Annotated in this window: 66 protein-coding genes and 1 pseudogene (2 of these 67 cut by a window edge); 52 read left to right on the top strand and 15 right to left on the bottom strand. The window is 34.7% G+C overall.

Features of this window, described 5'->3' with window-relative positions:
- Positions 1–563, top strand: partial view of a PH domain-containing protein gene (locus A6J74_RS08715; RefSeq protein WP_000361358.1) — the 3' portion only. 49 nt of this gene lie to the left of the window's left edge; 563 of the gene's 612 nt are visible here — the last part of the coding sequence; its start codon lies off the left edge, out of view; it ends in the stop codon at positions 561–563.
- Positions 564–666: 103 nt separating this feature from the next.
- On the opposite strand, the gene A6J74_RS08710 is transcribed toward A6J74_RS08715, so the two are convergent.
- From A6J74_RS08710 to A6J74_RS08695, 4 genes are all read right to left on the bottom strand, one after another.
- Positions 667–1,392 carry a sulfite exporter TauE/SafE family protein gene (locus A6J74_RS08710; protein ID WP_000406806.1) on the bottom strand — a complete coding sequence of 242 codons (726 nt, stop codon included), beginning with the start codon at positions 1,390–1,392 and terminating at the stop codon, positions 667–669.
- A 249-nt stretch (positions 1,393–1,641) separates the two neighbouring features.
- Entirely contained in the window at positions 1,642–2,859 is a 1,218-nt protein-coding gene (locus tag A6J74_RS08705) for an MFS transporter (RefSeq protein ID WP_000117076.1), read from the bottom strand.
- A gap of 6 nt (positions 2,860–2,865) precedes the next feature.
- Positions 2,866–3,333, bottom strand: a complete 468-nt coding sequence (locus tag A6J74_RS08700; RefSeq protein WP_000589701.1) for a VOC family protein — start codon at positions 3,331–3,333, stop codon at positions 2,866–2,868.
- Positions 3,334–3,498: 165 nt separating this feature from the next.
- Positions 3,499–3,618 carry a YjcZ family sporulation protein gene (locus A6J74_RS08695; protein WP_000120179.1) on the bottom strand — a complete coding sequence of 40 codons (120 nt, stop codon included), beginning with the start codon at positions 3,616–3,618 and terminating at the stop codon, positions 3,499–3,501.
- A gap of 239 nt (positions 3,619–3,857) precedes the next feature.
- Here A6J74_RS08695 and A6J74_RS08690 point away from each other — a divergent pair, with 239 nt between their 5' ends.
- Entirely contained in the window at positions 3,858–4,076 is a 219-nt protein-coding gene (locus A6J74_RS08690) for an aspartyl-phosphate phosphatase Spo0E family protein (RefSeq protein ID WP_000291695.1), read from the top strand.
- Between the two features lie 56 nt (positions 4,077–4,132).
- Positions 4,133–4,321, top strand: coding sequence for an RNA chaperone Hfq (gene hfq, locus A6J74_RS08685; RefSeq protein WP_000400654.1), 189 nt, complete (start codon positions 4,133–4,135; stop codon positions 4,319–4,321).
- A 27-nt stretch (positions 4,322–4,348) separates the two neighbouring features.
- On the opposite strand, the gene A6J74_RS08680 is transcribed toward hfq, so the two are convergent.
- A complete protein-coding gene (locus A6J74_RS08680) occupies positions 4,349–4,951 on the bottom strand; it encodes an HD domain-containing protein (protein WP_000400750.1) in 603 nt (200 codons plus the stop codon).
- A gap of 172 nt (positions 4,952–5,123) precedes the next feature.
- Between A6J74_RS08680 and A6J74_RS08675 the strand changes: the two genes are divergently transcribed.
- The 7 genes from A6J74_RS08675 (at position 5,124) to A6J74_RS08645 (ending at position 13,314) form a co-directional block, all read left to right on the top strand.
- Complete coding sequence (locus A6J74_RS08675) at positions 5,124–5,957, top strand: flagellar motor protein MotP (RefSeq protein ID WP_000502107.1); 834 nt, start codon at positions 5,124–5,126, stop codon at positions 5,955–5,957.
- 19 nt (positions 5,958–5,976) lie between these two features.
- Positions 5,977–6,654 carry an OmpA family protein gene (locus tag A6J74_RS08670; RefSeq protein ID WP_000596068.1) on the top strand — a complete coding sequence of 226 codons (678 nt, stop codon included), beginning with the start codon at positions 5,977–5,979 and terminating at the stop codon, positions 6,652–6,654.
- A gap of 150 nt (positions 6,655–6,804) precedes the next feature.
- Positions 6,805–7,173, top strand: coding sequence for a response regulator (locus A6J74_RS08665; RefSeq protein ID WP_000940571.1), 369 nt, complete (start codon positions 6,805–6,807; stop codon positions 7,171–7,173).
- 130 nt (positions 7,174–7,303) lie between these two features.
- A complete protein-coding gene (locus tag A6J74_RS08660; RefSeq protein WP_001192579.1) occupies positions 7,304–9,289 on the top strand; it encodes a chemotaxis protein CheA in 1,986 nt (661 codons plus the stop codon).
- A 270-nt stretch (positions 9,290–9,559) separates the two neighbouring features.
- Positions 9,560–11,203: a flagellar motor switch protein gene (locus tag A6J74_RS08655; RefSeq protein ID WP_001115037.1), complete on the top strand. Its 1,644-nt coding sequence runs from the start codon at positions 9,560–9,562 to the stop codon at positions 11,201–11,203.
- A gap of 29 nt (positions 11,204–11,232) precedes the next feature.
- Positions 11,233–12,570: an Ig-like domain-containing protein gene (locus A6J74_RS08650; protein WP_000800073.1), complete on the top strand. Its 1,338-nt coding sequence runs from the start codon at positions 11,233–11,235 to the stop codon at positions 12,568–12,570.
- A gap of 27 nt (positions 12,571–12,597) precedes the next feature.
- Positions 12,598–13,314: a hypothetical protein gene (locus A6J74_RS08645; protein WP_000405179.1), complete on the top strand. Its 717-nt coding sequence runs from the start codon at positions 12,598–12,600 to the stop codon at positions 13,312–13,314.
- 77 nt (positions 13,315–13,391) lie between these two features.
- On the opposite strand, the gene A6J74_RS08640 is transcribed toward A6J74_RS08645, so the two are convergent.
- Together A6J74_RS08640 and A6J74_RS08635 are read right to left on the bottom strand one after the other, a co-directional pair.
- Entirely contained in the window at positions 13,392–14,174 is a 783-nt protein-coding gene (locus A6J74_RS08640; RefSeq protein WP_000582904.1) for a CheR family methyltransferase, read from the bottom strand.
- A 39-nt stretch (positions 14,175–14,213) separates the two neighbouring features.
- The gene (locus tag A6J74_RS08635; protein ID WP_001020087.1) at positions 14,214–14,711 is read right to left on the bottom strand and encodes a hypothetical protein; all 498 of its coding nucleotides are present in this window, start codon (positions 14,709–14,711) and stop codon (positions 14,214–14,216) included.
- Positions 14,712–14,854: 143 nt separating this feature from the next.
- Between A6J74_RS08635 and A6J74_RS08630 the strand changes: the two genes are divergently transcribed.
- From A6J74_RS08630 to A6J74_RS08525, 22 genes are all read left to right on the top strand, one after another.
- Positions 14,855–15,319, top strand: coding sequence for a YaaR family protein (locus A6J74_RS08630; protein WP_000946323.1), 465 nt, complete (start codon positions 14,855–14,857; stop codon positions 15,317–15,319).
- 15 nt (positions 15,320–15,334) lie between these two features.
- Positions 15,335–15,787, top strand: coding sequence for a flagellar export chaperone FlgN (gene flgN / locus A6J74_RS08625; RefSeq protein WP_000275891.1), 453 nt, complete (start codon positions 15,335–15,337; stop codon positions 15,785–15,787).
- A gap of 17 nt (positions 15,788–15,804) precedes the next feature.
- Positions 15,805–17,103 (top strand): flagellar hook-associated protein FlgK, encoded by a 1,299-nt coding sequence (gene flgK, locus A6J74_RS08620; RefSeq protein WP_001239720.1) that lies wholly within the window; start codon positions 15,805–15,807, stop codon positions 17,101–17,103.
- A gap of 207 nt (positions 17,104–17,310) precedes the next feature.
- The gene (locus A6J74_RS08615; protein ID WP_001266434.1) at positions 17,311–18,174 is read left to right on the top strand and encodes a flagellar hook-associated protein 3; all 864 of its coding nucleotides are present in this window, start codon (positions 17,311–17,313) and stop codon (positions 18,172–18,174) included.
- Between the two features lie 19 nt (positions 18,175–18,193).
- Positions 18,194–19,576 carry a flagellar hook-associated protein 2 gene (locus A6J74_RS08610; protein ID WP_000929294.1) on the top strand — a complete coding sequence of 461 codons (1,383 nt, stop codon included), beginning with the start codon at positions 18,194–18,196 and terminating at the stop codon, positions 19,574–19,576.
- Between the two features lie 22 nt (positions 19,577–19,598).
- On the top strand, positions 19,599–19,967 hold the full coding sequence (locus tag A6J74_RS08605) for a flagellar export chaperone FliS (RefSeq protein WP_001149518.1): 369 nt from the start codon (positions 19,599–19,601) through the stop codon (positions 19,965–19,967).
- The gene (locus A6J74_RS08600; protein WP_001058073.1) at positions 19,957–20,229 is read left to right on the top strand and encodes a hypothetical protein; all 273 of its coding nucleotides are present in this window, start codon (positions 19,957–19,959) and stop codon (positions 20,227–20,229) included. The genes A6J74_RS08605 and A6J74_RS08600 overlap by 11 nt, the downstream gene beginning before the upstream one ends.
- A gap of 369 nt (positions 20,230–20,598) precedes the next feature.
- Positions 20,599–21,006: a flagellar basal body rod protein FlgB gene (gene flgB, locus A6J74_RS08595; RefSeq protein WP_001113112.1), complete on the top strand. Its 408-nt coding sequence runs from the start codon at positions 20,599–20,601 to the stop codon at positions 21,004–21,006.
- Positions 21,007–21,026: 20 nt separating this feature from the next.
- Entirely contained in the window at positions 21,027–21,440 is a 414-nt protein-coding gene (gene flgC / locus A6J74_RS08590; RefSeq protein ID WP_000484909.1) for a flagellar basal body rod protein FlgC, read from the top strand.
- Positions 21,441–21,456: 16 nt separating this feature from the next.
- The gene (gene fliE / locus A6J74_RS08585) at positions 21,457–21,756 is read left to right on the top strand and encodes a flagellar hook-basal body complex protein FliE (protein WP_000701668.1); all 300 of its coding nucleotides are present in this window, start codon (positions 21,457–21,459) and stop codon (positions 21,754–21,756) included.
- Between the two features lie 22 nt (positions 21,757–21,778).
- The gene (locus A6J74_RS08580; protein ID WP_000411360.1) at positions 21,779–23,353 is read left to right on the top strand and encodes a flagellar M-ring protein FliF C-terminal domain-containing protein; all 1,575 of its coding nucleotides are present in this window, start codon (positions 21,779–21,781) and stop codon (positions 23,351–23,353) included.
- Positions 23,354–23,366: 13 nt separating this feature from the next.
- Positions 23,367–24,371, top strand: coding sequence for a flagellar motor switch protein FliG (fliG, locus tag A6J74_RS08575; RefSeq protein ID WP_000883355.1), 1,005 nt, complete (start codon positions 23,367–23,369; stop codon positions 24,369–24,371).
- Positions 24,358–25,047 (top strand): FliH/SctL family protein, encoded by a 690-nt coding sequence (locus A6J74_RS08570; protein ID WP_000051701.1) that lies wholly within the window; start codon positions 24,358–24,360, stop codon positions 25,045–25,047. The genes fliG and A6J74_RS08570 overlap by 14 nt, the downstream gene beginning before the upstream one ends.
- Positions 25,044–26,348, top strand: coding sequence for a flagellar protein export ATPase FliI (fliI, locus tag A6J74_RS08565; RefSeq protein ID WP_001060540.1), 1,305 nt, complete (start codon positions 25,044–25,046; stop codon positions 26,346–26,348). Before A6J74_RS08570 ends, fliI begins: the two co-directional genes overlap by 4 nt.
- A 116-nt stretch (positions 26,349–26,464) precedes the next feature.
- Positions 26,465–26,875 (top strand): hypothetical protein, encoded by a 411-nt coding sequence (locus A6J74_RS08560; RefSeq protein ID WP_000360853.1) that lies wholly within the window; start codon positions 26,465–26,467, stop codon positions 26,873–26,875.
- 10 nt (positions 26,876–26,885) lie between these two features.
- On the top strand, positions 26,886–27,995 hold the full coding sequence (locus tag A6J74_RS08555) for a flagellar hook-length control protein FliK (RefSeq protein ID WP_000616448.1): 1,110 nt from the start codon (positions 26,886–26,888) through the stop codon (positions 27,993–27,995).
- A 3-nt stretch (positions 27,996–27,998) separates the two neighbouring features.
- Positions 27,999–28,577, top strand: a complete 579-nt coding sequence (locus A6J74_RS08550) for a flagellar hook assembly protein FlgD (protein WP_001143458.1) — start codon at positions 27,999–28,001, stop codon at positions 28,575–28,577.
- Positions 28,578–28,593: 16 nt separating this feature from the next.
- The gene (locus A6J74_RS08545; protein ID WP_000588325.1) at positions 28,594–29,817 is read left to right on the top strand and encodes a flagellar hook protein FlgE; all 1,224 of its coding nucleotides are present in this window, start codon (positions 28,594–28,596) and stop codon (positions 29,815–29,817) included.
- A 49-nt stretch (positions 29,818–29,866) separates the two neighbouring features.
- Positions 29,867–30,202: a DUF3964 family protein gene (locus A6J74_RS08540; protein WP_000198188.1), complete on the top strand. Its 336-nt coding sequence runs from the start codon at positions 29,867–29,869 to the stop codon at positions 30,200–30,202.
- Between the two features lie 313 nt (positions 30,203–30,515).
- Complete coding sequence (locus A6J74_RS08535; protein WP_000068315.1) at positions 30,516–31,001, top strand: hypothetical protein; 486 nt, start codon at positions 30,516–30,518, stop codon at positions 30,999–31,001.
- A 114-nt stretch (positions 31,002–31,115) separates the two neighbouring features.
- On the top strand, positions 31,116–32,024 hold the full coding sequence (locus tag A6J74_RS08530) for a chemotaxis protein (protein ID WP_000075949.1): 909 nt from the start codon (positions 31,116–31,118) through the stop codon (positions 32,022–32,024).
- 637 nt (positions 32,025–32,661) lie between these two features.
- The gene (locus A6J74_RS08525; RefSeq protein WP_000274704.1) at positions 32,662–33,609 is read left to right on the top strand and encodes a DNA-binding domain-containing protein; all 948 of its coding nucleotides are present in this window, start codon (positions 32,662–32,664) and stop codon (positions 33,607–33,609) included.
- 95 nt (positions 33,610–33,704) lie between these two features.
- Here A6J74_RS08525 and A6J74_RS08520 read toward each other — a convergent pair whose 3' ends face one another.
- Both A6J74_RS08520 and A6J74_RS08515 read right to left on the bottom strand, forming a co-directional pair.
- Positions 33,705–34,496: a flagellin N-terminal helical domain-containing protein gene (locus tag A6J74_RS08520; RefSeq protein WP_001219691.1), complete on the bottom strand. Its 792-nt coding sequence runs from the start codon at positions 34,494–34,496 to the stop codon at positions 33,705–33,707.
- Between the two features lie 258 nt (positions 34,497–34,754).
- Positions 34,755–35,885 (bottom strand): flagellin N-terminal helical domain-containing protein, encoded by a 1,131-nt coding sequence (locus tag A6J74_RS08515; RefSeq protein ID WP_001222391.1) that lies wholly within the window; start codon positions 35,883–35,885, stop codon positions 34,755–34,757.
- 257 nt (positions 35,886–36,142) lie between these two features.
- On the opposite strand from A6J74_RS08515, the gene A6J74_RS08510 reads away from it, so the two are divergent.
- The 17 genes and pseudogenes from A6J74_RS08510 to A6J74_RS08430 all read left to right on the top strand — a co-directional run bounded on the left by A6J74_RS08510 (position 36,143) and on the right by A6J74_RS08430 (position 49,851).
- Positions 36,143–36,928 carry a lytic transglycosylase domain-containing protein gene (locus A6J74_RS08510; RefSeq protein ID WP_000260234.1) on the top strand — a complete coding sequence of 262 codons (786 nt, stop codon included), beginning with the start codon at positions 36,143–36,145 and terminating at the stop codon, positions 36,926–36,928.
- Positions 36,929–36,990: 62 nt separating this feature from the next.
- A complete protein-coding gene (locus tag A6J74_RS08505) occupies positions 36,991–37,215 on the top strand; it encodes a flagellar motor switch protein FliN (RefSeq protein WP_000775712.1) in 225 nt (74 codons plus the stop codon).
- A 14-nt stretch (positions 37,216–37,229) separates the two neighbouring features.
- Positions 37,230–38,216: a flagellar motor switch protein FliM gene (fliM, locus tag A6J74_RS08500; RefSeq protein ID WP_000012359.1), complete on the top strand. Its 987-nt coding sequence runs from the start codon at positions 37,230–37,232 to the stop codon at positions 38,214–38,216.
- Between the two features lie 10 nt (positions 38,217–38,226).
- Positions 38,227–38,586: a flagellar motor switch protein FliN gene (gene fliN / locus A6J74_RS08495; protein WP_000680022.1), complete on the top strand. Its 360-nt coding sequence runs from the start codon at positions 38,227–38,229 to the stop codon at positions 38,584–38,586.
- Between the two features lie 12 nt (positions 38,587–38,598).
- Positions 38,599–38,919 carry a hypothetical protein gene (locus tag A6J74_RS08490; RefSeq protein ID WP_000121169.1) on the top strand — a complete coding sequence of 107 codons (321 nt, stop codon included), beginning with the start codon at positions 38,599–38,601 and terminating at the stop codon, positions 38,917–38,919.
- Complete coding sequence (locus A6J74_RS08485; protein WP_001220591.1) at positions 38,916–39,674, top strand: flagellar type III secretion system pore protein FliP; 759 nt, start codon at positions 38,916–38,918, stop codon at positions 39,672–39,674. The genes A6J74_RS08490 and A6J74_RS08485 overlap by 4 nt, the downstream gene beginning before the upstream one ends.
- A 33-nt stretch (positions 39,675–39,707) precedes the next feature.
- Entirely contained in the window at positions 39,708–39,983 is a 276-nt protein-coding gene (locus A6J74_RS08480; protein WP_001098085.1) for a flagellar biosynthetic protein FliQ, read from the top strand.
- Positions 39,984–39,998: 15 nt separating this feature from the next.
- Entirely contained in the window at positions 39,999–40,760 is a 762-nt protein-coding gene (locus tag A6J74_RS08475; protein ID WP_001055699.1) for a flagellar biosynthetic protein FliR, read from the top strand.
- Between the two features lie 10 nt (positions 40,761–40,770).
- Positions 40,771–41,817 carry a flagellar type III secretion system protein FlhB gene (gene flhB / locus A6J74_RS08470; RefSeq protein WP_001030095.1) on the top strand — a complete coding sequence of 349 codons (1,047 nt, stop codon included), beginning with the start codon at positions 40,771–40,773 and terminating at the stop codon, positions 41,815–41,817.
- Between the two features lie 23 nt (positions 41,818–41,840).
- On the top strand, positions 41,841–43,907 hold the full coding sequence (gene flhA, locus A6J74_RS08465; protein ID WP_000475625.1) for a flagellar biosynthesis protein FlhA: 2,067 nt from the start codon (positions 41,841–41,843) through the stop codon (positions 43,905–43,907).
- A 14-nt stretch (positions 43,908–43,921) separates the two neighbouring features.
- On the top strand, positions 43,922–45,232 hold the full coding sequence (gene flhF, locus A6J74_RS08460; protein WP_000446160.1) for a flagellar biosynthesis GTPase FlhF: 1,311 nt from the start codon (positions 43,922–43,924) through the stop codon (positions 45,230–45,232).
- 43 nt (positions 45,233–45,275) lie between these two features.
- Positions 45,276–46,079: a flagellar basal-body rod protein FlgG gene (locus tag A6J74_RS08455; RefSeq protein WP_001013924.1), complete on the top strand. Its 804-nt coding sequence runs from the start codon at positions 45,276–45,278 to the stop codon at positions 46,077–46,079.
- Between the two features lie 165 nt (positions 46,080–46,244).
- Positions 46,245–47,577 (top strand): annotated as a pseudogene (locus tag A6J74_RS08450) (NtaA/DmoA family FMN-dependent monooxygenase).
- A gap of 184 nt (positions 47,578–47,761) precedes the next feature.
- On the top strand, positions 47,762–48,598 hold the full coding sequence (locus tag A6J74_RS08445; protein WP_000343347.1) for a TrmB family transcriptional regulator: 837 nt from the start codon (positions 47,762–47,764) through the stop codon (positions 48,596–48,598).
- The gene (locus A6J74_RS08440) at positions 48,588–49,316 is read left to right on the top strand and encodes an AzlC family ABC transporter permease (protein WP_000247290.1); all 729 of its coding nucleotides are present in this window, start codon (positions 48,588–48,590) and stop codon (positions 49,314–49,316) included. Before A6J74_RS08445 ends, A6J74_RS08440 begins: the two co-directional genes overlap by 11 nt.
- Positions 49,307–49,618, top strand: coding sequence for an AzlD domain-containing protein (locus A6J74_RS08435; RefSeq protein WP_000425939.1), 312 nt, complete (start codon positions 49,307–49,309; stop codon positions 49,616–49,618). The genes A6J74_RS08440 and A6J74_RS08435 overlap by 10 nt, the downstream gene beginning before the upstream one ends.
- 62 nt (positions 49,619–49,680) lie before the next feature.
- Positions 49,681–49,851: a DUF3951 domain-containing protein gene (locus A6J74_RS08430; RefSeq protein WP_000602233.1), complete on the top strand. Its 171-nt coding sequence runs from the start codon at positions 49,681–49,683 to the stop codon at positions 49,849–49,851.
- 24 nt (positions 49,852–49,875) lie between these two features.
- On the opposite strand, the gene A6J74_RS08425 is transcribed toward A6J74_RS08430, so the two are convergent.
- The 5 genes from A6J74_RS08425 to A6J74_RS08405 all read right to left on the bottom strand — a co-directional run bounded on the left by A6J74_RS08425 (position 49,876) and on the right by A6J74_RS08405 (position 52,825).
- Positions 49,876–50,235 (bottom strand): hypothetical protein, encoded by a 360-nt coding sequence (locus tag A6J74_RS08425; RefSeq protein WP_001131598.1) that lies wholly within the window; start codon positions 50,233–50,235, stop codon positions 49,876–49,878.
- A gap of 11 nt (positions 50,236–50,246) precedes the next feature.
- Positions 50,247–50,840, bottom strand: a complete 594-nt coding sequence (locus A6J74_RS08420; protein ID WP_033657381.1) for a dienelactone hydrolase family protein — start codon at positions 50,838–50,840, stop codon at positions 50,247–50,249.
- A gap of 2 nt (positions 50,841–50,842) precedes the next feature.
- A complete protein-coding gene (locus A6J74_RS08415; protein ID WP_000834001.1) occupies positions 50,843–51,178 on the bottom strand; it encodes an antibiotic biosynthesis monooxygenase family protein in 336 nt (111 codons plus the stop codon).
- A gap of 186 nt (positions 51,179–51,364) precedes the next feature.
- Positions 51,365–51,544, bottom strand: coding sequence for an H-type small acid-soluble spore protein (locus A6J74_RS08410; protein ID WP_001025738.1), 180 nt, complete (start codon positions 51,542–51,544; stop codon positions 51,365–51,367).
- A 66-nt stretch (positions 51,545–51,610) separates the two neighbouring features.
- Entirely contained in the window at positions 51,611–52,825 is a 1,215-nt protein-coding gene (locus A6J74_RS08405) for a helix-turn-helix domain-containing protein (RefSeq protein WP_000212333.1), read from the bottom strand.
- Between the two features lie 117 nt (positions 52,826–52,942).
- On the opposite strand from A6J74_RS08405, the gene A6J74_RS08400 reads away from it, so the two are divergent.
- Both A6J74_RS08400 and A6J74_RS08395 read left to right on the top strand, forming a co-directional pair.
- A complete protein-coding gene (locus tag A6J74_RS08400) occupies positions 52,943–54,211 on the top strand; it encodes an MFS transporter (protein ID WP_000503119.1) in 1,269 nt (422 codons plus the stop codon).
- 112 nt (positions 54,212–54,323) lie between these two features.
- Complete coding sequence (locus A6J74_RS08395) at positions 54,324–54,848, top strand: COG3014 family protein (protein WP_000723950.1); 525 nt, start codon at positions 54,324–54,326, stop codon at positions 54,846–54,848.
- 40 nt (positions 54,849–54,888) lie between these two features.
- On the opposite strand, the gene A6J74_RS08390 is transcribed toward A6J74_RS08395, so the two are convergent.
- A complete protein-coding gene (locus A6J74_RS08390) occupies positions 54,889–55,782 on the bottom strand; it encodes a LysR family transcriptional regulator (RefSeq protein ID WP_001023488.1) in 894 nt (297 codons plus the stop codon).
- Between the two features lie 163 nt (positions 55,783–55,945).
- On the opposite strand from A6J74_RS08390, the gene A6J74_RS08385 reads away from it, so the two are divergent.
- Positions 55,946–56,616 carry the 5' portion of an ABC transporter ATP-binding protein gene (locus A6J74_RS08385; protein WP_000351786.1) on the top strand. The gene runs 322 nt beyond the window's last position, so the window shows 671 of its 993 coding nt (coding positions 1–671); it begins with the start codon at positions 55,946–55,948; its stop codon lies beyond the right edge, outside the window.

Genomic DNA, 56,616 nt, shown 5'->3' with positions numbered 1-56,616 from the left:
AAGAAATTACACGTTTAGAGAAAGAAGCGAATGAGTCTATAAATATAGATAAGTATTATGTGAGAAATGGAGAATTATTAAAAAAATTAACTTTACAAATGTTAGAAGAATCAATTCGCAACGAATTACAAGCTGGTGAAGAAATTCAGAAGGAACTATTAGTAGATGAAGGATATATGGCAAATAACAAAGTTATACCGAATATATATTACGTAGGAGCTACTTTTTATTATTATATCGTTTTAACGAATAAAAGAATGATAATGAAAGGGTTAGATTGTTATTTCAAAAAAACAAATGAACATAGCATGCCAATAGGAGATATACAATCTATTTCGCAACATAAAAAAATGAAAAACGTTTTTGAGATTAAATATAATAACAATTATATACAGTTTGGAAGTATTGCGTATGCACATGAAGTTGCGATGATTATTATGGAGTTGAAAAAACGCGGAGTAAAAGTAGAAAAGTATACAGATTTCGAAAAAGGTTTTTTCTTATTCTTTAATATACTCGTGATAGTAAGTTCAGGTCTTTGCTTTATAAAATATTTAATGTAAAAGGCGGCATAATAGCCGCTTTTTATCGGATGATTTTGTAGCTTAAAAATACAACAATAATTTCATTTAAACCAAGCTGTTATTGCGCAATCTAAAGCATTTTCTATAACAAATGCAAACTATCAATAAGAAGATAAATACCTGTACAGCTCAAAAGGATATATGTAAATATTTTAAAAACTTGTTGATTAAGCCATTTGAAAATAATTTGACCTATAAACAAACCTAAAAATACAATTGGAATTGCATAAAAACTTGATTTCCAAATTGTTATGTTCGTTCCAGTAAAGAGTATTTGAGTTAGTAGACTAATGAAATATATATACAGATAAAAAGCCAAAGTAGTTGCTCTCAACTTCTCTTTTTCAGTATCAGTTCCTGTAAAGTAAAGTAACAAAGGAGGTCCGGGCATACCGATACTCGTCGTTAAAAGCCCTGATAATCCACCAACTACGAAATCTCTAAACGGTGTTGATCTAACTTTAACATTGCATATTAGCAACAATGTTAATAGTAAGAGTAGGATGCTAATTGCTAATTTAAAAGTGTTTATGTTAATGGAGATGAAGAGTAAAATACCAAAAGGTACACCAACTATACTTCCAAAAATAAATCTTTTCAGCAAAATAAAGTCAATGTCCATTCTTATTTTCCAAATGAGTGATATTGAAATAATTAAGGATAGAATAATGTTTATTTGTATAGCTTCTTGTGGCAAGAATAACATGAGTAAGAAAGGTGTTGCCATTATAGAAAAGCCAAAACCTGTACTGGCTTGCAAAACAGAAGCCACCAATATTATACATATGAAAATTAATGTAATCTCCAAAATAGCCCTCCTATTTAATCAAATTCAATACATATTTTATTACTACGAAAATCGAATGTAGCTGTTTTGAGCCTATAGAATAAGTGCAATCTTTCACAATCTTACTTTTATTTTAACATAAATATTTGATTTCCTCTCAAATGGTGTTCAAGTAAAGGGCCTTTTAATGAAATGAAATGACTTGTATTTTATTTAATTTGATTGTTATATAACGATAACAAATGAGAGTAAATAAAAATTAGCAGTGAGCTATATAGTATCGGTAGGATCTTCACTAAGCTTCCCGCGATAAAATAAGAAAAGCCATATAAAACTAACAAAAATACAACATATAGCTAACAGGCAACCAATTACTTGCGGAGAAAGGGTTTCTAAAAGCCAGCCTGTAATAAACATAGATAGCTGAATGAGAGAACCATATATGGAATAATGAAATGAAAAAACTTTACCAATCATGTTTTCTTCGGTATACATTTGTAATAAGGTTGTGTCTAAAGGGACGATAATGCCCCCTGCGATACGCATGCAGAGTAAAGTAATAATACCGATAATAAGCTGATTGGATAGAACGAATCCGAGAAAGAAAAATCCTTGTAGTAAGTACGCCAAGCCAAATGCTTTTTTCATTGTCTCCTTATTTTTACATACATATAGATTAACGAATAGACTACCAATAATAAGACCTAATCCTTGAACACTATATAAAATTCCAATATTAGCATGGAAGATCCTTTTGGCATAAATTGTTAAAAGAAGTTGATAAGCACCACCAATAATCCCCCATGAAATTCCGACAAGAATTAATGCTAATATAATTTTTTTCTGTAATATGTACGTGTATCCATCTTTTATATCCACAAAAAATGACTTTTTTATGTTAAATTTTTTGTGAGAAGGGATATTCAACTTATAAATGATTAAAGCGGAAACAAAGTATGATAGGCTATTAATGATAAAAGCAATTTCTATACTTAAAGCCTGGGCGATAATCCCACCTAATGAGGCGCCCATAATTGACATAAAGCCATTAACTGTACTAGAAAGTGTATTTGCAGTTACTAAATGTTTTTGCCTAATAATCATTTTTAAAGTTGATTGTTTAGCAGGCTCAAATAAGCAAGAGAGGACCGACAAACATATATTAGCTACGAAAATAATTTCAATCTTATAGGTTGCTAATAAGTAAGTGAGTACAATAACTCCTCTTAAAACATCGGTGGAAATCATAATCTTCTTTGTTGGAAATCGATCCACAACCCCTCCAATAAAAGGACTAAGAAGAAGTTGAGGTAACCCTTTACTCATAAAAGTTAGTGCGATCATAAACGGAGATTCTGTTACGCTATAAACGAATGTGAATAAAGCTACCGTATGAAACCAATCTCCCAGTACACTTAATGTTTGACCATAAAACAGCTTTCTAAAGTTTGTATTTGTTTTAAGCAGTGTGGAATAAGAAACTGACATAAAAGATTAATCCTCATGTATTAATGATGCTTGAACTTGTCTTTTCCATTCACTTAAATACATGTTCTCTGCTGCAGAAAGTTCAACAGGTAATTGTGCAATCAATTCTAAACTATTTCCATCAGGATCGTTAAAGTATACGGAGGCGTGTGCCAATTCTGGAAAAACGATCGGTTCAATTGGCTCCATTCCAAAGTCTTTTCTTGCTGAAATTCCTTTTTGACTTAGCCAATGTATTGCATTTTCTAAATCAAGCAAGCTTACTTGGAAGGCAATATGTCGCAAAGATGGGTGATAAGTAACTTTGTATTCTGTTCCTTCCCAAAGTCCGAGCCAACTCTCATTTTCTTTAATCCAAAAGAAAGCAATATCGTCACCTCTTTTATATAATTTTAGCCCTAGTGATTCATAAAAAGGTATTGATACTTCTAAGTTACGGACGGGTAAATGTGCCTCATAAAGACCTTTAATCATTGTAATCCCCCTTAGTAAAAATGTTTCTGATTTCATAGTAAACGATATTTTGTTAGATCAAATCAGAAATAAGAGGGATATAAATTCATACGAAAGTATGAAAAAACAGCTCAAATATGAGCTGTTTTCGTATAGTTTTTAATTCATTTGGTAAGGATAGGATGATTAATATCCGTATCCGCCGCCACCCCAGCAGCTACATCCGATAATGATTAGAAGGATGAATAGTACGATAAGCAAAGCAAATCCACCGCCGAAACCAGCACAACTACCACCATAGCTCATGTGTTTTCCTCCTTTTTGTAAATTAATCTATATAATTTATGGACTACTATATACAATATGTTTTTCATGTGGAAAAGGAGCCAGTCTGTATTTGAATTAGACAAATGTCTGTGTGATTCAGGTTTTTCTATATTACATGTGCGGGAAATCTTACAAAATAAAGCGTTTACGGATTAAGAGTATGTTAAAAACGTAAAAATTGTAAAAAAAACCATTTTTATATTTTTTTATGAGGGAATATGTACTATAATTTTACAAGTAATATTATGGGAAAAGGGAGTTTTAGTTTAGAGATGGAGATGGGACGATTACAAAATAAAATAGAAAACAAAAAGAAAGAGTTAATTCAACTTGTTGCGAGACACGGATTGGATCATGATAAAGTTTTGTTATTTAGCCGAGATTTAGATATACTAATTAATAAGTTTATGAATGTAAAAGATAAGGTCCATGAATGAATAATTTATAGTTTTTTATATTAAGATATTCAACGAAAGAAAGGGGAGAAACGTTATTGGAACATTTACAAGATGAGCTTTATAAGCAAATAAAAGAAGAAAAAGGTACTGTTACAGTTTTCTTAAAGAGTGGTGTGAGAATAGTCGGAGAAGTTGCTGGCGTAGACAAATTTACAGTTTTAATGTTAGTAGATGGAAAGCAACAGCTGATTTACAAGCAGGCAGTATCAACAATAATGAAATAAGACACTCTAGTAGAGTGTCTTATTTCATTATTTCTTACAAGATTCAACGTCAATGCCAGCAGCTAATAACTTCTTTTCTCCATCTTGTTCAATAAGTTTTTGTAATTTAGAGAGGAAAGAGTCAAAGTTTGTATGTTTTGCGACTTGGAATGTCATTTTATGTTCAATTGGTAGCCACGTATTAATGTCAGCCTCGTTATGCTGAATTTTTACTTCCAGTTTATCAAGCGCATTAGCAACTTTTGCTTCATACGTTTCTTTTGCTTCAAACTCCATCCATAAATTATATAATTCCTCACCGAGAGAACCTTTTAATGTTTGTTTAATATTTAAAATTGCTTCTAGTTCATTTTTTTGTTTTTTTAATTGTAATTCGTGACTATTCATTGTATCAAAAGCAGGGATATCGCCAGCTTCAGCTTCGACTAGGTCGTGAATAATAACCATTTTAAGTAACTTTTCAATACTTACTTTTTCATCTAAATAAGGCTCAACTAAAATGGCCATTAGAGACATGCGCCATGTATGTTCGGCAACACTTTCTTGGCGTCCGTTAGAAAGCCAGCTATGTCGCATTTCGTATTTTAGTTTTTCTGCTAATGCAATGACTTGTAAAATGTTATGTTCCATCGTGATCCTCCTCTTATTTCCATACCATAATTCTAATATGGAAATGAAATGTGTCAATTTTATGAGTATATTGCGATAAATAGATGATAAGCGTATAATGAACGTTATATGTGAAAACGCATTATTAAAATAAAAAAATGTTTTATAAAAATGAAAAGGAAAGGGCAGGAATATGGGAGACGAAAAACAAGTATTTGCTAGACCAGAAAGAAAAAAAAGGAAGTTTGATATTTCTAGTCCAATGGGCATTATAGTAGGCTTCGCTATTGTAATAGCGGCGATCGTACTTAGTGGCGGTGGAATAAAAGCTTTTAAAAACTTCTTAGATATTCCATCTATTTTAATTGTCATAGGGGGAACGGCAGCGACAATTGTTGTGGCGTATCGATTTGGAGAAATAAAAAAATATACGAAAAGTATTTTTACTGTTTTACATAGAAGAGAAGAAGATTTAGAACAGTTAACGGATTTGTTCGTTGATTTTTCGAAAAAGTCTAAAAAGAACGGTTTGCTTTCTTTAGAAGTTGATGGAGAACAAGTAGACAACCCTTTTATTCAAAAGGGGATTCGTTTAATGTTAAGTGGCTACGATGAAGATGAATTAAAAGAAGTGTTAATGAAAGATATAGAAACAGAAGTGTATGAGCTAAGAAAAGGGGCAACATTATTAGATAAAATTGGTGATTTCGCTCCAGCTTGGGGTATGATAGGGACTTTAATTGGTCTTATCATTATGCTTCAAAATTTGCAAGATACATCACAAATTGGTACAGGAATGGCAGTGGCGATGCTAACGACATTATATGGATCAGTACTTGCGAATATGATCGCAATACCTCTTGCGGAAAAGGTGTATCGTGGTATTGAGGATTTATATACAGAGAAGAAGTTTGTAATTGAAGCAATTTCAGAATTGTATCGTGGGCAAATTCCTTCAAAATTAAAGTTGAAACTTGATACGTATGTGTACGAAACGAAGATAAAAAAAGAAAAACGAGCAGCCTAATATTTCAAGGAGTGGTATGATGATAAAACGATCGCAAAAGGGATCGCCTCGTTGGATGACGACTTTTACAGATTTAACGATGTTATTATTAACTTTCTTTGTATTACTAGTTGCTACATCAAAGCAGGATGCAGTAAAATTGTCAAAGATGCTTGAAAAGTTTAGCGATGCGGAGCAAGTAGATGCAAAAGTAATGGAAAATACAATACCAGATATAACACATGAAAAAAATGATGAAAAAATGATCTCAAAAAAGAGAATGGATGAATTATATAAAAAGTTAAAAGCATATGTAGATAATAACGGTATTAGTCAAGTGAATGTATATCGAGAAGATACAGGGGTAAGTGTCGTTATCGTAGATAATTTAATATTTGATACGGGTGATGCGAACGTTAAACCAGAAGCAAAAGAGATAATGAGTCAATTAGTCGGATTTTTCCAATCAGTACCAAATCCAATCGTTGTGGAAGGACATACAGATAGTAGACCTATTCATAATGAGAAATTCCCTTCTAACTGGGAATTATCTTCAGCGCGAGCAGCTAATATGATTCACCACTTAATCGAAGTGTATAATGTGGACGATAAGAGGTTAGCTGCGGTAGGATATGCAGACACAAAGCCAGTTGTACCAAATGATTCACCGCAAAACTGGGAGAAAAATCGTCGCGTTGTTATTTATATAAAAGAATAGTATATTATTATTTTAATAATAAAATAATAAAAATACGAAAATTCTTTTAAAAAAATATTAAATTTTATCATTTTATTTTGTATAATGAGTGAGAATGATAAGGTGAAATATTAAGATATATTTATACATAGAAGGAGAGAATCAAAAAGAATGGCACATAAAATTTTAGTTGTAGACGATGCGATGTTCATGCGAACGATGATTAAAAACTTATTAAAAAGTAATTCTGAATTTGAAATTATCGGTGAGGCGGAGAATGGAGTAGAAGCAATTCAAAAGTATAAAGAACTTCAACCTGATATTGTAACATTAGATATTACTATGCCAGAAATGGACGGACTTGAAGCATTAAAAGAAATCATTAAAATTGATTCAAGTGCAAAGGTTGTTATTTGTTCGGCAATGGGACAACAAGGTATGGTATTAGATGCAATTAAGGGTGGGGCGAAAGACTTTATTGTAAAGCCATTCCAAGCGGATCGTGTAATCGAAGCTTTAACAAAAGTAGCAAATAGCTAATATAAAAGGGGTGCCACAAGGAATCAAAACAGTGATAGAGGATACACGTGTGGCCCCCCTTTTTTCTTGTTTTAAAACACTAAATTGTTATACATAAATGAAATGTTTGTTAGACAGGTAGGGGATTAAAATGCAAACAGATCTATTGAATATATTTTTTGAGGAATCAGAAGAACATTTACAATCGCTAAATGAAAATGTGCTAACTTTAGAACAAAATCCAGCTGATATGGATGTTGTAGGAGAAATATTCCGCTCAGCCCATACATTTAAAGGTATGTCTGCAAGTATGGAATTTGCGGAAATGGCGGATTTAACGCATAAGATGGAAAACGTGTTAGATGAAATCCGTCATGGGAATATCGTGGTCAATGCGGATATTATTGATGTGATTTTTGAGTGCATTGATAATTTAGAGAAGATGGTTGCAGATGTACAACAAGGCGGAATGGGTAATATTGATGTAGTTTCTACTAAACAGAAATTAGAAGCATTATTGCACGGTAATGTAGTAACGCCTACAGAACATATAGAGCAAGATCATATAGGTAACGATGGTGGAGTTTCGCATGAAGTACATATAACGGTAGAACAGCAAGCTATTTTAAAAGCAGTACGTGCCATTATGTGTATAGAAGCATTGCAAAATGTAGGTAATATACAAAAAACTGTTCCGAGTATTGAAGAAATTGAAGCGGATGCTTTCGGATTTGAGTTCACCGTATTTATGGATAGTGATTATAATGTAGAAGAATTGAAACAAGTAGTGCTTCATATTTCTGAAATTGAGAAAGTAGAAGTGAAGCAAGGACATACATCACAAGAAGCTGTGCAAATAGAGAAAATGATACAATCTTCTGCAGTTGCGCAGGTTGTATCACCTGTAGAAGCACCGAAACAACCAGCTAATACTACACCAGCTAAAAGCACAGTAAAAACGAAAAATGCTAAAGTGGAGAATCGCTCCATTCGTGTTCAATTAGAGAAAATCGAAACATTAATGAATATGTTTGAAGAAAGTGTAATTGAGCGTGGGCGCATTGATGAATTGGCACAAACGATTCAAAACAAGGAATTAATTGAGCATTTAAATCGATTAGGAGATATTTCAAAAGATATTCAAAATGTACTTTTAAACATGCGCATGGTTCCAATTGAAACGGTCTTCAATCGTTTCCCACGTATGGTACGAATGTTAGCGAAAGATTTAGGTAAAAAAATCGATTTACAAATTACAGGAGAAACTACTGAAGTTGATAAAATTGTAATTGATGAAATCGGTGATCCGCTTGTTCATTTAATTCGAAATGCAATTGATCACGGTGTTGAGACTGTTGAAAAACGACGTGATGCAGGTAAAAATGAGACAGGAACGATTAAATTAGAGGCGTTTCATAGTGGAAATCATGTCGTTATTCAAATTACGGATGATGGAAACGGTATTAATAAAGGGAAAGTATTAGAAAAAGCGATTAAAAATGGTGTTGTAACAGAAGCAGATGCGAATAGATTAACAGATCGTGAAGTGTTTGATCTTATATTCCAACCAGGATTTAGTACAGCTGAAGTTGTATCGGATCTTTCTGGGCGTGGTGTTGGATTAGATGTTGTAAAACATACGATTCATAGTTTAGGTGGACATTTAATTATTGATTCTGAGGAAGGAAAGGGAAGTACATTCAGAATTGAACTTCCGTTAACTTTGTCTATTATTCAATCTATGCTTGTTCAAACGAACGATAAGCGTTATGCTTTACCTCTTGGAAATATTGTGGAAGCAATTCGAATTAAGAGAGAAGACATCCAATCCTTACAAGGAAAAGATGTGTTAAATTATCGTAACCAAATTATTGAAGTGAAACATTTAAGTACAGTATTTGGTGAAAAAACAGTAGATGAGGCGTTTGCGTCATATGATGGTCAAATGGTTCCTGTGTTAATTGTTCGTAATACACATCGTAGCTATGGGCTTATTGTAAACACAATTATCGGTCAAAGAGAAATCGTCTTAAAGTCATTAGGTGACTTCTTTGCAGAGAGTTCTAACTATTTCTCTGGTGCGACGATTCTCGGTGATGGACGAGTGGTCCTCATTTTAAACCCAGAAGGTTTATAATAGGAATGAAGGAAAGCTCCCCACTTGTATACAATTGGGGAGCTTTTTGGTTAATTATTATGAATGTATAAAAATAATTATATAACTGGAAATAAATACAGAGTAACGATTTGTATAATCAGTTTGTTAAAATATAATGAGTGTAATAAGTTGAGAGTTTATCCTGCTAGTTGCGGGTTAATAATCAGTGAGGAATGGATAGAAGTCCCATTGATTAAAGTGTCACTTTATATCATTTGATAGAAAAACAGAAATGAGGAGGCAGGGAAAATGCCTGAGCAACACACAAACGGGGAAACGAGCACAATTGTGCTAGAAAAAGAAAATGAGCATTTAACACCTCAAGAATGCGATATTCTTGGCGAAATCGCAAATATATCATTTGGTTCAGCTTCGACTGTATTATCAACAATTTTAAATAGGCAAGTAAACATTACGGCTCCTCGTGTAGAATTGGTAGATTTATATGATACAAGTGATGTTGAAGTTCCACATGTTGTGTTAAATATTCATTTTACAAAAGGATTAGATATGGAAAACCTTCTTGTTCTTAAGCAAGATGTTGCACTATCAATTGCTGATTTAATGATGATGGGGACAGGTGAAGTGGAAGAAGGAAAAGAACTTGGTGAATTAGAGCTAAGTGCTGTACAAGAAGCGATGAATCAAATGATGGGATTCGCAGCTACATCTATGTCGGAATTCTTCCAAGATACAGTAGATATGTCTCCGCCGACAATTAAAGTCGTAAAGCTATCAGAAGAGATGGAGAAAATCTCTGAAATAACTGGAAATAACACAATAGTTAAAGTATCGTTCGATCTAAAAATAGATAATCTTGTAAACTCTAAACTTGTACAAATTGTTTCGGTGGAACATGCGAAACGAATGATAAATAAATTACTGCAATTATCTGGTGAAGTAGAAGAAAGAGATGAACCGGCGGAACTGGTTGAAACTGAGATTGTAGAGGAACATGTTGAAAAAGAGCATTTAACACAAGAAGAGAAAGATGTACTCGGTGAAATTGCGAACATTTCAATCGGTTCAGCTTCAACGGTATTATCAACGCTTTTAAATCAGCCAGTCACGATTAGTACACCAAATGTAGAGGCGATTAATGTTCGTCATTATGATGGAGTACCAGTGCCATTTGTCATTTTAAATGTCGACTTTGTTGAAGGGCTAAAGAATGAGAACGTATTCGTATTTACGAAAGATGTTGCCTTAACAATGGTAGATTTAATGATGATGGGAACAGGGGAAGTTGATCCGGAAAAAGAGCTTAGTGAATTAGAACTAAGCGGTATTAAAGAGATCATGAACCAAATGATGGGGCATGCTGCAACAGCGATGTCGGAAATGTTTCAAGAAAAAATGGACATGACGCCGCCAAATGTCAAATTTGTAACGTTAAAAGAAGAAATGGAATACTTGGGAGAGTCAATGGAAGTGGACGAACTCGTTCAAATTACGTTCAATCTTGAAATTGGCGATCTTCTTCAATCGAAAATGTATCAAATTTTACCCATTTCCGAAGCGAAAGAAATGGTAAGAAGACTTCTGTATCCAATGGTGGAGGAGCAAGAAGAGATTGTCCCGGAAGAAATTGAAGAGGAAGAAATTGCGGCACCAGTTGTACAACCTATTGAATTTAAAGAAGTAAAACAGATTGAACCAGTATATATGGATACATCCATTCTACAAAATGTAGAAATGAATGTGAAATTTGTATTTGGAAGTACTGTGAAAACCATTCAAGATATATTAAGTTTACAAGAAAATGAAGCGGTTGTACTAGATGAAGATATTGATGAACCGATTCGAATTTATGTGAATGATGTATTAGTGGCATATGGTGAACTTGTAAATGTAGATGGGTTTTTCGGAGTAAAAGTGACGAAATCGCTATAAGGCGTTGAAATAGGAGTTTGAACGAGTAGATGAAAAACGTAAAGTTTTTTCTAATGAGTTGGCTATGTATACATGTGTGCTTGTTCTTCCCCCTGCAAAGTCAGGCGGAAGAACAAATTGAGCCAGAGCAAAAAATAAATAAATTGGAAGTAATAGAAGAAAATAAGAAACTTCAAGAACAGCCAGAGCAAGTAGAAATAAATCAAGGTGAAGATGAACAAAAAGAAGTGACGAATGAACAAAAGAGCGAAAGAAAGATAGAAACGGATCAAGGTGTTATTACAGTAAATAAGCCAGAGCTAAAAGTTGGCGAAGAAATGCGGATTACTGTAGAACCAAACGAGAAAGACATTCAAAGTATGAAAGGTATATTGCAGTTACAAAGAAATGGCGAGCAGTATGCACAAGAAAGAATGCTATCTTTTGAGTATGATGAAGAAACGAAGCGATGGATTGCTAACTATAAAGTCGAGAGTTTTGATTTACAAGGTGATTGGAATCTTCATCTCGTTCAAAGTTACAAAGAAAATGAGAAGGAAGAGCTCATAGAAAATGAAGTGAAAGTCCCGCTCGTTCGTATTGGAAATGAAACACCAACTATAGATAAAGAATTGCCGAAGTTACATAAAGTTACTATTGATGAAGCAAAAGAGAACTTAATTGAACGGAAACAGGGAGATTCTATACATATACGAGTGAAAGCTGCCGATGTAGAATCTGCTGTGAAAGAAGTGCGCGTTACATTAAAAGGGAAAGATGATAAAGAAATTCCCTTTTTATTAGACTACAACAAGCGTGACATGGATTGGCAAAAAGTATTTGAACTAACTGATGCCTTGCCAAATGGACAGTATAAACTATTTGTAGAAATAGTGGATGCTGCAGGCAATAAACTTGTTGCGGAAAGTGAATATATCGTTTCTGTTTTGGGACAAAAAATGGAAGATGATAAAAAAACAGAAGAGCAAGAGAATGAAAATAAAGTAGAAGATAAGAAAGAAATTAGTAAGCAAGAAGATTCGAAAGTAGAGATCGTGCTTCCAGAAGAAAAACTTCCAGTTGTTCAAATTCCGAAGCAAGACGAGAAAGTAAATGAGTTTATACAAGAAACATTGAAAGAGAAAGAGGAATTCCCTCACGTTATAAAAGACCCATTGGCAGATAATAAGGAAGTAAGTAATGTAAAGGCTCAAAAAGAGAAAACAGGTAAAAATGACAAGCAAGACGTTTCGAAAAAGAAAACAGAGCCAGAAGATAAGAAAGAAGAAAGAAGTGAACAAGGAGTACAAGCTTCTAATGTGTTTACTATTATGTCAGGTTTATTTGTACTATTTTTAGTTTTAAAGAGTAATAAAGAATGGGGCTAATCATTTCGTAGTAGTGGAGGCATTTAAATGGAAATTAACCGTACGACAGTTGAAAATAAGACGCTACAACCATTAAAACAGCCTGCAGCTATTTCGGAACATGAAATTCAGAAAGAACGAAAGCATAGTAATTTAGTGTTTAGTGGGCAGTCTAAAATCATTTCGAAAAATAATGAAATAGGCATTTTACTTGCAAGTTTAGGCGATGGAAAGATTATGAAGGAAATACTTTCTAAAGAGATGGATACAGTGTTACAACTCTTTAAAAAGTTACATACGTTATCTGGAGAAGGTAAGCAAACAGAAAAAATATTTGAACAAGTAATTAGAAGTTTACAAGGACTTGTTAAGCAGGCGCATATAAAAGATCTTCCTTTATTAGATGGAACATATGATTTCGCTGAAGTACAACTATCATTTGGTAGAAAGGTACATATTCCGTTATTAGATGTAAGTGCACTTATCTCTAGAGTGGAGAGTGATTCTTCAGAAGGAAATATAAATTTAATGGTAACGGTTATTACTGCTTATATAACGAAGTTGTCTAACGAAACCATTTTAATTAGCGTTACAGACCGCACGGCAAAAGATCGGGATGTCAGTGTATGGAGAGCGCTCGCAGAAATGAATATGACACAATTGTCACAGGCGTTGAAACATACAATGCAAGAACATAAATGGTCTATGACGTTTCTTTTTCTTTTTATATGGATTGTTGGTATCATGTTAATTCGAGTTATATAAAAAGGTCGTCACTTCATTGTGACGACCTTTTTAATCCCGTAAAAGTCCGATTGGTATGTGCTGATTAAAGTTTCACTTTATATTTTTTCATAGAAGAATGTATCGAACCGCTGAAGGTTGTAACGTTCGGGTGTTAAAATTTGTTCTGTACTACCAACAAATAGTACACCGCCTTTTCGTAAAGAACGACTAAACTTTTCATAAAGCTTTACTCTTGCTTCTTCTGTAAAGTATATCATTACATTACGACATATAATTAAATCGTAATTTGTATCGAATGACTGCATTAAGAGGTCGTGTTGTTTGAACGAAACGTTTTGCTTAATGTTTTGATGCAATGAATATGTATCATTCTCTTTTGTGAAATGACGCTCTTTCAAATCGATAGGTAATTCTTTTAAAGAACGTTCTGTATATTGACCGCGTTTCGCAGTTTCTAAAATATGAAAATCAAGATCTGTTGCTTGAATTTCATAGCGAAATGGAGAAAGATGTTTCGATAAAATTAAAGAGAGTGTATATGGTTCTTCACCAGCAGCGCAAGCAGCACTCCATACTTTTAATTTCCCGTTATTTTGTTCAAGTAATTTTGGCAGTGCTTTCGTCTCTAACGTTTGCCAACGTTCTTTATTTCTGAAAAACTCTGAAACGTTAATTGTAATATAGTCAATAAAACTTAAAAATAAATTTTGATCAGCACGTAAATGATTTAAGAAATTTGCGTAGTTGTCAAATCCTTTTCTTGAAATGAAAGCATCGATTCTACGGCGCATTCTATCCTGTTTATACGAAGCGATATCCATATTGTATTGTTGTTTAAAACTCGCGATAAAATGATCATAATCTTGTTCAATTATCATATTTACAATGGGCACAATAACGATATTGTGCCTCCCCCTTTACATCATACGAATTTTTTGTTCAAAGCTTTTTTTCATCTGTTTTTCATGTAAACCCGGTAAATCATAAATAACAGCATCAATACCTGCTTCTTTTGCAACGTCAATGGGAATGACAGATGTATGTTTGTCCCCGTTATAAAAACAGAGAACTAAATCGGTATCTTCAATAATTTGTTTTACAAAAAACATAAAATCTGATCGATAAATGGAGTCGGAAGGATGGTCAAAAGCAACATACTCGGCTCCGTGTTTTTTTAAGTAATGAACGACTTCTTGAAATTCATCTGTTAATGCTTGTAACGGTTGTAGCGTGTAAAGGCATAAATTTTGAGCGAGTCTTTCGTTTTCAATGAAAAAACGAAGAACTTCATTTTCGATAGATTTATAACATAATATGTAAATTTTATGTTTGTGAGCATAGTCAGTTAGAAATTTTTTAATTTCATCTTGATCTAATGCTGTTAATTGATTTGAACCACAAAGAAAAATATTCATAGAATTGTGCCACCTCATGCTAAATTGTAACATATCTTTTATAAAAAATAACTGCAAAATATTACTGTTCAGAGTATAATTATAAATAACTGGATTTTACGATTAAGTTTAGGAAGAAATAAAAAAATAAATAGGTGATATATATGCTACGTTCTATCTCGCATAATCCAATTTTATCGCATATACCGCCTGCTACTCAAATGCCGAAAGAAGCAAATGTCAGGACAGGACTTGCATTTTCGGATAATTTGCATGCAGATCCGAAAAAAGATAAATTGCTAGAACAAATGGAAGCGTTTGTCGATAATATTGGAGAAATAAAAGAGAAAATTGAAATGGAATTAACGCTTGATAATGTCATGGAATACAAAAATACAGTGAAATCATTTTTGAATTTTTACGTAGATAATGTATTGCAATATAAAGACGTTATGTCTCGTCATCCGCGTTACGGATATTCACAGAAAATGACGATTGTGAAACAAGCAGAAATGGGATTAAATGAATTAGAAGATGTGATGAACTTAATTAATACAAAAACTGGACATTTAGAAATGTTAAATCAAATTGGAGAAATCCACGGTTTAATTGTAAATTTAGTCTTGTAAAAGGAAGGAAGCTATATGTACATACAATTATATGAGAAGCTCGTTATTATTCAAAAAGCATATGAAAACATTCAAACGCTTGGAGAACAAATATATGAGAATTTAAAACATAAAAATGTAAATGCAGTTCAAAAGTTGCAAGTAGAGCAATTGCAGTACATTGATGGTTTAAAAGGATTATCGAGCGCATTTGAAGAAATGGTTGTTCAGTTTTGTAAAGAAAAGGGCGTTGAGCCATCTCGCGTGAGTGCATTATTTTCGTATTTTTCCCATGAAGAAATTGAAAAAATGGAAAAAATACAAAAAAACTTAGTTGAATTAGAAGAGAATGTAAAAATGATTCTTTTAAAAAATCAATATTACTTAAACGTACTATTAAAAACTACAGAAAGTATTGTGGATTCCGTTTCTGAATATAATTTGGAGCGAAACAATAATTCGCAAATCTTTATGAATGAACTATTGTAAAGGAGAAGTGAAGCTTTATGAGATTATCTGATTATAATACACCGCTATCAGGTATGTTAGCGGCTCAAATGGGGTTACAAACAACGAAACAAAACTTGTCTAACATTCATACACCGGGTTATGTGCGTCAAATGGTGAATTACGGATCTGTTGGAGCAAGCAATGGTCATACGCCAGAACAGAGAATTGGATACGGTGTACAAACGTTAGGTGTCGATCGTATTACTGATGAAGTGAAGACGAAACAGTTTAATGATCAATTATCACAACTCTCTTACTATAATTACATGAATTCAACGTTATCACGAGTAGAGTCTATGGTAGGGACGACAGGAAAAAATTCATTATCTAGTTTAATGGACGGCTTCTTTAATGCTTTTCGTGAAGTGGCAAAAAATCCAGAACAACCAAATTACTACGATACATTAATTTCTGAAACTGGGAAGTTCACAAGCCAAGTAAATCGTCTTGCGAAAAACTTAGATACAGTGGAAGCACAGACGACAGAAGATATTGAAGCACATGTTAATGAATTTAATCGTCTTGCCGCAAGTTTAGCAGAAGCGAATAAAAAAATTGGACAAGCAGGCACACAAGTACCGAATCAACTGTTAGACGAACGAGATCGCATCGTTACAGAGATGTCTAAGTATGCCAATATAGAAGTATCTTATGAATCTATGAATCCTAATATTGCAAGCGTTAGAATGAATGGTGTTTTAACAGTAAGTGGACAAGATACATATCCCCTTCAATTAAATAAAGAAAAAGACCCAATGTCAGTTGAGATTTACGGTTCAGAAATCTCTGTAACTAGCGGAGCAATAAAATCAGCGATTGATACGAAAGCGAAGATTGTTGAATATAAAAAAAACCTTGAAGGTTTAATGAGTTCAGTGAAAAATCAAGTGAATACAGTGATGGGAAAAGATTTCTTCGTTGGCGATTATGCGAAAGATATGAAATTAAATCCAGAATTTGCAAAAGACATTTCGAAAATGAAAATATCTGCTGAAACAGCAAATAAACTAGCAGCAATTACAGATGGCGATTATAAAGAAGGCCTTTCTAATAAACAAGCATTAGACCAATTCATAGTAGGTGTAGCTTCTGATAAAAGTGCAGTGAATGCTTATCAAAAAATTCATGGAGACTTATTAGAAGGTATTCAGCAAGAGAAGATGAGCGTCGAAGGGGTAAATATGGAAGAGGAAATGGTAAATTTAATGGCCTTCCAAAAATATTTCGTGGCGAACTCTAAAGCGATTACTACGATGAATGAAGTGTTTGATAGTCTATTTTCGATTATTAGATAATGTGAATTAGAAAAGAAATCCCCTCTTTTTTATGGTTAGAAAGAGGACCTACGGATGGGAGAGGCGTTCAATGCCTATCATTGGCCCAATCGATGTAAGACTAGAAATATAAAATGGTTGTAGGTTAAGTGAGTTAAGAGGATAGCGATAGGAAGCTGTGGATTCTTCTTAACACCAATTCAAATATAGATAAAGGAGAAGAGAGAGATGAGAGTATCTACATTTCAAAATGCAAGCTGGGCAAAGAATCAGTTAATGGATTTGAACGTGCAACAGCAATATCATCGAAATCAAGTAACTTCGGGGAAGAAAAACCTTCTTATGAGTGAAGACCCACTTGCAGCAAGTAAATCATTTGCAATTCAACATTCATTGGCAAATATGGAACAAATGCAAAAAGATTTAGCCGATTCGAAAAATGTATTAACACAAACTGAGAATACTTTACAAGGTATTTTTAAATCTTTAACGAGAGCAGATCAATTAACGGTGCAGGCATTAAATGAGCCAAATGGTGAAAAAGAATTGAAAGCCATCGGTGCAGAGATTGATCAAATTTTAAAACAAGTTGTATATTTAGCGAATACGAAAGAGCAAGGTCGTTATATTTTCGGTGGTGATAGTGCGGAGAAGCAACCATTTACAGAAGATGGTACATACCAAGGTGGAAAAAATGATGTAAATTGGCAACTAAATGACGGTTATGAATTAAAAGCGTTTCGTAACGGAGAAGCATTATTATCTCCGGTTATAAAAACGTTAAAACAGATGAGCGAAGCGATGCAAAAGGGTGACCAAAAAGCGTTACAACCGTTATTAGGAGAAAATAAGAAAAACTTAGATGGCATCATTAACCGTACAACTGAAGTTGGTTCAACAATGAACACAATGGAAACATTTAAAACAATTTTAAGCGAGCAAAATTTAGCGCTTCAAGAAAATCGTAAAGAAATTGAGGATGTCGATTTAGCGGTAGCAATTTCTGACTTAGCGTATATAAATGCGACGTATGAAGCGACGCTTAAAGCAGTTAGCACGATGAGTAAAACGAGTATTTTAGACTACATGTAATCTATAAGGAGTGAGAAAAATGGCAGGAACAACGATGACAGGTATTGGTGGTAGACAACAAATTTGGAATCTCGGAAATAATATGATCGATACTTCAAACTTCGTCGAATTAGAAATGAATGCGTTAGATATGAGGAAAACACCGTATACGAAAGAAAAGAACGACCTTACAAATGATAAATTATTATATACAAGTTTAAAATCAGAATTTAGTTCTTTCACACAAACATTTAAAAACTTAGCGGCTTTTAAAGGGAATGAAAAAAAAGTAACGACAACACAAGACGGTTATATAAATGTAAAAGCTGATGGTGGTGCGATTGCAGGAACTTTTAATATGACAATTACACAGCTAGCGCAGCGTCATCAAATAGCTTCAAATGACATTACAGATATAAATGCAAAGCTTCCTAAAGATGAAACATTAAAACTAGGCGGTAAAGAATTAAAAGTAACAACTGATATGACATATAAAGATTTAATTAATAAGATTAATGATGGAGATTATGGCGTATCAGCTTATACACTTGGAAATAAAATTTTCATGACCTCGAAAAAAGAAGGAACAGATGGAGTAATTAAGTTTGAGGGGAACACATCTACACTATTTCAAGATATTGGTTTAGCTAATGCGGATGGAGTAGCGCTTAATGTAATCAATGAAGCGCAAAATGCTAAATATAGTATTAATGGTATCACAGCTGAAAGCTTTACCAATACAATTGAGGCTCTTCCAGGCGTGAAAATTGAATTATTAAAGGTAACTGAGCCAAAAGTGGAAGGGACACCAGATGCTGGCACAACACCAGATCCAAAAACAAAAGGTATAGACCTAAAATTTACAGTAAATGACTCAAACGTAACAGATGCATCGAATGTTATTAAGAAGATGGTTGCGGATTATAATAAAGCTGTTAGTACGGTAGATATCTTTGCCGGAAAAGGTGGGGCTTTCCAAGGTCAAGCCATTATGCAAAGTGTACGTCAAGCGATGAACAATGTCGTAACATTTTCCCAAGATGGTAATTATTTATTCACATTTGGTATTCAATTAAAGCAAGATGGAACGATGGAAGTTAATGATGAAAAATTAACACAAGCATTAAAAGAAAAACCTGATGCAGCGAAGCAATTTTTCTTTAGTTCTAACGGTTTAGGAAAAATGATGGAAGAGCCACTTGATAAACTATTTGGTGATAAAGGTGTAGTCGGTGAGAGAGTAAAAAATATTGACTCACGTGTAAGTGATTTAGATAAAAAGATTAAAGATATCGAGACGCAAAACTTGCAAAAGCAAGATGAAATTGTGAAGAAGTATCAAAAATTAGAAAGTACATTAGCGGCGCTTGATAGCCAGCTAAAAACAATTAAAGCAATGACAAAACAAAAAAGTGATGATTAATGAAAGTTAAGGAAGTGATGGTATGCAAGCATGGCAACGTTATATGCAAAATGATATTATGACGAGTAATCCGATTAAAAATACAATTTTTATCTATGAAAGATGTATTGTAGAGTTTCGTAATTTAGAAGAGCTTTTACATACTTTTAAACTACAAGAAGGAGACGCGCTTCTTGAAAAGTTAGAACGTATTTTTGAAGAATTGAAGCTTCAATTGAACCCTGAAATTACGAAAGACTTATATGATAGTCTTTATGGTTTATACGATTGGATTAGTATTCAAATTCAGACGATGAAAGTAACGCGTGAAGCAAAAGACATGGATGCGATTGTGAAAGTGTTACAAGATTTAATAGACGGTTACCGCGGAGCACTTGAAAATGAACAATGATATTTATCGGACGTTTTTCGGCTGTTTTAATGAAATCGGTGAATTGCAAGTGTCAGATGGAGAGTTTGCTGAGAAGAGTGAGATGTTAAATCGCTGGATGATGACATTGGATGAAGAAACGCGTGCGCAAGTTGCAGCAGAAGTAAGTCCATTCATTATTAAGGCAGCGCAGCATATTCGAGATAAGCAAAAGATTTTGGAAGAAATGATTATGACAAATGATGGACGAATGAAAGCTAATTCATTTTACGGTAAATATTAATAATACAGTTTACAAATGGATTTCCCCTTTTTAAAGGGGATCCATTCCTTTGTTTAAGTAAATAGTTCCGCTGATTGAGGTTTCATTTTATGACTGTAATGAAAAAATAGTAGTAATCTAAATAATATAAAAATGAACTTTAATGTGTAGTTCATATATGAAAATAGTTCACGGATCACTGTCTGTATACAGTTTTTTGTATTCTTTTTTATATTTTTGTATTTTTCTAAAGACAACAATGGAAAAATGGAATAAAATATGTAAGGGTACATAATAGTTAATATTTTAATAAATACATATAATAAAATAAATAATGAAGTGAAACTTCCATCAGTGGATCATTAAGGTAGAAAAGGAAGGGTGTGGAATATGCCAGATTTAGTGAGTGATGTAAGCCATTATATGAACTATTTAGTAACGAAACGAAATACTGTTTCTAGTAATATTGCAAATGCGAATACACCTGGCTATAAAGCACAAGATGTAACATTTGCTGAGCAGATGAGTAAGAGCAGTGCGTTATATAAGAACAATGCGGCTGATTTAAAGAGCAATCCAGATTTATATCAAACGAATGAAATGCACTTACCGACAGTAAATATGAAAAATACGTATGCAAAGATTCAAACGAAATCAATGCAAAAGAATCAAGATGGAAATAGTGTGGATGTAACGACAGAAATGCTAGATTTAATGAAAGCAAATCAGTTATACGGTATTTCAATTAATGCAATTAATACACAATACGCAATTAACCAAGCGGCACGTGGACGTTAAAGGTAGAAGGAGAGAAAACGATGTTTCAGGCAATGAATGCAAGTGGCTCAGGACTAACGACAGCGAGAAAGTGGATGGAAGTTACTTCAAACAATATTGTAAATGCGAATACGACAGCCGCTCCGGGGGCAGATTTATATGAGCGTCGTAGTGTGGTGCTAGAATCAAATAATAGTTTTGCAAGTATGTTAGACGGGGCTCCTACTAACGGAGTGAAAATAAAAAGTATTGAAGCAGACAAAACGGAAAACTTAGTGTATGATCCGACGCATCCGCATGCAAATGAAGAAGGATATGTACGTTATCCAAATATTGATGTAACTGCTGAAATGACGAATGTTATGGTTGCTCAAAAAATGTATGAAGCAAATACAAGTGTATTAAATGCGAACAAAAAAATGCTCGATAAAGATTTAGAAATTGGACGAGGATAAGGGGGAAGATAGGGATATGAAAATTCAACCAATGTTACATACACAGCCATTTGGAGCAATTCAGTCAATTGGTGCACCGAAAACTTCGGAAACTTCTGTAGCTCCGGGAAAAAAGTTTATTGATTTATTGGAAGATATGAATCAAACGCAAAATAATGCGCAAACAGCAGTATATGATTTATTAACAAAAGGGGTAGGAGAAACACATGACGTTTTAATTCAGCAAAAAAAAGCTGAATCTCAAATGAAAACGGCTGCTCTCGTACGTGATAATCTTATTGAAAATTATAAGTCACTAATTAATATGCAAATTTAGGAAAGTGGACGGGTGTGTTTAAATGGAAAAGATAAAAAATGTTATCCAATCGTTAAAAACGTGGCATAAGTTAGTAATCGGTGCTGCGCTTTTAGCGGTTGTAACAGGAGCACTTTTATACTTCACCTTGCCAGATAAATATGTTGTTGTATATCAAAATTTAAATGATGCAGATAAGCAAGAGATTACAGCAGAATTATCGAAGTTAGGTGTCGATTACCAATTAGCGGCCGATGGTTCAATTCGTGTGCAAAAGAATGATGCTCCATGGGTTCGAAAAGAAATGAATGGAATGGGCTTACCGTTTAATTCTAAGAGCGGCGAGGAAATATTATTAGAAAGCTCGCTCGGGTCAAGTGAGCAAGATAAAAAAATGAAGCAAATTGTCGGTACGAAAAAACAATTGGAGCAAGATATTGTACGAAATTTTGCGACGGTTGAAACGGCAAATGTTCAAATTACATTACCTGAAAAAGAAACAATTTTTGATGAAGAAAAAGCAAAGGGAACAGCGGCGATTACTGTTGGTGTGAAGCGTGGACAATTATTAACAGCTGATCAAGTTGCTGGTATACAGCAAATGATTAGTGCGGCAGTTCCTGGCGTGAAAGCAGAAGAAGTAAGTGTTATTGATAGTAAAAAAGGTATCATCTCAAAAGGAGCAGATGAAGCGCATTCTAACAGTTCCTCTTCTTATGAAAAAGAAGTAGAGATGCAGCATCAAATTGAAGGTAAGTTAAAGCAAGATATTGACGCAACGTTAATGACGATGTTTAAGTCAAATGAATATAAAGTAAATACGAAAGTTTCTGTAAACTACGATGAGGTTACACGTCAATCAGAAAAATATGGTGATAAAGGTGTGCTTCGTAGTAAACAAGAGCAAGAGGAAAGCTCTACTGCACAAGAAGGAGCAGATACGAAGCAAGGTGCTGGTATTACAGCGAACGGTGACGTGCCAAACTACGGTACGAACAATAATCAAAACGGTAAAGTTGTCTATGATAATAAAAATGGTAACAAAATTGAAAACTATGAAATAGATAAAACAGTTGAAACAATTAAGAAACATCCAGAATTAACGAAAACAAATGTTGTTGTATGGGTAGATAATGATACGTTAGTAAAAAGAAAAATTGATATGACGACTTTCAAAGAAGCGATTGGCACAGCAGCTGGGCTTCAAGTTGATCCGAATGGAAACTTTACAAACGGTCAAGTTAACGTTGTAACTGTTCAGTTCGACCAGCCGAAAGTTGAAAAAGAGAAAGAGCCGGAAAAAAGTGGTATGAACTGGTGGTTATTCGGTGGAATTACAGCTGGCTTGTTAGCACTAATTGGTCTAGTATGGTTCTTCTTAGCAAGACGTAAGAAAAAGAGAGAAGAAGAGGAATATGAAGAATACTTAGCCGAAGAGGAAATTGCCGCAAGTAATGAAAGTATTCTGGAAATTCCTGAAGAAAAAATAGTGCCAGAGCCAACACCGGAACCAGAAGGACCGAAAGAACCAACGTTAGATGATCAAGTGCAGGAAGCTACGAAAGAACATGTAGAAGGTACTGCAAAAGTAATTAAAAAATGGTTAAACGGACAGTAAGGGAGGAACAACGATGTTAGATGAAATCTCCTCCAAAGAAAAAGCTGCCATCCTCATTCGTACATTAGACGAAGGGGTGGCAGCAAAAGTCATTGAATATATGACAGCTGAGGAAAAAGAAGTATTACTTCGTGAAATTGCGAAGTTTCGTGTATATAAACCAGAAACGTTAGAAAATGTGCTAGGGGAGTTCTTATATGAATTAAATGTAAAAGAATTAAACTTAGTCACTCCAGATAAGGAGTACATTCGTCGCATATTTAAAAACATGCCCGAAGACGAGCTGGAAAAATTATTGGAAGATCTTTGGTATAACAAAGATAATCCGTTTGAGTTCTTAAATTCACTTACAGATTTAGAACCACTTCTTACAGTGCTCAATGATGAATCACCACAGACGATTGCGATAATTGCTTCTTACATTAAACCGCAACTTGCTTCTCAATTAATTGAGAGATTGCCAGATCATAAACGAGTAGAGACGGTAATGGGTATTGCAAAACTAGAACAAGTTGATGGTGAATTAATTAATCAAATTGGTGAGTTGTTAAAAGCGAAATTAAATAATATGGCATTTAGTGCAATTAATAAAACAGATGGCTTGAAAACGATCGTGAACATTTTAAATAATGTTTCACGAGGTGTTGAAAAAACAGTCTTTCAAAAGCTGGATGAAGTCGATTATGAGTTATCTGAGAAAATTAAAGAAAATATGTTTGTCTTTGAAGATTTACTTGGTCTTGAAGATCTTGCGCTTCGCCGTGTATTGGAAGAAATTTCAGATAACGGTGTTCTTGCGAAAGCACTTAAAATTGCAAAAGAAGAAATTAAAGAGAAATTATTTACATGTATGTCTTCAAACCGTAAAGAGATGATTCTAGAAGAATTAGATGGCTTAGGACCGCTTAAGATGACGGATGCTGAAAAAGCGCAGCAAACGATTACAGGTACAGTTAAAAAGCTAGAAAAAGAAGGAAGAATTATCGTTCAAAGAGGTGAAGGGGATGTCCTTATTTAAAAACAGAATTCCGAAGAATTCTGTTTCTTTTTCTGAAGAAACGTATGAATTACAATTTCCAAAACCAGCTTCAGTCCAAATAGAAGAGGAAGAATTACAAGCTGATCATGCAGAGCTTCGCGCCCAGCAAGAATCATTACATATGGAAATGAATCAGTTAAGACAAGGGCAGCAAATGCTAGAACGAGAGCGTCAGCAGCTAGTACAAGATAAAGAACAATTTCAAATGCATATTCATGAACAAATGGAACAGATGGAAGTAGCACGTATGCAGTTTCAAAAAGAACAACAGGAAACAGCATACGAATGGACAGAGTTATTGTGGGATCAATCTTTTCATCTAGCAGAAAAAATCGTAAACCAAGCGGTAGATTCGCGATTACTTGATGTGTTACCAATTTTAACTGGCATCGTTCAAACGTTGCCTACTTCATTTGAAAAATTAATAATAACAGTACATCCAGAAACGTTTGAACGTATTCAAGAAGAGAAGGAAAATACGAAAGAGTATTGGTTACTACAATTAGTAGAATGGAAATATGATTTCTCCCTGCAGTTCGGTGAATTTGTTTTGGAGGAAGAGAAAGAGTTTTTTGAATTTAAATTTGCACCTATATTTGCGAAGCTTCGTCAGAAATGGGAAGAAGAGAAGTTGTTTGAGGAGCAAAATGTATGAACAACAAGCTCATAAATGAACAGAATAAGTGGAATACGTTTATCGACACACCGTTTTATACGAAAATTGGTAAAGTTCATAGTGTACAAGAACAGTTTTTCGTAGCGAAAGGGCCGAAAGCAAAAATTGGCGATGTTTGTTTCGTTGGAGAACATAATGTTTTATGTGAAGTAATTGCGATTGAAAAAGAGAATAATATGTTACTCCCATTTGGACAGACAGAAAAAGTATGTTACGGGGATTCAGTTACATTAATTGCAGAAGATGTTGTTGTACCTCGTGGTGATCATTTACTTGGAAAGGTGTTAAGTGCGAATGGTGAAGTGTTAAATGAGAACGCTGAAAACATTCCACTACAGAAAATAAAATTAGATGCCCCCCCTATTCATGCATTTGAGCGTGAAGAGATTACTGATGTATTTGAAACGGGAATAAAATCAATTGATTCTATGCTAACAATTGGTATCGGTCAAAAGATTGGTATTTTCGCTGGATCAGGTGTTGGTAAATCTACTTTACTTGGAATGATTGCAAAAAATGCAAAAGCTGATATTAACGTTATTAGTTTAGTAGGAGAACGTGGCCGAGAAGTAAAAGACTTTATTCGAAAAGAATTAGGCGAGGAAGGTATGAGGAAAAGCGTTGTTGTTGTAGCGACGTCAGATGAAAGCCATCTGATGCAACTTCGCGCGGCAAAGCTTGCCACATCCATTGCTGAATATTTCCGTGATCAAGGCAATAACGTACTACTCATGATGGATTCAGTTACTCGTTTTGCTGATGCGCGCCGAAGTGTTGATATTGCAGTGAAAGAGTTACCGATTGGTGGTAAAACACTGTTAATGGAAAGTTATATGAAGAAGTTGTTAGAGCGATCCGGTAAAACACAAAAAGGATCTATAACAGGTATTTATACCGTACTCGTTGATGGAGACGATTTAAACGGTCCTGTACCAGATTTAGCACGTGGTATTTTAGATGGACATATTGTATTAAAGCGTGAGCTTGCTACGCTTAGTCATTATCCTGCCATTTCAGTGTTAGATTCAGTAAGTAGGATTATGGAAGAAATTGTGTCGCCTAACCATTGGCAACTTGCAAATGAAATGAGAAAAATCTTATCTATTTATAAAGAAAATGAATTGTACTTTAAATTAGGGACGATTCAAGAAAATGAAGAAAATGCTTATATTTTTGAATGTAAAAATAAAGTAGAAGATATAAATACGTTTTTAAAGCAAGGTCGATCGGATAGTTTCCAATTTGATGATATCGTTCAAGCGATACACCATATAGTATAAGGCCTCTACTAAAGGGGTCTTATTTTTTTGTTTTTTAATATTTCACAGATTTTTTTGGAAAAAAACTATATAATAGAAAAAGAGAGCGTTATAATAGGAAGGGGCTATGAAAACAGGTGGATAAACAGCAGTACGACACGATAAAATTGCAAATAAATCAAGAAAAAGAACATATTTTAAAAGAAGTGTCCGAACTAACAGCTGAAAAAAGAAAAATAGAACAAAAAAAAGAATATGATTTATACGTTGTGAAATCACGTAGCAAAGTCGTACAAACTGGTCAACGTATTATGGCTGGCATGCTTTCTTCACATACGTTTTCACCTGAAAGAATAGAAGAATGGAATCGAAAAATTAAAAAAACAGAAGGTTTTATTCAAAAAAATGAAAGCCTTTTAGAGCAAGTAAAAGAAAAAGAACGTGTCATTGATGAAATGTATCAAGAAGATTGTAAGAAGCTTGCAAAAGTGCAAGAAAAGCTAGAAGAAAAAATGCTTCTTGATTTAAAAATGTGTATGAATGGATGAGGTGAATGTAGTGATACAGTCTGTATTACCGGTGCAACAAAGTTTACCTCCGCAAAAAGAAAAAGGGCTAGAAATACAATCGAAAAATGAAAATTCTTCATTTGATCGTACGTTGAGAATGGAAAATAAACAGCAGCCGAAAACGGAGAAAACGAAACGAGAAGAAGCACCAAAAGAAGAGAAAAAAGAATATAATCTTTCTAAACCATCGGTAACGAAAGAAGAACCAAGTGTAAAGAAAGAAGAAAAAAAAGAGACAGAACAGTTGTTATTAGCTGTATCTGAGCAAATGGTTGCAATTGAGCAATTACGTGTGCAACCAGAATTGTTATATCAATACATACAAAAAATACAAGAGCTGTATAAAGAATATGGAAATATAAAACTTAACGAATTACCCGCAGGTGAATTACAACAATTACAAGAGCTCCTTTCAAATATGAATATTAAAAATGCTATATGTTTAGAAGATACAATGCAAATGGTGTTAGACAAAGTGAAGATGCCAGAGCAAATGATGCAGGCTTTGAAAGTTGTAGAGACAGAAACTTGTAATATTGCAAAAAAACAAGAAGAGTCTAAAGATGTAGATCTTCTGAAATCAGAGAGCGATGATGTGAAGGTAGAGTTGCCAGAAGTCGATTCGTTAAGTGATTCGAGTTCCACGGGTGCGGAGTTATTAAATAAAGCGACGAGTACTGATCAAATCGGAAAATCAAATAGTGGCGCTGAGAAGGTTACATTACCTGACTTAGGAAAGAAAATGGAAGCGCAAGTAGAAGCATTGCAAAAATTTGTAGTGAAACAAGAACGTGTTTTATTCCAGCTAAATCCAGAAAAATTTGGAACGTTAACTGTATTTATGAAAAAGCATGGCGACCAAATTGATGTGCATGTAGAAATGGAAAAACACGATGCAAAAAAACGTGTTGAAATCATTTTTGATGAATTGAGGCTAAAGCTAAAAGAAAAAGAAATTAATATTCAAATTAGCTATTCGGATAAAGATGAAAACCGTAAAGAACAGCGAGAACAAGAACAAAGACAAAAGCAGAAATTAGCAAGTACGCAACATGAGAAACAACAATCAAAAGAATTTGCGGGATTATTGGAGGAATAAAGCGTGCCAACAGTTGGGTTAAATACAACGAGTACAAATCATATTCCGTTACAAGCAGGAGCGCAAGCAAAAAACGCATCTGTGAATGGTGTACAATCGCCAGTTCAACAAACAAACGGAGTTTCAGCAGGAGCACAAAAGACTCCTGGGGTAATGGGGAAAGATGACTTCCTAAAATTGTTTTTATCAAGTTTCCAACATCAAGATCCATTTAATGCAATGGATATGAATCAAATGATGAACCAGACAGCGCAGTTATCTCTTATGGAGCAAGTGCAAAATATGACAAAAGCAGTTGACTCTTTAAGAACGACGATGTATTCGACAGCGCTTGATGGCGGTATGAAGTTTTTAGGGAAGTACGTAAGAGGTGTTGACGGCGACGGAAACAAAGTAACTGGTCAAGTAGAGACGGTTCGCCTTGCAGAGAATAATGATGTACAGCTCATTATTAATAATAAAGTCGTATCTCTTCGTTTCGTTGAGAGAGTGTCTGATAAACCGATTGGAGAAACGAATCCAGAGGATGTCAAGAAAGAAGAGCAAAAAACAACTGAAGAAGTAAAAACTACAAATTCATGAGGAGTGTCCATACGTTATGATTAAAGCGTTATATACAAGTATTACAGGAATGAATGCAACACAAAATGCATTAAGTGTAACTTCAAATAATATTGCTAATGCACAAACAGTTGGTTATAAAAAACAAAAAGCAATGTTTGATGATTTACTATATAACAATTCGATTGGTGCAAAAGGTGACGGTAAATACGCAGGAACGAATCCGAAAAGTATTGGTAACGGTGTGAAAATGAGTGGTACGGTTACAGATTATAGTGATGGTACAATTACGTTAACTGGTGGTAAAACACAAGCAGCAATGGAAGGTAATGGTTTCTTCGTTGTAGGTGATTCAAAAGGCGGAAATATGGAATTTACTCGTAAAGGTACGTTTGGGATATCCTCAGATTACTATATTACGAATACTGAAGGTCAATATGTATTTGCATATCCTGCAAATGAAGCAACTGGTGAAGTTGATTTATCTGGAATCCCAGGACCGTTGCAAATTCCAATGGGAACAGCAATTGGTGGTATTCGAACATCGAAAGGGACAATTAAAGGGAATATTCCAACTGGTGAAAAACAAATTACACAAGATTTACCTGTATATGATAATGCGGGGAATACATGGACAATGCGTGTAGAGTTTAAACAAACGAGCGAACATAATTATACATATAAAGTACAGATGCGTAATGACTCGAAAAAAGAAACAGAGTTTAAGGATGTTCAAGGTGCAGGTGGTAATATGACATTTGATGCTGTTGGAAACCCTAATCCGAAAGAGCAAAGAGCCAATATTCCATTTGATGGCGGCTCTATAAATTTAGACTTAAGTCATTTAACAAACCATCCAACAGATAAAACATTATCAGTAACAGACGTAGATGGTAGAGCAGCAGCGACGGTTAAAGATTGCTTCATTGCTGACGGTGGATATGTAATGGTAAAATATTCTGATGGAAGTATGAAATCTGCTGGCCAATTAGCTGTTGCGATGTTCCCGAACGAAGGCGGTCTAATGAAAACAGGTAATGGTAACTATACAGCGACGAATACAACAGGTATTTTAGCACTTGGTGCATCTGGTCAAAACGGTGCAGGTAAAGTACGTGGTGGCGCGCAAGAAGGGGCCAACGTAGATTTATCTGTTGAGTTCGTTGACTTAATGCTGTATCAACGTGGATTCCAAGGAAATGCGAAAGTAATTAAAGTGTCAGATGAAGTATTAAATGAAGTTGTAAACTTAATTCGATAATATATTATAAAGAAAACTTGTAATGTAGTAGAAAGGGTTTTTTATTCGTATGACAAGACAAGAGCGAGTTTTACAATTGCCTTTTTTCGAAAATAAACGTGAACTTGCCGAGCAAGTGCTAAAAATGGAACGAGAAGAGCATGTATATTTACCGGATCAATTTGAAATTAAGCAAGTGCCTCCGTATTCATTTGGTGAAAAGGAAGCCATCATTGGCCGTATTCATGAGTTTTATTTCGTAAGTGTTGGTAGTGATGGAGTTTGGAAGTATCAACTGTTTAAGGACGAGATGAAGTGCCGTGAGTTTTTTGTTACGTTATCAGGGATAACGGATCAGCAAATTGCGTTTTGGTTCAATAATATCGAGTTGTTGAAAAACTCTTAAAAGCACTTAAAAGCTCTTTTTTAGGGTTGGATAGTGGATCCAGCAATGTTTTGGAGCGGTTAGTACCTAATAGAGTCTCGACAGGTGTGTAAGGACAGGGATATGGAGAGTTACTAATGTAGTTTAAGCTGTGGTAAGCGAAGTGTAGTTATAGTATGGGTCATATCTTTGGTCCTGAGGGGCTTGGAGATGTAAAAATAGAGCTATGGAAGGGTACTGGTATGGTTGGGGATGAGATAATCGTTTCGTAGCAGGAGAGTGCCTTTTGGATAGTTTGTGCTGATACATTTTTATAAAAGGAGAGGTGAGGAGGATGGCGCAGAATAAGTATCGCGTTACATTCATTTCGCCAAGTGAGGTTGAGCAGCGGACTGTAATGGCGGCGAGTAGTTTGCCAGATCTAATTCGTAAAGTAGAGAGTATTATCGCAGATCCGAACGGTTATTTTGTGAATGATAAAAAAAATAATTGCTATTTTAAAGTAATTAAAGAAAATGTTGCGTTTATTCAATACGAGCTACTATTTTCGGATAAGGAAATTCATATTGAAAAATTAAAACATATAGCGCCGGCTATATTAAAACAATTATTTAAAAAAATAAACGATCCAGAACTATATGCACTCGCGTTACTTGATGTTGATATAGCGACGAAACAATATGTACTCGAAGAAATGAATCAAGAGTTAAGAATGAGAGTAGAAACGGAACTTTCAAAAAAATGGGAAGCAATGCCGACAGAAATTGTAGGGGCACAAGAAGTGTTATTAGAGGCACTTGCTTCATTTATACAAGATTAAGCGTAAATAAATTGTTCGACTATCTATATTTTTCATATAGGTAGTTGACTTTTTCTCTTTTATAAAGCTTAATAATTAAATATACGGAATTAATAGAAGGGGAGCGACACCTTTATGTCACAAGCACAAAGTATTTTATTAGAAAGTGGAACAAATGAATTAGAGATTGTCACATATACTGTTGGTGAAAATCTATTTAGTATCAATGTAATGAAAGTACGTGAAATCATTAATCCATTCCCTGTTACAACTGTGCCAGAATCTCATCATGCAGTTGAAGGTGTTGTTCAAGTACGTGGTGAAATTTTACCTGTTATTAACTTAGCAACGGCTCTTAATTTAAAATCAACAAAGCCACTTGATCAAACGAAATTCATCATCTCAGAATTAAACCAAATGAAAGTTATTTTCCGCGTTGACGAAGTACATCGTATTCAACGTATTTCATGGGAACAAATTGATGAACCAGCTTCCTTATCAATGGGACTAGAAGAAACGACATCTGGCATTGTAAAACTAGATGGGAAAATTATTTTACTATTAGACTATGAAAAAATTGTATGTGAAATTAGCGGTACTGGTTATGACAATAAATCACTTTCAGGCTTAGAACAAAAAACAGATCGTGCTGAAAAAGTTATTTATATTGCAGAAGATTCAGCAATGCTTCGCCAAATACTAGAAGAAACTTTATCATCAGCTGGATATACGAAAATGAACTTCTTCAGCAATGGTGCGGAAGCATTAGCACAAATTGAAAAATTAGCGAAAGAGCAAGGGGAAAAAATGTTTGAACACATTCACTTGCTAATTACTGATATTGAAATGCCAAAAATGGATGGACATCATTTAACGAAAGTAGTTAAGGATGGTGAAATAATGAATCGTTTACCGGTCATTATTTTCTCTTCATTAATTACAAATGAATTATTCCATAAAGGTGAAGCTGTAGGAGCAAATGCTCAAGTAAGTAAGCCAGATATTCAAGAGTTAATTGGCTTAGTTGATAAGTTAGTGTTGTAAAAGAGTTTTAAAAAGCGTTTTTTTTGCTGGAATAGAACCTCTAGCGAAGTTTGGAAGCGGTCAGTGCCTAATAGAGTTCTGTACGATGTGAGACCAGAGATATGGAGTGGTTTCACATAAGCAGGAAAAGAGAGTCATTGAGATAGTTATAGAAGAGGCGGTGTACAAATCTTTTCTATTTAGCTGGAATAGAGGAGCTAGCCATTATAGTAGTACTGGCTAGCTTCTTTTTAGTATTCTATACTCTGTACAGGTAGAAGGAGTATTTGTGGTTGTAAGAATAGTCTCTATTTCGAGATTTTCAATTGGTTTAATTAATAAGCAGCGTTTTTTTGTTTAAAAATATAAGAGAACATATTTTGGTTTATGTTAGTAATATTTCGTGGTAGCGCAAACTTTTTCGGTGAAAATATATTAAAAATACCATATAATATAATTATATGTAATTAATATGTATAATTGCATATTAATTAAAAAATACTCTTTCTTTTTTACACTTTCCATACGTTTTTGTATGTTAATTATTTGACAGACAATTTCGAAATGTTATAATATGGATATGTAAAAATTGCTATTTCTTAAAAGACATGGGAGTCAGATGAGAATTGTGAAAGGATGAGGGGGAGTGGCACAGATTATGTATCACCACACAGCAATCAATGTATTAAAACTTTTACAAAACATGTCAAATAATAAAATGAATGATATGAAATTAGAAACGGAATTTAAAAAAATAGAGAAACAATTCCGAGTGGAGTATGAAGAGTTAGTCGATTTATATAATAGAATGGTTTTATTCCAAATAGATATAGAAAAACATGGCGGTATGCGAGCTTATGAAAAATCAACAATTACATGGCTGAAGTCTGAGCTAGAGTTACTGTATGAAGTGTATCAATTTTGTCAACGTCACGGTTTAAACATTTTAAATATTTCAAAATACGTTAGTAAAAATGAACTAAATCTTTTTCCGAAAACAGAAAGTCAATTGCAAAATACGTATTATAAATTGAAAAAACGTGAAATACCGTTTGAAAATATTGAAAAACAAAAACCAGGACGAAAGCGAAAATATACACCCGTAAAAGAACAAATCGTTGAAATGAAAAAAGAAAACAAGCAAGAAGTAAGAAAAGAAGTTCAAAATACAGAGAATGAAAAAAGTCTTGTAACAGTTATATCTGGTATCGTTGATAATTTTGAAACAATTAGTCAATGTAGTGAAAGAAAAGAAGATGAACTCCATCAGTTTATGGAAGGCATTTATAAGCTTTCAAGCATGGCTGCTGGGCGTTCGGAAAATGAAAAGGATGTACGTGGTCTTGAAAGCGAATTGCATGTATTACGAGCTGAAAATGAAAGACTAAAGCGAGAAAAGGAAGAGCTTGTTCATGATATAAAAGAAATGACGCATCATTTAATTCATTTCATTACGAGCTCTGATATCGATCAAATTCGCACATTGCCTTACTTCGTAAAAGAATGTAAACAAGATTTGCATAAATTAGGGTTATATAACGCACAAGACGGGAAAATGAAAATTATGGTTGATCGTAGTGGACAAGTTATGACTGTAACACAGTAATAAAATTTGGGTACAAAATAAAAGGGAGATACATAGTTTATATGTATTTCCCTTTTGTTTTGTGTGGAATCGTTTCAAAGAGGGAAGACAAATTTTTAAGATTGTAGTAATTTAGAAACCATTTGCGGAATTTGATTAGCCTGTGAAACCATACTGAGCGCAACTTTAGTTAATAATTTAAACTTTAAAAAATCGCTCATTTCCTGCGCCATATCCGCGTCTTCAATTCGAGAAGAAGCATCTGTTAGGGCCATACTTTGACTATTTAAATTTTCAATATTAAATTGTAAACGATTTATCATAGCCCCAAGATCAGCACGATGAAGTGATACATTTTGCAAGGCTTCTTCAATTTTACGAATTGCCGTTCTTGCTTCTTGTTCTGTTGAAATCTTGATGTCATGTTGTGTAGGGGAAGGGGGGATATGGTGTACTGTATGACCGATATCGTCTAACGTAATAGGACGGCTTTGTCCATCAAATACAAATAAATCATTAAACTCAGTTGTCGCACCAATATAGCCAACTTGCTCTGTTAAAGATTGAAACTCTTTATTTAACGAATCACGGTTTTTATTTGAATTTGTATCGTTTGCAGACTGAACAGCTAAATCACGCATACGCTGTAAAATATTCGTCACAGTTTGAAGAGCAGCTTCCGCTGTCCGAAGCATTGATAGCGCATCCTCATTATTACGAATCGCCACACGCATACCACTCGCTCGTGCATGCATACGAGTCACAATTGCAACATTAGCTGGATTATCAGAAGCATGGTTTAACTTCTTACCAGTCGCCAAATGCTCCATCGCAATATTCATACGTTTTTCATTCTCATATAGTGATTGCCTAGCATTCATACTTAAAACATTCGTACCAATACGCATAATAGACACTCCTTATAGATTGATATAGTTAGTGTTCTAAAGCTAATAAACGGCTATGGATAGATAAAAAGGCTTATGCTCATTTGCTGTTGTTCTTTTAACATAAGAGGGGATCAAAATAGGCACTGACCGCTTCTACATATCGCGGATGCTCCCGTCCATCTAAAAAAAGAAGCGTTTTACAAATAATTTATTTATATAGAAAAATAAACCTCTCCGCAAGCAGAGAGGTTTATTCAGGAAACTAGCTCAAATGGCTTATTGTAATAATTTAGAAACCATTTGTGGCGTTTGGTTTGCTTGAGAAAGCATGCTGATACCAGCTTCGTTCAAGATTTTGAACTTAGTCATTTCAGACATTTCTTTCGCCATGTCAGCGTCTTCGATTTGAGAAGCTGCTGAAGCCATAGAAGAAGATTGGCTCTTCAGGTTGTTTACGTTAAAGTCAAGACGGTTTAATGTAGCACCTAGTGTTGCACGGTTAGATGCGATTGTTTCAAGAGCTGCATCAATTGATTTAATTGCTTCAGAAGCGTTTGGTGCAGCTTTTGTAATATTACCTGCTGTAGGTGCAGTATAAGCAGCTCCAACTGCTTGAGCAAGTGCTAGTGTTTTAGTACCAGCTTCATCGTACGCTTTAATTGCAGTTTCAATACCTTTAATTGCAGTGTCACTCATTAAGTTTTTATCAACCTTTTCGAATGCCGTTTTAAAACCTTCAACTGCTGTTGTAAGGGCTGCTTCAGTTGGTGAACCAGTTAAACCAGCTAAAGTACCTTTAGCTGCAGTTAAAGCAGCAATGTTTGTATCTTTCGCAATGTCTGCTGTTGTAATTGCGATTGTTTTAGTACCAGTTCCTTCAATAGATAATGTGTCAATCTTTAAAGCTGAAGTAGATGAATCAGCTAGATTAATATTGATTTGTTTCGTTGTATCAGCGTTATCTAGAGTTTGGATAGCAATAGATTTGTTATCGCCATTTAATAATTTCTTATCGTTAAACTCTGTGTTTTTAGAAATGTAATCAATTTGTTCTTTTAATGCAGAAAATTCTTTATCTAATGCTTTTTGGTTATCACTAGTGTTCGTACCGTTTGCAGATTGGTTAGCGATGTCACGCATACGAAGTAAGATATTAGATACAGAGTTTAAAGCTGAGTCAGCTGTACGGATTAATGACATACCGTCTTGTGTGTTGTTAGCTGCTACTCCTAAACCGTTTTCACGTGCACGCATACGAGTTGCGATTGCAAGACCTGCTGCATCGTCAGAAGCGTTGTTGATACGTTTACCGCTTGATAAACGGTCCATAGCGTTGCTCATTTTTGTTTGGTTTTGGCGCATGTACTCTTGAGTACGCATGCTGTTAATGTTTGTATTAATTCTCATGTTAAGAAACCCCCATTTTTTTATATTGACTTTTCTGCAAATTGAAAAACGGTAATATGCGAAAAAATCAATTTCGAGATTTATTGTAATCCTTGCTACAACGGGTGTCAACTAAAAATTCGAATTAATAAATATAAAAAAATAACAGTTTAACAATATATTCATTTTTTTATTACATAATTATTAAAAGGATTATTGCAAACTTTAAAAAAAAACTCTAATATTAGATTATCTTTGTTTACCGAAAAGGTGATATTATGGTAGTTGGAAATATAGTAAAAGAAGTGCTTGCATATAAGAAAGGACAAATTCAGCAAAAGCTAAGTAGTCCGCAAGCATTCGTTAGTAGTCGTTTTCAAGAGAAGTTGCAGAGTGAACCTGCAAAGGAGACGAAGGGTACTACGCAGCCGGCAAACATAGAAGATATGAGTCAGCCGGTACAATCTACGAAAATAGAAACGATTGTTACTAAACCGGAACAATCTATTCATAAAGTAGAGGAAGCGAGTAAGCCTGAAGAAAAGGCTGAAACGAGGAAAGCAGATGAAGTGCAAGTTGCGCAAAAAGAGTTTGAACGACGTTTCCCAGAAACGAAAAATGAGGCTGTTGACACGTGGGAATTAACGAAGAAGTATAATATTCAAAAAATACGTTCTTCCAATGAAGGGAAGTATGAGGATATTATTGATCGCGTTAGCCGTACATATGGAATTCCGAAAACGTTAATTCAAAAAATGATTGAAGTAGAGTCTGATTTTAATCCGAAAACGGTGTCACATGCAGGGGCGATGGGACTTATGCAACTTATGCCAGCGAATGTGAAGGAGATGGGTGTGAAGAATCCATTTTCACCAGCTGAAAGTATTGAGGGCGGCGTGAAAGAGTTAAGCGGTTATTTAAAGAAAAATAACGGTGACTTAGTATTGGCGCTTGCTTCTTATAATGCTGGTCCTGGTAATGTGAGAAAGTACGGAGGCGTACCACCATTTAAAGAAACGCAAGGATATATTAAAAAAATATTAAATATCGACGTTTCAAAATAAGAAGTTTCATATATAGAGAGAACATGAAATTTTCGTGAACATGATATGGGAGTTGGCTAGATTTGAAATTACAAGATGATATTCCGTTAACAATTTATTTTGAAATCGGAAATACGAAAAAGAAAATTGAAGATCTGCTTCATATTACGAAAGGTACATTGTATCGTCTTGAAAATTCAACGAAAAATACGGTGCGTCTTATGCTTGAGAATGAAGAGATTGGAACCGGAAAGATTTTGACGAAAAACGGGAAGATGTACGTTGAAATCGTTGAATTGAAAAGGTAGGGAAGGGGATTGTCATGAGTGGCGAAAAATTAAGCCAAGAGCAAATTGATGCCCTGCTGAAGGCGGTAAATGAAGGCGAGGAAATGCCAGCTTTTGCACAAGAAGCAGGGAAGCAAGAGAAATTTCAAGAGTATGATTTTAATAGACCAGAGAAGTTTGGTGTTGAGCATTTACGTAGTTTGCAAGCAATTGCTTCTACGTTTGGAAAACAGACGTCACAGACGTTGTCAGCGCGTATGCGTATTCCGATTGAGCTAGAGCCTTCAACAGTTGAGCAAGTTCCATTTACGAGTGAGTATGTGGAGAAAATGCCGAAAGATTATTATTTATATTGCGTAATTGATCTCGGTTTACCAGAGCTTGGAGAAATTGTTATTGAGATTGATTTAGCATTTGTTATTTATATTCATGAATGCTGGCTTGGCGGAGATAGTAAGCGTAACTTTACGATGCGCAGACCACTAACGGCGTTTGAGTTTTTAACGCTTGATAATATATTCTTGCTTCTTTGTAAAAATTTAGAGCAATCATTTGAAAGTGTTGTTGCGATTGAACCGAAGTTTGTAACGACGGAAACAGATCCGAATGCATTAAAGATTACGACAGCGAGCGATATAATTTCATTACTGAACGTAAATATGAAAACAGATTTTTGGAATACGACGGTGCGTATCGGGATTCCGTTCTTATCTGTTGAAGAAATTATGGATAAGTTAACGTCTGAAAATATTGTCGAACATTCTTCAGATAAACGTAAAAAGTATACGTCTGAAGTGGAAGTGAAAGTAAATCAAGTGTACAAACCTGTTCACGTTGCAATTGGTGAGCAGAAAATGACAATGAGTGACATTGAACAAATTGAAGAAGGCGATATTATTCCACTTCATACGAAAGTTTCGGATGAATTACTCGGTTATGTAGATGGAAAGCATAAATTTAATTGTTTTATTGGGAAAGATGGAACGCGTAAAGCGCTCCTATTTAAAAGTTTTGTAGAGTAGGAGGATCCATATGAAGCATGAAGTATCTCCTGTGTCCTTAATGGGATTAGAAGAATTTGCAGGGAAACGCAATGAAGCGAGTAAAGCACATATTGATACTGTTTCAGATATTTCGATTGAACTTGGCGTAAAGCTTGGGAAGTCATCTATTACGCTCGGTGATGTGAAGCAGTTAAAAGTTGGCGATGTTCTTGAAGTAGAGAAAAACTTAGGACATAAAGTAGATGTGTATTTAAGTAATATGAAGGTCGGCATCGGTGAAGCAATCGTAATGGACGAGAAGTTCGGCATTATTATTTCTGAAATTGAAGCTGATAAGAAGCAAGCTGCGCTTATGAAGGCGCAAAGTCAAATGCAAGATAAAGAGTAGAGGAGGAGTCATATGTCGTATATGACGACCTTATTTCAAGTCGTTTTACTGTTTGGGGCACTCGGTTACGGTGCATTTTATATGACGAAAAAGACGCGCAAACAGCAGTTTTTTAAGCAAGGTGAAAATGGCCATATTCAAGTAAAAGACGGTGTATATTTAAATCATCAAACGAGTGCTTTTTTATTTGAAGTGGATGGCAAGCAAGTATTCACTGTTATTAGTAATAACGGTGTGCAGTCTGTGCAATTAACAGGAACAGGAAATCAGTTTCAACAAGCGCTAGAAGACGCGGTGAAGAGTGAAACGAAAAAAGTAGAGGATCCATCATGAGAATAAAGAAACAGTTATCAGTATTAGCCGTTATTTTCGTATTTTCTATCGTTTTTTCAATTATTTTTGTAAATCCAGCGTATGCAGCCCCGAACGGTTTTATTAATTTCGAAAATGGAAAAGAGTTTACGAGTAATTCAAGTGTACAGTTATTTGCACTCGTTACCCTTCTATCATTATCTTCTTCTATCGTTCTTTTATTTACGCATTTTACTTATTTTATGATCGTTCTTGGAATAACTCGTCAAGGACTTGGGGTAATGAACTTACCACCAAACCAAGTGCTTGTTGGACTTGCTTTGTTTTTATCACTATTTACGATGCAACCGGTGTTAGGTCAGTTAAAGAGTGATGTGTGGGATCCGATGACGAAAGAACAAATAACAGTAAGTCAAGCTGCGGAGACGACAGCTCCGATTATGAAAGATTACATGGCGAAGCATACATATAAGCATGATTTAAAAATGATGCTGAAAGTACGCGGTGAAGAGTTGCCGAAAGATTTGAAGGATCTTTCATTATTTACGCTCGTACCATCCTTTACGTTAACGCAAATTCAAAAAGGATTATTAACGGGGATGTTCATCTATTTAGCGTTTGTATTTATAGATTTGATTATTAGTACACTTTTAATGTACCTCGGGATGATGATGGTACCGCCGATGATTTTAAGTTTACCGTTTAAAATACTCGTTTTCGTATATTTAGGTGGATATACAAAAATCGTCGATATAATGTTTAAAACGGTCGCCTGAAGCGTTTGATGCTATGTGATAGGAGTCATATAAATGAATACGTCACCAATTATAGATATTTTTCAAACCTTTTTTTATAAAGGGGTTATGATTTTAATGCCGGTTGCCGGTGTAAGTATGATTGTCGTTATTATCATCGCTGTCATTATGGCGATGATGCAAATTCAAGAGCAAACGTTGACGTTTTTACCGAAAATGGCGAGTATTGTACTCGTTATTATCATTTTAGGTCCGTGGATGTTTCAAGAGTTAACGACGCTTATTTTAGATTTATTTGATAAAATTCCATCGCTATTGCGTTCGTACTAAGATAGGTGAACTGAAATGAATATGGAATTATGGGCGGCGACGTTTTTTGCGTTTTGCCGTATTACTTCATTTTTATATTTTTTACCTTTCTTTTCAGGACGGTCGATTCCTGCAATGGCAAAGGTTACATTTGGACTTGGTCTTTCGATTACAGTGGCCGATCAAGTTGATGTCTCTCACATAAAGACAGTTTGGGACGTCGCAGCTTATGCAGCAACGCAAATTGTAATTGGATTATCCCTTGCAAAAATTGTAGAAATGCTGTGGAACATTCCGAAAATGGCCGGACATATTTTAGACTTTGATATCGGTTTATCACAGGCAAGTTTGTTTGATGTAAACGCAGGGTCGCAGTCTACTTTACTATCAACAATTTTCGATATATTTTTTCTCATTATTTTTATTTCACTTGGCGGCATTAACTATTTCGTTGCCACGATTTTAAAATCGTTTCAATATACAGAGGCGATTTCAAAATTGTTGACGACTAGTTTTTTAGATAGTCTACTCGCAACGTTATTATTTGCGATTACATCAGCGGTCGAAATTGCTTTACCGCTTATGGGAAGCTTATTCATTATTAATTTCGTCCTAATTTTAATCGCAAAAAATGCACCGCAATTAAATATTTTTATGAATGCATTCGTCATTAAAATTACATGTGGTATTTTATTTATTGCAATGAGCGTACCAATGCTCGGTTATGTGTTTAAAAATATGACAGATGTATTACTGGAAGAGTATACGACACTATTTAACTTTTTCTTAACGAAGTAGGGGGACGCGTATGGCAAAGGATAATAAAACAGAAAAGGCCACCCCGCAGAAGCGTAAAAAATCGCGTGAAGAAGGGAATATCGCCCGGAGTAAAGATTTAAATAATTTATTTTCTATTCTCGTATTAGCAGTTGTCGTTTATTTTTTCGGAGATTGGCTAGGGTTTGAGATTGCCAATTCTGTAGCGGTGCTGTTTGATCAAATCGGAAAAAGTACAGATTCGACCGAGTATTTTTATTTAATGGGGATTTTGCTACTAAAAGTATCAGCTCCTATATTAATACTCGTATATGCTTTTCATTTATTCAATTATATGATTCAAGTCGGTTTCTTATTTTCTTCTAAAGTCATAAAGCCGAAAGCATCACGTATTAATCCGAAAAACTATTTTACGAGACTGTTTAGTCGTAAAAGTTTAGTAGATATTTTGAAATCACTGTTTTATATGGGATTAATCGGTTACGTTGCGTACGTTCTTTTTAAAAAGAATTTAGAGAAGATCGTGAGTATGATTGGATTTAACTGGACTGCGTCACTTACTGAAATTATTAGGCAAATTAAATTTATCTTTTTAGCTATTTTAATTATTTTAATCGTTCTTTCTATTATTGATTTCATTTATCAAAAGTGGGAGTACGAGCAAGATATTAAGATGAAAAAAGAAGAAGTAAAACAAGAGCATAAAGATAATGAAGGGGACCCACAAGTAAAGGGGAAACGAAAAAACTTTATGCATGCCATCTTGCAAGGGACTATTGCGAAAAAGATGGATGGTGCAACGTTTATTGTAAATAACCCGACGCATATTTCAGTCGTACTTCGTTACAATAAACAAGTTGATGCGGCGCCAATTGTCGTTGCAAAAGGGGAAGATGAGCTCGCATTATATATACGGACGCTTGCCCGTGAACAAGAAATACCGATGGTGGAAAACCGTCCGCTCGCTCGGTCTTTATATTATCAAGTCGAGGAAGATGAGACGATTCCAGAAGATTTATACGTAGCTGTAATTGAAGTTATGCGCTATTTAATTCAAACGAATGAACTTGAAGTATAATAGCGCGTTTGGAGGGGATCTCTTTGTTTAAGATGGATTCTGCAAGAACCTATTTTTCTATCTTTTTAGCAGCGTCATTCGTTGTGGCGCTCTTAATTCCACTTCCACCATTTATACTTGATATCGTTATCGTTTTTCTACTAAGTATGTCAGTACTTATTTATATGCGAGCTACAAGTATTAACGAGTGGGATGAATTAAAGTCATTTCCGACGATGTTGTTATTAATCGGGATTTTCCGCGTATCGATTAACGTTTCGACGACGCGAGCGATTTTAACAGACGGAAATGCGGGTCATGTTATTGAAGAGTTCGGTCAGTTCGTAATTGGCGGAAACTTATTAATTGGTATCGTTATTTTTATAGTTTTAATCATTTTCCAGTTTATCGTTGCAAACGGTGCATCTCGTACCGCTGAAGTAGCAGCTCGTTTTACACTTGATTCTTTACCAGGGAAACAAATGTCTATCGATGCGGATTTAAACCAGCGTATTATTTCAGAAAAAGATGCACAAGCAAAACGAAAAAAATTAAATATGGAAACAGAGTTTTACGGGGCGATGGATGGTGCCGGGAAGTTCATTAAAGGGGACGTTATTTTCGGGATTGTCATTTTATTCGTAAATATCATCTTCGGTTTAATTGTCGGAATGATGCAGCAAGGAATGAGCTTTGCAGATGCGGCTCTTCATTATACACAGTTAACTGTCGGTGACGGAATCGTAAACCAAATCGGTTCGTTAATGCTTGCGATTTCAACAGGTATTATCGTAACGCGTGTATTTGATGGTTCACCGGATACGGTAACAGAAGGAATCTTTAAAGAGTTATTAGCGCATGAAGTTGTTGTATATGCGCTCGGTGGTTTGTTTATCGCAATGGGTATTTTTACTCCGCTACCATTCCTACCGTTTGCTCTCGTTGGTGGAACAATTATCTTCTTAGGAATTCGCAATAAAAAGCGAATAAAGAAAGAGAAAGAAGACGAGCTCCAAAAAGAATTAGAAATGATTCAAGGCGAGGATGAGCAATTACAACAAGTGGAAGATTCATTTGGAGTCTTTACAGATAAATATCCGATTATTGTAGAACTCGGTTTAGATTTAGCGGCACTTGTAAAGCAGAAAATTAATGGGGAAACAGCTCGTGATAAAGTTGTTCTTATGAGGAAATCGATTATTACTGACCTTGGTATTAACGTTCCTGGCATTAACTTTAAAGATAATACGAGTTTTAGACCACGTGGTCGTTACATTATTCGTATTAAAGGTGCGAAGGCGGCTGAAGGTGTTTTAAAATCAGGTTATTTATTAGCACTAAAAACACCGAACGTAATGGCTGATCTAGATGCAGAACCAGCGAAAGATCCAATCTTCGGTGAAGATGGATATTGGATCTTAGAGCATATGGTGCAAGATGCACAAATGAAGGGCTATCAAGTGTTAGAGCCACTTAGTATATTAATTACACATTTAGATGTTGTCGTTAGACGTAATCTTCATGAGTTAATTCAGCGTCAACATGTGAAAGACTTAATTAACTCGCTTGAAAATGATAATGGCGTTTTATTAGAAGAGATTAAGAAGAAAGAAATCGATTTATCACTCGTTCAAAATGTTATTAAACAACTTCTAAAAGAAGGTATTTCAATCCGTGATTTACCAACGATTATTGAAGGTATTATTGACGGAAAAGAAGTGTATCAAAATCATGTTGATGGTGTAACGGCATTCGTCCGTGAATGTATTTCAAAAGTTATTTGTGAAAATGCGAAAAATCCGGACGGGAAAATTTATGCGGCGCTTTTCTCTGATTCAATAGAGCTAGATGCGGATGTTGTGAACAATTCCTATCAAGGTTACTTATTAAACTGGGATTTAGATTTAGAAACACGTGTCATTGAGCAAGTACAGCGCGTCTTTAAACAAGCCCGTTTAATGGGAAGAGAGCCAGTGTTATTAACGCGTAGAAAAGATTTCAGATTTGCGATTGTAAGACTGCTAGAACGTTATCAAGTGGAAGCACAAGTACTGTGTATTAGCGAATTAGCACCAGAAATTGTTGTAGATCAAATTGCCTATATTGAATAGTAGGGGGTGAAGTAATGGAAAGTACAGAAAAGAAAGAAGCGTTAATGCGAATAAAAGCAGCTTCGAAAAATGAATTGTATCGAAAGTTATTTGACCAATATGGTACAGATTATTATTACGTTGTCGATGAAAGTGTAAAACGAAATATCCCGTTTTTTTGGAAAAAGGATTATGAAATGTTAGTTGCTTTTCCAGAGGATAAACAGGAAGAAGTGAATGAAGGAACAGCACAATTTCATGAACAATTAATGGATGTTGTGAATGATCCTTCAGAACAAATTGTGAAGGCGAATGGAATTCAATCAGTACTGCACAATTTAGAAAACGTAACGACTTCTATGTCATACGCGGCAATGCAAACAGGAAATAGTGAAGAATGGGCAAGAAAAAAAGAGAAACTATTAAAGCTGTTTGAAAAAGGAATCGTCGTGGTGAAACAGACGGAAGAAACGAAAGTAACGAAAAAGCAAAAAGTTGTGAAACAAGTCGTTCCGGCGAAGAAAAAAGAAGTAGTTGCAAAGAAAGAAAATCAAGAATCTGTACCGTTTATTATTCAAAAAGTAATTCGGATGCTAGAACAAAACGATGTAGAACAATATTTCATTCATGCATATGCTGAAAAGTTAAAAGTGAAGTTTGAAAATGCAACGATGATTACAGAAGAGGAAGTAATCGGGTATATATTAGAAGATATGAGATCTCACTTCAACACTGAAAATGTATTTGAAAAAGAAGTACAAACAATTGCATTAATCGGTCCAACTGGCGTTGGGAAAACGACGACGCTTGCGAAAATGGCATGGCAATTTCACGGTAAGAAAAAAACGGTTGGCTTTATTACGACGGATCACTCTCGCATTGGGACAGTACAGCAACTGCAAGATTACGTAAAGACAATTGGATCAGAAGTAATCGCTGTGCGTGATGAAGCGGCAATGACAAGAGCACTTACGTATTTTAAAGAAGAAGCACGCGTCGATTATATTTTAATTGATACAGCCGGAAAAAATTATCGTACGTCAGATACAGTAGAAGAAATGATTGAAACGATGGGACAAGTAGAACCAGATTATATTTGTTTAACGTTATCAGCTTCTATGAAAAGTAAAGATATGATTGAAATTATTACGAACTTTAAAGATATTCATATAGATGGTATCGTGTTTACGAAATTTGATGAAACAGCAAGTAGTGGCGAATTGTTGAAAATTCCAGCAGTTTCATCAGCTCCAATTGTATTAATGACAGACGGACAAGACGTAAAGCAACATATACATATCGCTACAGCTGAACATTTAGCGAAACAAATGTTACAAACATCGTAAGAAAAGAGGTGAAGAATAAGGCGGTTGCCTTATTCAAAGGAATATGAACGGTCTTTATATAGGTTCTATGGGAATGATGAATTACATGCAGCGTATTAATGTTCATTCGAATAACGTTGCAAATGCCCAAACGACAGGATTTAAAGCAGAAAATATGACTTCTAAAGTATTTGATGTACAAGACACATATCGCCGCGGAGATGGGGCTATGACAAATATCGGTTCGGTCGATTACGCTGTAGTACCAGCTGCGACGCATGTGAACTTAGTACAAGGAAATGTACAAATTACAAATAGTGCTACAGATTTCTTTTTAGATGACGGTGCGGCAGGCACATCATCATTTTTCGTTACATCTAAAAATGATGAAACGTTTTTAACGAGAGATGGAAGCTTCACATTAAATAGTGATCGTTATTTGCAAACATCGTCTGGTGCATATGTTATGGATGTAAATAATGAACGTATTCGTATTCCTGAAAATGTGAATTTCTTCGTATCTAATAATGGAGAAATTTATAGAGAAATTAACGAGGGAACTTTGCAAAAACCAGATATTAAGAGAATCGTAATTGCACAGTTGCAAACAAAAACAGTAGATGCAGAAACAAATGCTCGTCTCGTGCAGCGTGAAAACAAAAGCTTTACACTAGCAGAAGGAAATATTGCTAATTTACCGAATGGAACAGGAATAGTAAAAAATCATATGCTAGAAAATTCAAATGTAGATATGACGAAAGAGATGGCAGATCTTATGTCGAGTCAAAAAATGATTCAAGCATCTCAGCGTATTATGACTTCATTTGATAAAATTTATGAAAAAGAAGCGAATGAAATATTGAGATAAAGGAGACTTCCCGTTAAGGGGAGTCTTTTTTTGGTTGCTTTTATTACAGTTACAACATAAAATGATAATCATTATCACTTTATGTTGTTTAATAAGAATGGAAGTTGTGATGGTCGTATCAATTGTTTAACTAGGTGAATTAAAAACGAAGGGGAAGGTGTATTTATGTCTACTAAAAAGAAACTTTGTATTGGATTATGTTTAATTTCTAGAAAGAAAGAACAAGAGAGTATGTTTAATTTCTAGAAAGAAAGAACAAGAGAGTATGTTTAATTCAGGGATAGATGAACAAGTAGAGTTGGCACTACAGGCAGAAGAGGCTAAGTTAGATTTTGTTTTTAAAGCAGATTATTTAGTGGCGCACCCGGATTTAATCGCTCGTAATAAGGGGAATGTAATGTTAGATCCGACATTATTATTTACTGCTATTACGTATGCAACAGAAAAAATTGGAGTGGTTACGACTGCCTCCACATCGTTTTATCCACCATACATACTTGCGAGGCAATTACAATCTTTAAATTGGATTAGTAATGGCCGAGTAGGTTGGAATATTGTCACATCCATTGATGGTGCAGAAAACTTTGGTGAGACAGGGATGCCGCCATCTGAGGAACGATATGCGAAAGCTGCAGAATGTACAGAGTTAGTAAGGAAACTTTGGAGAAGCCATCCTTATGAAGTTTTGAAAGTAGATAACACTGAAGTCATTAGAGAGATGGTAAAGCCTATTGAGCACAGTGGTGAATACTTTGAGGTGAAAGGGCCACTTAATATTCCGCAGCATATTTCAGGAGAAATGCCATTATTTCAAGCGGGTGCTTCAGAGGCTGGCCGTAATTTCGCTGCTTCTGTTGCGGATGCGATTTTCGCCGCGATGCCAGATATAGAATCAGGAATCGAACTTCGTCAAAATTTAAGAAGAAGAGCAGAAAAGCATGGCCGAAAGCAAGATGATGTACGGGTATTACCTGGATTGTATTTCTTTATCGGTGATACATATGAAGAAGCGCTAGAGATGCATAGGCAAGCTCATCAACATCTCACAATGGAGAAGAGATTGGCTTTACTTGAAATGGTACTCGGATTAGATGCTAGAGGAATTTTACTAGAAAGTAAGATAAAGGAAGATATGTTGCCAAGTAGAGAGCAAACTGTACGTAGTAAAACACATGCCGAATTATTACGGAATTTCATCATTAAAAATGAACCAACTGTTGAACAAATACTAGAACGACCAGAAGTTGTTTGTTCTGCTCATTGGGTTGCGATTGGTACACCACAAGATGTATTCCAGCAAATTATGGAAAGATTTGAAGCAGGAGCACTAGATGGATTTATTGCAATTCCAGGTGGGCCTCAGAAATCATTGGATCTATTCTTTAGTGAAGTTATTCCGTTATTTGTGAAGGCGGGTATATTTAGGGAAGAATATACAGGTTCAACTTTGCGTGAACATTTAGAGGGGACTTCATTAAATACTTTGCTGTTAAAATAAGTAGAATACTATGTAGAAAATGCCTTTCATAAGAAGGCTTTTTCTTTTTTTGTTAAAATTTCAGAATTATCAATTGACTTTATAGGTCTTCTTTTTTTATATTAGTAGGTATAGTAATAACTACTAATATAAAATGAATGCATCGTTTTCAAATGAGAGCTATGTAGATTGTGAGGGGTTACCGATGGATGAAATAATAAAAGAGTTACAAAAGCTAGGTTTTTCCCAATATGAATGCAAAGCGTACATTGGATTATTAAAACATTCCCCAGTAACAGGATACGAAGTGAGTAAACAAACAGGGGTACCTCGTTCGATGATTTATGAAGTACTTGGCAAGTTGATGGATAAAGGAGCGGTGCATATCGTTCCTTCTGAACCAGTGAAATATGTACCAGTGCCAGCTACGGAATTAATGGATCGAATGCGAAAAGACTTTGAAAAGTCCTTTGCATTTTTAGACCAGAAATTAAATTGTTTAGAACAAGAGCGGCAAATTGATGTAATTTCGCATATTCGCTCAAATGATCGTGTTTTGAAAGAAATATGCAATATAATTAATAGAGCAAAAGAAGAGCTATGGATTTCAGTATGGGAAGATCAAGTGCACGAGATTGAGCCGTTCATTCATCAAAAGGAAGAGGAAGGCGTACATATTTTTTCCATTTTATTTGGTGCTCCAGAAACAAAAATAGGAGCGACATTTCATCATAATTATATGACACCTCACGTCGTTGAAAAGAGAATGGGAGGTCATTTAACTGTTATCGCGCGTGATGGGGAAGAAGTATTAATTGCTAACTTTTCAAATGATAGCACTTCATGGGCGGTGACAACGTATGATCCAGCTTTAGTACTCGTCGCTACAGAGTATGTTCGGCACGATATTATGGTGGAAGAGATTACGAAGGAGTTTGGAGCTGATAAATTAGATACATTATGGCGTGAAAACATAGATTTAGTTCATGTCGTAACAGGCAAACGCACGATGGAAGAAATGGAGGGAGATAATGGTGAATAAAGCTCAAGCACATATGACACTGCAGAGCGATGATTCATTTCAGCAAGGTGTAAAGGATTGTTTACCAACTGTATTTGGATATTTGAGCATTGGTATAGCAGCTGGTGTTATTGCGAAAACAGCAGGTTTTTCGGTCATAGAAATCGCCTTTATGTCCACGTTAATTTACGCAGGTTCTGCTCAGTTTATATTAGCGGGGATGTATGCAGCAGGTGCCCCAGCTTCAGCAATTATTTTTACCGTGTTCTTTGTTAATTTACGTCACTTATTAATGAGTGCGGCACTTGCGCCTTACTTCACGAAGATACCTCTTTTTAAAAATGTAATAATTGGTTCGCAAATTACAGATGAAACTTTCGGCGTTGCAGTGCAACAAGCAGCGCAAAAAGGATATTTAGGCGAGAAATGGATGATGGGCCTTAATGTAACAGCGTATTTAAATTGGATTCTTGCTACAGTTATCGGGGGGCTTTTTGGTGAGTGGATACCAGATCCTCATACGTACGGGATGGATTATGCATTACCAGCGATGTTTATCGGATTATTTGTACTTCAGCTAATAAGTAGTAAACCGAAACTAGCAATTCATCTCAGTGTAGCAATTGTAGCGATTATTATCGCATACGTTTCACACTTATTTATGCCAGATAGTATAGCAGTTATTATTGCAACATTACTAGCTGCGACGATTGGAGTGCTGATTGAAAAATGGAAATGAGATTAGATGTATTATTACTATTACTAGCGGCAGGAGCTGTCACACTCGTTCCGCGTATTTTGCCTCTTCTCGTATTTAGTAAAATACAAATTCCAGACTGGGGTTTAAAATGGTTAAATTACATACCAATTGCGATATTAGCAGCACTTTTAGCACAAGTATTATTTATGCATGAGACGATGCAGTGGGATTATCTTATCGCCGCAATTCCAACATTTCTTGTCGCAATCTATACTCGTAGTCTATTAGGAACCGTATTAACTGGAGTGATTGTGATTATTTTGTTACGTTTCTTTTTCTAGAAAGGATTCGGCTTATATAATAGCGAAAGGTGTAATAATAAGAAATATATAGGGGTGGTGTTATGATACTTTTAACGATAGGAGCAATATTGTTAACGTTGTTTATTTTCTTTATTATCGGCTTTATTACGTTTATGATGTTTGTTGATAAGGCGACACCTCAAATTTATTATACACCTTGTGAATCAGTGACAGTGAAGTCTAAAGGTAAAGATAGAAGGAAGAAAAGTTGATGTCGTGCTTTTCTTCCTTTTCTTTTACATTCCTGAAAGAACTAACAACAACACTCCGAATAGAAAACTAATAAAAGAAAGAAAACCGATACATATCGAGAACACACGATTATTTCTCCATTCGCGCCAGAAGACGATAAATCCTAAAATGCAAAGGAAAAACCAAATGGGTAAAAATATGAACTCACTCATTTTCTTGGGGAGTAACGAATAAAAAGTTGTTACATATAGTACCCAATTTGTCAAAAATAAAATACAAACGATAATGGATTGTGAATAGGGACGTTTTAAAAATTTCTCATTTTTAACTGTTATAAAAATGAGAGTTAGCGCTGATATAAAGGCAATGATTATGAAAATAAGTAAGAGTAATGTAAGGGGCATTAGAACCTCCTTTATAAGAGTGCATTCATAAGAAATGAATCTATTAAATTGTATACTTGTTTTGTAGAGTGTTCGTTATATTTTTCAGTGTATGGATTTAAAAATCCATGCTCACCTTGTAGTTGTTTTATTTCTAATAAAGGATTATCTTGTTGCTGTAATGTTTTCGTTAAGGAGGATACTGAAAAACTAATTTCTTTTTCAGGAAAAATCAGTAATGTAGCGCATGCAGGCTTCATGTGAACATAATCACGTATACGAGAGCCGTAACATCCAATAATAAAATCTAGTTTTGGATTGTTACTACATAGCCATGAGATGGTAGCTCCAACGCTAAAGCCGATAAGTCCAATATGTGCGTAACGATTGGAAAGGCTATGAATGAGTTCCTCAATTTGCTTTTTTCCACCATCAAATCCAATGTGGTTCATAAAATATTGGTATGCTTTTTCTTCATTATTATAATGAAATGCCTGTTGTAATTTTAGAAGATTCGGGCAGAATACATCTATTTGAGATGAAGTGAAGTGGTCAATTACATGATGCATATGATCATTTACACCATATATTTCATGTGAAACAACGAGAGCTAATTTTTTCTTCATCATTACAAAATTTCTCTTTGAAACTTGTATTCTTTCTCTACAAGGCAAACACGCAAGTGGAAGTTTTCATACCATTGCTCACGGCCTCTTTTTTTCGCTTCTTTATGTAAGGCGTTCTTTTTCCAATTTTCAATTGCTTCAAGTGATTCCCAATAAGAGATTGTAATGCCGAGGCCCGAATTATCTCGTGCACTTTCTACACCTAAAAATCCAGGTTGCTGTTTCGCAAGTTCCTCCATTGTTTCGGCAACGGTACTATAATCTGTTGTATCATTTGATAAATTAGAAGTGAATATAACTGCATAATAAGGTTTGTTTTTTTCTAAATCAGATTTCATTGTCTTTCCTCCTTAATGTATAGTACGAATAATTCATCCATAGTTTGTATTTTAGCAGGTCACAAAAAGAAAAGAAGTAGAAAATTCTAATTTTTTCATCCCATGTAAAATAGAAGATAGAAGAAATTTATAATAAATAATCTAAAGAAAGAAAAACGCCACTTCAAAAAATTGAAGTGGCGTTTCTTATATTTCCTCTAAGCTATTAACTGGAACAGTTAATTCGCGACCTGGATTTTTTACTTCATATATGCGGGCGGTTTCGTTGCTTTCGTCGACGTGTTGAATCATAACAGGCATGCCTTGAAAACTGACATTGGCATGTTCCGCTGACACAGAAAGCTCTTTTGCACGTTGAATATTCATTTATATTCCTCCCATCATTATTATCTTTGCTAAAAAAGAGGAATAATATACCATTTCGAGACATTCTTAAAGTTTTTGTATTATTTGTAATGTTTCTTTAATAAATGAAGTGAAGATGGAATCAGGATAGGACTGTACGATTTCATATGCTTCTGTTACTTCTTCAAGAGCTCTTTTTTTATCATTAAGTTTGACATAACAAAGAGCACGATATGCCCCAGCTGTTGTAAGCCGTGCGTGATCAAGTGGATGGTTTATATAATCTGGTATGATAGCACGTTGTAATGTTTTTAAAGCTTCTTCGTATTGTTTTAAACCATACAAAGCTTTTCCTTTTTCAAGATAATACGATCCATCATCTTGAAAAATTCGCTCATCTTTTAGTTTTTCTCGAAATTGTTCTACATGTTCTAATGCAATAGTATATTCATGAGTAATTGTGTTGTAGTAGTAAGCTTTTAAAAGATTAATAACCGCTGCAGATAAAGTATCTTCTGTAAAAATGGCAAATTGCTCTGATTTTTTTATGTAATGTAAATATTGTTCTTTATCAGCCGTTAGGACTTTTTGGTAAGATAAAATACGGTAAAATTCATCTGTTTTATAATACACTTGATGTTTTTTTGAAAATGCAAGTGCATCTAAAATGACACTTTCACATTGTTCGTAATTACCATATGCAAGAAAAATAATCGCCTCATATAAATATAACTCGATATGTATAATGAGATCCATTTCTAAATGTTTCTCTTCATAGTCATTTCGGATGCTAGCAATGAGTTGTAAACATTCAGCATACTTTTTACGTGTGAATATCGTAAAGGATAATTTTAATTTTGTTTCCGTACTTTCCCGGTATAACGTATATTTTTCAAAAATAGAAGTAGCCTTTTCCACGTAATGTTCAATATTGTAATCTTTCATTTTAGCCGCAGCTGTTACAAATTGTTTATATAAACGAGCGGTATTCAAAGTGGGAGGTAGCTCTTTTTGAACGATAGGTAGTAAGATCTCATATACTTCATCGTACTTATTTGCTTTTATTAGTTGTTCCATTTGTTGAATGAGTTCTATCGTTTCCACATCATCATCTTCTAGTAAAAAACTCGTTTCGCATCCAAGTTTTTCAGCAATATATTGTAATGTTTTCATGGAAGGTGTAGCTTTTCCGTTTTCAATTTGGCTTAGCATACTTTTTGTCAGTTCTGAACCTGCTAAATCAGTTTGAGTAAGCTTTTTTTCTTTTCGTAACGTTTTAATTTTTGCACCGAGAGTAGCCATTATATGCTCCTTTATAATTTAAAAGTTAAACACAATTAAACTTTTTATTGTAAAAATTGGAAAGTTGATTATATAATAAGTTTAACACAATTTAACTTTTAAGGGGAGAGTGTCATAATGGGGGATGTAAGTATAGGTCAACATGATTGGAAAATGAAGATTGCAACGAGAAATATTATTTTAATGATGATTGGAAAAATGACGTCCTTGTTAGGGGCGGGTATTTATACGTTTGCAATGGGGTTATACGTATTAAAGACAACTGGTTCAGGAATGGGGTTTGCAACTACTCTTATTTGCGGATCAATACCAAGAATGATCTGTGGCCCAATTGCAGGTGCTGTAGCTGACCGCGTCAATCGAAAATGGCTTGTCATTGGCACAGATTTATTAAGTAGTTTAACGATGCTTATTATGTTTATTCTTGCAACTACTTTTGGGCCATCACTACTGTTTATTTATGTATCAGCGGCATTATTATCAATTTGTGCAAGTTTTTATTCTGTAGCATTAACTTCGTCTATTCCTAATTTAGTAGATGAGGAGCGTATTCAAAAAGCGAGTGCTTTGAACCAGACTGCAGCATCATTATCGAATATTTTAGCACCAATTATTGGCGGAGTTGTATTTGGTTTCTTTTCAATTAAGTCGTTCTTTCTGTTAAATAGTATTACATTCTTTTTAGCGGTAATTGTACAATTATTTATCGTATTTGATTTATATAAAAAAGAAATGGTTGAAAGTAAAGAGCATTTCTTGATGAGTATAAAAGAAGGTTTTTCATATATAAAAAGACAGCATGAAATATATGGTTTAATGAAAATAGGGCTATGGGTAAACTTTTTTGCAAGTGCACTGTTCGTTTCACTACCATTTATTATTATTCAAAACCTGCATTTATCCTCGAAGCAACTCGGTGTTGTAGAGGGAATGTTAGCAGTCGGGATGCTAATTGGTGCGATTGCATTATCAGTACGTAAAGAAGTGAATAATCCGTTTTGCTCTGTTTATATTGGGCTGTTTTTATTTGCGGGTTTAAGTTTATGTACAGTCTTCCCATTGTTAGTTACCATTCCGAAAGTAGTAAGTTTTATGTACTATATTGCTTTTATGATTTTAACGGGTATATCAATGATGGCTGTAAATATCCCGATGCAAGTACATTTGCAAAAGACGACAGATCCAAGTTATTTAGGCCGCGTTTTCGGTTTGCTTGAAACAATTGCTACTGCCATTGCACCGCTTGGTATGATTGTATATGGATTATTATTAGATATGTTACCGACTAGCATTGTTATGATGACAATAGGCGGAGGATTATTGTTAGTTGTTTTAGTTGGAGTGAAGAAGCATGTAGCAAAAAAGCAAGTGGATGTGTCAGCCTAAAAGAAAATTTGACTTAATGATAAAAAATGACCAAATTAGTATTTTAGTTTTTGAAACTCTTTTTCATGTATGTTACAGTAAAGTGAGCAGACAAAGAAAAGGAGAAAACATCATGAAAAAAATAAGTTTTGTTATGCTTTTTCTGTTAGTTGTAATGGCTGGATGTAGCAATTATGACACGTATATTGAAACAGGTATGCAATCATTGAAAGATGAAAAATATAGTGATGCAACAATGTGGTTCGAAAAAGCAGAAAAAGAGAAATCAGGAAATGAAGCGAAATCATATAAAGAAATTGCCGAGATAATGGATCACGGAGCAACAGCATTAAAAGACGGTAAGTATTTAGAAGCGAAAGATATTGCAAATGAAGTGTTACAAAAGAAAAAAGATGATGAACTTGAAAAATCTGTAAAATTAAATGCAGAGAATATGCTTCAAAAAGCAAAAGATGTGGAAGAGAAAGTAAATGAAAGAGTGGCAAAGCGGAGAAAAGTAGAAGAAGAAGGAATCGATAAACTTATTAAAGCTGTCGATAGTATAGATGAAGTGAAAGAAAAAGAGAAAAAAGTTTCAGAAGCATTAGATAAGGCTGAGGAGGCACAAGCAAAAATTGAGGCGAAGAAAAATAAATAGAGTTTTAGTTTAAGAGGCTGTCGTGTATAACGACAGCCTTTTAATTTTTGGCTGCGAAAGAAAGGATGCTATGTAGTAAAAAAGAAATGATTTTAGAATTCCATCTGTCCTCATGATGAATCGTATAAATGTTACGCTGAAATTCAAATCTTGGAATTGGTATATAGCATAGCTCATTTCGCTGTATTTCTTGTTCAATAGCAAGTTTAGAAATAAAAACGACGCCATTCCCGTATTTTAAAATTTGTTTCATCGTTTCTAATGAATCTAGTTCAATTTCAGATTGGAATGTGATGTTATGTGCTAGTGTCCATTGTGTAAGTAAATCTCTCGTTGTAGATGGATTACGATGCAATAATATACGTTCTTTTTCGATATCTTGTAATGATACATTTGTCTTTTTAGCAAAATGATGTTCTTTGGAAAAAGCGAGAACAAGTGTATCAGGCATTACATTCGTTTGTTTTAAAAGTGGTTCATCAAATGGTGCAGCAGAAATTACTCCGAGATCAATTTCATGATTTTGTAGCATGATTCGAATTTCAGGAGCTGGTTTTACCATGAGTGTTATTTTTATATTAGGAAATTCGCATTGAAATTGGTGAACAACTTCTGGTAAAAGATAAGTCGCTGGTACATAACTAGCACCGATTGTTATAGCACCTTTATGAAAATCTTTAAACTCTTGTGTGACCCGCCTAGCTTCTTTCATAAGTGCATCTATTTTACAAGCATAATGATGCAATGCCTCGCCAGCCTCTGTTAAGAAATACCTTCCGGAACGTAATTCAAATAAAGACACACCGAGTTCCTCCTCTAAGCTTTTTATATGAAATGTAATAGTAGGTTGTTTCACGCCAAGTTTTTCTGCAACAATCGTAAGCTTTTTGTATTTCTTAATAAGCACTACAATTTCTAATTTTAAGATATTCATTATGAATTGCCCGCCTTTTTTATTTTAACTATAGAAAAAATCTATAGAAATAAATAGTTTATTAGAAGTTTTTTAATTTAATCTTTACAGTACATTAACATTCAGTATAAATCCTCCATATAGAATGAAAGCAGGTTAAGAATGAGGGGAGAGAGGTGAAACAATGGATATTAAAATTCACGGATTAGAAAAGACATTTGGACAAACACAGGCGTTAAAACCACTGCAAATTGTCATGAAACAAGGGGAATTTACCACACTTTTAGGACCTTCTGGATGCGGAAAAACGACTTTACTTAGAATGATTGCAGGGCTTGAAGAGCCGGATAAAGGTGAAATATATTTTGGAGATAAGTGTATGTATTCTGGTGCGAAAAAAATAAAAACATCTCCTCATGAACGGAATATCGGTATGGTATTTCAAGATTTTGCTTTATGGCCGCATATGACTGTGTTTGAAAATGTTGCATTTGGATTAAGGGCTACAAAGCAAACGAATCATTTACGAGAAAAGGTAGAAGATGCGATAAAACGAGTTCGTTTACAAGGTATGGAGAAAAGATATCCACAGGAACTTTCTGGTGGACAGCAGCAACGTGTTGCATTTGCTAGAGCAATTGTAACAAAACCTCATTTTATTTTGTTTGATGAACCGCTTAGTGCACTCGATGCAATTTTGCGTGAAGAAATGCGCTTAGAGCTTATGGATATCGTTCATTCTATTGGCTTAACGGCATTGTATGTAACGCATGATCAAACGGAAGCTATGTCAATGTCAGATCAAATTATTGTCATGAAACAAGGAGAAGTATTACAAAAAGGAACGCCAGAAGA

Origin of the sequence: Bacillus sp. FDAARGOS_235 (assembly GCF_002073415.2) — a bacterium.
GTDB classification, from domain to species: domain Bacteria; phylum Bacillota; class Bacilli; order Bacillales; family Bacillaceae_G; genus Bacillus_A; species Bacillus_A toyonensis.
The sequence above is the reverse complement of the archived record's forward strand: the minus strand, read 5'-3'. Positions and strand labels throughout refer to the sequence as shown.

What these genes read in the sequence shown, in the direction of transcription:
- A6J74_RS08705 (WP_000117076.1), bottom strand. Translation starts at nt 2,859, where the DNA reads ATGTCAGTTTCTTATTCCACACTGCTTAAAACAAATACAAACTTTAGA.
- A6J74_RS08700 (WP_000589701.1), bottom strand. Translation starts at nt 3,333, where the DNA reads ATGATTAAAGGTCTTTATGAGGCACATTTACCCGTCCGTAACTTAGAA.
- A6J74_RS08695 (WP_000120179.1), bottom strand. Translation starts at nt 3,618, where the DNA reads ATGAGCTATGGTGGTAGTTGTGCTGGTTTCGGCGGTGGATTTGCTTTG.
- A6J74_RS08690 (WP_000291695.1), top strand. Translation starts at nt 3,858, where the DNA reads ATGTACTATAATTTTACAAGTAATATTATGGGAAAAGGGAGTTTTAGT.
- A6J74_RS08680 (WP_000400750.1), bottom strand. Translation starts at nt 4,951, where the DNA reads ATGGAACATAACATTTTACAAGTCATTGCATTAGCAGAAAAACTAAAA.
- A6J74_RS08675 (WP_000502107.1), top strand. Translation starts at nt 5,124, where the DNA reads ATGGGAGACGAAAAACAAGTATTTGCTAGACCAGAAAGAAAAAAAAGG.
- A6J74_RS08670 (WP_000596068.1), top strand. Translation starts at nt 5,977, where the DNA reads ATGATAAAACGATCGCAAAAGGGATCGCCTCGTTGGATGACGACTTTT.
- A6J74_RS08665 (WP_000940571.1), top strand. Translation starts at nt 6,805, where the DNA reads ATGGCACATAAAATTTTAGTTGTAGACGATGCGATGTTCATGCGAACG.
- A6J74_RS08660 (WP_001192579.1), top strand. Translation starts at nt 7,304, where the DNA reads ATGCAAACAGATCTATTGAATATATTTTTTGAGGAATCAGAAGAACAT.
- A6J74_RS08655 (WP_001115037.1), top strand. Translation starts at nt 9,560, where the DNA reads ATGCCTGAGCAACACACAAACGGGGAAACGAGCACAATTGTGCTAGAA.
- A6J74_RS08650 (WP_000800073.1), top strand. Translation starts at nt 11,233, where the DNA reads ATGAAAAACGTAAAGTTTTTTCTAATGAGTTGGCTATGTATACATGTG.
- A6J74_RS08645 (WP_000405179.1), top strand. Translation starts at nt 12,598, where the DNA reads ATGGAAATTAACCGTACGACAGTTGAAAATAAGACGCTACAACCATTA.
- A6J74_RS08640 (WP_000582904.1), bottom strand. Translation starts at nt 14,174, where the DNA reads ATGATAATTGAACAAGATTATGATCATTTTATCGCGAGTTTTAAACAA.
- A6J74_RS08635 (WP_001020087.1), bottom strand. Translation starts at nt 14,711, where the DNA reads ATGAATATTTTTCTTTGTGGTTCAAATCAATTAACAGCATTAGATCAA.
- A6J74_RS08630 (WP_000946323.1), top strand. Translation starts at nt 14,855, where the DNA reads ATGCTACGTTCTATCTCGCATAATCCAATTTTATCGCATATACCGCCT.
- flgN (WP_000275891.1), top strand. Translation starts at nt 15,335, where the DNA reads ATGTACATACAATTATATGAGAAGCTCGTTATTATTCAAAAAGCATAT.
- flgK (WP_001239720.1), top strand. Translation starts at nt 15,805, where the DNA reads ATGAGATTATCTGATTATAATACACCGCTATCAGGTATGTTAGCGGCT.
- A6J74_RS08615 (WP_001266434.1), top strand. Translation starts at nt 17,311, where the DNA reads ATGAGAGTATCTACATTTCAAAATGCAAGCTGGGCAAAGAATCAGTTA.
- A6J74_RS08610 (WP_000929294.1), top strand. Translation starts at nt 18,194, where the DNA reads ATGGCAGGAACAACGATGACAGGTATTGGTGGTAGACAACAAATTTGG.
- A6J74_RS08605 (WP_001149518.1), top strand. Translation starts at nt 19,599, where the DNA reads ATGCAAGCATGGCAACGTTATATGCAAAATGATATTATGACGAGTAAT.
- A6J74_RS08600 (WP_001058073.1), top strand. Translation starts at nt 19,957, where the DNA reads ATGAACAATGATATTTATCGGACGTTTTTCGGCTGTTTTAATGAAATC.
- flgB (WP_001113112.1), top strand. Translation starts at nt 20,599, where the DNA reads ATGCCAGATTTAGTGAGTGATGTAAGCCATTATATGAACTATTTAGTA.
- flgC (WP_000484909.1), top strand. Translation starts at nt 21,027, where the DNA reads ATGTTTCAGGCAATGAATGCAAGTGGCTCAGGACTAACGACAGCGAGA.
- fliE (WP_000701668.1), top strand. Translation starts at nt 21,457, where the DNA reads ATGAAAATTCAACCAATGTTACATACACAGCCATTTGGAGCAATTCAG.
- A6J74_RS08580 (WP_000411360.1), top strand. Translation starts at nt 21,779, where the DNA reads ATGGAAAAGATAAAAAATGTTATCCAATCGTTAAAAACGTGGCATAAG.
- fliG (WP_000883355.1), top strand. Translation starts at nt 23,367, where the DNA reads ATGTTAGATGAAATCTCCTCCAAAGAAAAAGCTGCCATCCTCATTCGT.
- A6J74_RS08570 (WP_000051701.1), top strand. Translation starts at nt 24,358, where the DNA reads ATGTCCTTATTTAAAAACAGAATTCCGAAGAATTCTGTTTCTTTTTCT.
- fliI (WP_001060540.1), top strand. Translation starts at nt 25,044, where the DNA reads ATGAACAACAAGCTCATAAATGAACAGAATAAGTGGAATACGTTTATC.
- A6J74_RS08545 (WP_000588325.1), top strand. Translation starts at nt 28,594, where the DNA reads ATGATTAAAGCGTTATATACAAGTATTACAGGAATGAATGCAACACAA.
- A6J74_RS08540 (WP_000198188.1), top strand. Translation starts at nt 29,867, where the DNA reads ATGACAAGACAAGAGCGAGTTTTACAATTGCCTTTTTTCGAAAATAAA.
- A6J74_RS08535 (WP_000068315.1), top strand. Translation starts at nt 30,516, where the DNA reads ATGGCGCAGAATAAGTATCGCGTTACATTCATTTCGCCAAGTGAGGTT.
- A6J74_RS08530 (WP_000075949.1), top strand. Translation starts at nt 31,116, where the DNA reads ATGTCACAAGCACAAAGTATTTTATTAGAAAGTGGAACAAATGAATTA.
- A6J74_RS08525 (WP_000274704.1), top strand. Translation starts at nt 32,662, where the DNA reads ATGTATCACCACACAGCAATCAATGTATTAAAACTTTTACAAAACATG.
- A6J74_RS08520 (WP_001219691.1), bottom strand. Translation starts at nt 34,496, where the DNA reads ATGCGTATTGGTACGAATGTTTTAAGTATGAATGCTAGGCAATCACTA.
- A6J74_RS08515 (WP_001222391.1), bottom strand. Translation starts at nt 35,885, where the DNA reads ATGAGAATTAATACAAACATTAACAGCATGCGTACTCAAGAGTACATG.
- A6J74_RS08510 (WP_000260234.1), top strand. Translation starts at nt 36,143, where the DNA reads ATGGTAGTTGGAAATATAGTAAAAGAAGTGCTTGCATATAAGAAAGGA.
- fliM (WP_000012359.1), top strand. Translation starts at nt 37,230, where the DNA reads ATGAGTGGCGAAAAATTAAGCCAAGAGCAAATTGATGCCCTGCTGAAG.
- fliN (WP_000680022.1), top strand. Translation starts at nt 38,227, where the DNA reads ATGAAGCATGAAGTATCTCCTGTGTCCTTAATGGGATTAGAAGAATTT.
- A6J74_RS08490 (WP_000121169.1), top strand. Translation starts at nt 38,599, where the DNA reads ATGTCGTATATGACGACCTTATTTCAAGTCGTTTTACTGTTTGGGGCA.
- A6J74_RS08485 (WP_001220591.1), top strand. Translation starts at nt 38,916, where the DNA reads ATGAGAATAAAGAAACAGTTATCAGTATTAGCCGTTATTTTCGTATTT.
- A6J74_RS08480 (WP_001098085.1), top strand. Translation starts at nt 39,708, where the DNA reads ATGAATACGTCACCAATTATAGATATTTTTCAAACCTTTTTTTATAAA.
- A6J74_RS08475 (WP_001055699.1), top strand. Translation starts at nt 39,999, where the DNA reads ATGAATATGGAATTATGGGCGGCGACGTTTTTTGCGTTTTGCCGTATT.
- flhB (WP_001030095.1), top strand. Translation starts at nt 40,771, where the DNA reads ATGGCAAAGGATAATAAAACAGAAAAGGCCACCCCGCAGAAGCGTAAA.
- flhF (WP_000446160.1), top strand. Translation starts at nt 43,922, where the DNA reads ATGGAAAGTACAGAAAAGAAAGAAGCGTTAATGCGAATAAAAGCAGCT.
- A6J74_RS08455 (WP_001013924.1), top strand. Translation starts at nt 45,276, where the DNA reads ATGAACGGTCTTTATATAGGTTCTATGGGAATGATGAATTACATGCAG.
- A6J74_RS08445 (WP_000343347.1), top strand. Translation starts at nt 47,762, where the DNA reads ATGGATGAAATAATAAAAGAGTTACAAAAGCTAGGTTTTTCCCAATAT.
- A6J74_RS08440 (WP_000247290.1), top strand. Translation starts at nt 48,588, where the DNA reads ATGGTGAATAAAGCTCAAGCACATATGACACTGCAGAGCGATGATTCA.
- A6J74_RS08435 (WP_000425939.1), top strand. Translation starts at nt 49,307, where the DNA reads ATGGAAATGAGATTAGATGTATTATTACTATTACTAGCGGCAGGAGCT.
- A6J74_RS08430 (WP_000602233.1), top strand. Translation starts at nt 49,681, where the DNA reads ATGATACTTTTAACGATAGGAGCAATATTGTTAACGTTGTTTATTTTC.
- A6J74_RS08425 (WP_001131598.1), bottom strand. Translation starts at nt 50,235, where the DNA reads ATGCCCCTTACATTACTCTTACTTATTTTCATAATCATTGCCTTTATA.
- A6J74_RS08420 (WP_033657381.1), bottom strand. Translation starts at nt 50,840, where the DNA reads ATGAAGAAAAAATTAGCTCTCGTTGTTTCACATGAAATATATGGTGTA.
- A6J74_RS08415 (WP_000834001.1), bottom strand. Translation starts at nt 51,178, where the DNA reads ATGAAATCTGATTTAGAAAAAAACAAACCTTATTATGCAGTTATATTC.
- A6J74_RS08410 (WP_001025738.1), bottom strand. Translation starts at nt 51,544, where the DNA reads ATGAATATTCAACGTGCAAAAGAGCTTTCTGTGTCAGCGGAACATGCC.
- A6J74_RS08405 (WP_000212333.1), bottom strand. Translation starts at nt 52,825, where the DNA reads ATGGCTACTCTCGGTGCAAAAATTAAAACGTTACGAAAAGAAAAAAAG.
- A6J74_RS08400 (WP_000503119.1), top strand. Translation starts at nt 52,943, where the DNA reads ATGGGGGATGTAAGTATAGGTCAACATGATTGGAAAATGAAGATTGCA.
- A6J74_RS08395 (WP_000723950.1), top strand. Translation starts at nt 54,324, where the DNA reads ATGAAAAAAATAAGTTTTGTTATGCTTTTTCTGTTAGTTGTAATGGCT.
- A6J74_RS08390 (WP_001023488.1), bottom strand. Translation starts at nt 55,782, where the DNA reads ATGAATATCTTAAAATTAGAAATTGTAGTGCTTATTAAGAAATACAAA.